General features: G+C 39.2%; 49 protein-coding genes. 19 read left to right on the top strand and 30 right to left on the bottom strand.

The window, feature by feature from the left end; genetic code table 11:
• Nucleotides 1-419: 419 nt before the first annotated feature.
• Nucleotides 420-1,064 (bottom strand): orotate phosphoribosyltransferase, encoded by a 645-nt coding sequence (pyrE, locus tag H5232_RS08205; protein ID WP_182739715.1) that lies wholly within the window; start codon nt 1,062-1,064, stop codon nt 420-422.
• A gap of 20 nt (nt 1,065-1,084) precedes the next feature.
• On the bottom strand, nt 1,085-1,798 hold the full coding sequence (gene rph / locus H5232_RS08200) for a ribonuclease PH (protein WP_145237114.1): 714 nt from the start codon (nt 1,796-1,798) through the stop codon (nt 1,085-1,087).
• A gap of 178 nt (nt 1,799-1,976) precedes the next feature.
• On the opposite strand from rph, the gene H5232_RS08195 reads away from it, so the two are divergent.
• Nucleotides 1,977-2,837: a YicC/YloC family endoribonuclease gene (locus tag H5232_RS08195; protein WP_145237110.1), complete on the top strand. Its 861-nt coding sequence runs from the start codon at nt 1,977-1,979 to the stop codon at nt 2,835-2,837.
• A gap of 67 nt (nt 2,838-2,904) precedes the next feature.
• On the opposite strand, the gene H5232_RS08190 is transcribed toward H5232_RS08195, so the two are convergent.
• Entirely contained in the window at nt 2,905-4,902 is a 1,998-nt protein-coding gene (locus tag H5232_RS08190) for a response regulator (RefSeq protein WP_182718102.1), read from the bottom strand.
• 168 nt (nt 4,903-5,070) lie between these two features.
• Between H5232_RS08190 and yvcK the strand changes: the two genes are divergently transcribed.
• Nucleotides 5,071-5,943 (top strand): uridine diphosphate-N-acetylglucosamine-binding protein YvcK, encoded by an 873-nt coding sequence (gene yvcK / locus H5232_RS08185; protein WP_182739713.1) that lies wholly within the window; start codon nt 5,071-5,073, stop codon nt 5,941-5,943.
• On the opposite strand, the gene H5232_RS08180 is transcribed toward yvcK, so the two are convergent.
• Nucleotides 5,940-6,272 carry an Hpt domain-containing protein gene (locus tag H5232_RS08180; RefSeq protein ID WP_149980674.1) on the bottom strand — a complete coding sequence of 111 codons (333 nt, stop codon included), beginning with the start codon at nt 6,270-6,272 and terminating at the stop codon, nt 5,940-5,942. The genes yvcK and H5232_RS08180 overlap by 4 nt on opposite strands.
• 21 nt (nt 6,273-6,293) lie before the next feature.
• On the opposite strand from H5232_RS08180, the gene H5232_RS08175 reads away from it, so the two are divergent.
• A complete protein-coding gene (locus H5232_RS08175) occupies nt 6,294-7,319 on the top strand; it encodes a glycosyltransferase family 4 protein (RefSeq protein ID WP_182739712.1) in 1,026 nt (341 codons plus the stop codon).
• Here the strand turns inward: H5232_RS08175 and H5232_RS08170 are convergent.
• The 14 genes from H5232_RS08170 to H5232_RS08105 form a co-directional block, all read right to left on the bottom strand.
• On the bottom strand, nt 7,314-8,717 hold the full coding sequence (locus H5232_RS08170; RefSeq protein WP_182739711.1) for a sigma-54 dependent transcriptional regulator: 1,404 nt from the start codon (nt 8,715-8,717) through the stop codon (nt 7,314-7,316). The two genes, H5232_RS08175 and H5232_RS08170, sit on opposite strands and share 6 nt — an antisense overlap.
• 97 nt (nt 8,718-8,814) lie before the next feature.
• Nucleotides 8,815-10,275: a SpoIIE family protein phosphatase gene (locus tag H5232_RS08165; RefSeq protein WP_149980671.1), complete on the bottom strand. Its 1,461-nt coding sequence runs from the start codon at nt 10,273-10,275 to the stop codon at nt 8,815-8,817.
• Between the two features lie 7 nt (nt 10,276-10,282).
• A complete protein-coding gene (locus H5232_RS08160) occupies nt 10,283-10,987 on the bottom strand; it encodes an AAA family ATPase (RefSeq protein ID WP_182732256.1) in 705 nt (234 codons plus the stop codon).
• A complete protein-coding gene (locus H5232_RS08155; protein WP_182718096.1) occupies nt 10,984-13,068 on the bottom strand; it encodes an SLBB domain-containing protein in 2,085 nt (694 codons plus the stop codon). The genes H5232_RS08160 and H5232_RS08155 overlap by 4 nt, the downstream gene beginning before the upstream one ends.
• Nucleotides 13,069-13,072: 4 nt before the next feature.
• Complete coding sequence (locus H5232_RS08150; protein WP_182718095.1) at nt 13,073-13,927, bottom strand: OmpA family protein; 855 nt, start codon at nt 13,925-13,927, stop codon at nt 13,073-13,075.
• Nucleotides 13,928-13,947: 20 nt separating this feature from the next.
• Nucleotides 13,948-14,256: an STAS domain-containing protein gene (locus H5232_RS08145; RefSeq protein WP_149980667.1), complete on the bottom strand. Its 309-nt coding sequence runs from the start codon at nt 14,254-14,256 to the stop codon at nt 13,948-13,950.
• A gap of 166 nt (nt 14,257-14,422) precedes the next feature.
• Complete coding sequence (locus tag H5232_RS08140) at nt 14,423-16,222, bottom strand: sugar transferase (protein WP_182718094.1); 1,800 nt, start codon at nt 16,220-16,222, stop codon at nt 14,423-14,425.
• A gap of 10 nt (nt 16,223-16,232) precedes the next feature.
• Nucleotides 16,233-17,309 carry a glycosyltransferase gene (locus H5232_RS08135; RefSeq protein ID WP_182732252.1) on the bottom strand — a complete coding sequence of 359 codons (1,077 nt, stop codon included), beginning with the start codon at nt 17,307-17,309 and terminating at the stop codon, nt 16,233-16,235.
• 1 nt (nt 17,310) lies between these two features.
• Nucleotides 17,311-18,804, bottom strand: a complete 1,494-nt coding sequence (locus H5232_RS08130) for a GNVR domain-containing protein (protein ID WP_182718092.1) — start codon at nt 18,802-18,804, stop codon at nt 17,311-17,313.
• A gap of 131 nt (nt 18,805-18,935) precedes the next feature.
• Nucleotides 18,936-20,072, bottom strand: a complete 1,137-nt coding sequence (locus tag H5232_RS08125; RefSeq protein WP_182794619.1) for a glycosyltransferase — start codon at nt 20,070-20,072, stop codon at nt 18,936-18,938.
• 4 nt (nt 20,073-20,076) lie between these two features.
• Nucleotides 20,077-20,781 carry an acyltransferase gene (locus H5232_RS08120; RefSeq protein WP_182718090.1) on the bottom strand — a complete coding sequence of 235 codons (705 nt, stop codon included), beginning with the start codon at nt 20,779-20,781 and terminating at the stop codon, nt 20,077-20,079.
• A gap of 4 nt (nt 20,782-20,785) precedes the next feature.
• Entirely contained in the window at nt 20,786-22,138 is a 1,353-nt protein-coding gene (locus tag H5232_RS08115) for an O-antigen ligase (protein WP_182718089.1), read from the bottom strand.
• The gene (locus H5232_RS08110; RefSeq protein WP_182794618.1) at nt 22,131-23,543 is read right to left on the bottom strand and encodes a lipopolysaccharide biosynthesis protein; all 1,413 of its coding nucleotides are present in this window, start codon (nt 23,541-23,543) and stop codon (nt 22,131-22,133) included. Before H5232_RS08110 ends, H5232_RS08115 begins: the two co-directional genes overlap by 8 nt.
• A gap of 9 nt (nt 23,544-23,552) precedes the next feature.
• Nucleotides 23,553-24,704 (bottom strand): glycosyltransferase, encoded by a 1,152-nt coding sequence (locus H5232_RS08105; RefSeq protein ID WP_149980659.1) that lies wholly within the window; start codon nt 24,702-24,704, stop codon nt 23,553-23,555.
• A gap of 210 nt (nt 24,705-24,914) precedes the next feature.
• On the opposite strand from H5232_RS08105, the gene H5232_RS08100 reads away from it, so the two are divergent.
• Nucleotides 24,915-25,841 carry a glycosyltransferase family 2 protein gene (locus H5232_RS08100; protein ID WP_182718087.1) on the top strand — a complete coding sequence of 309 codons (927 nt, stop codon included), beginning with the start codon at nt 24,915-24,917 and terminating at the stop codon, nt 25,839-25,841.
• Nucleotides 25,842-25,922: 81 nt separating this feature from the next.
• Here H5232_RS08100 and H5232_RS08095 read toward each other — a convergent pair whose 3' ends face one another.
• The 3 genes from H5232_RS08095 to H5232_RS08085 form a co-directional block, all read right to left on the bottom strand.
• Nucleotides 25,923-26,885, bottom strand: coding sequence for an endonuclease/exonuclease/phosphatase family protein (locus H5232_RS08095; protein WP_259398782.1), 963 nt, complete (start codon nt 26,883-26,885; stop codon nt 25,923-25,925).
• A gap of 89 nt (nt 26,886-26,974) precedes the next feature.
• On the bottom strand, nt 26,975-27,439 hold the full coding sequence (locus H5232_RS08090; RefSeq protein WP_182739705.1) for a hypothetical protein: 465 nt from the start codon (nt 27,437-27,439) through the stop codon (nt 26,975-26,977).
• Nucleotides 27,439-29,634, bottom strand: a complete 2,196-nt coding sequence (locus H5232_RS08085; protein ID WP_182761495.1) for an LruC domain-containing protein — start codon at nt 29,632-29,634, stop codon at nt 27,439-27,441. The genes H5232_RS08090 and H5232_RS08085 overlap by 1 nt, the downstream gene beginning before the upstream one ends.
• Nucleotides 29,635-29,976: 342 nt before the next feature.
• On the opposite strand from H5232_RS08085, the gene gmk reads away from it, so the two are divergent.
• The 5 genes from gmk (at nt 29,977) to H5232_RS08060 (ending at nt 35,387) form a co-directional block, all read left to right on the top strand.
• Nucleotides 29,977-30,597 carry a guanylate kinase gene (gene gmk / locus H5232_RS08080; RefSeq protein WP_182739703.1) on the top strand — a complete coding sequence of 207 codons (621 nt, stop codon included), beginning with the start codon at nt 29,977-29,979 and terminating at the stop codon, nt 30,595-30,597.
• A 117-nt stretch (nt 30,598-30,714) separates the two neighbouring features.
• Entirely contained in the window at nt 30,715-30,990 is a 276-nt protein-coding gene (rpoZ, locus tag H5232_RS08075; protein ID WP_064667923.1) for a DNA-directed RNA polymerase subunit omega, read from the top strand.
• A 128-nt stretch (nt 30,991-31,118) separates the two neighbouring features.
• A complete protein-coding gene (gene spoT, locus H5232_RS08070; protein WP_182718083.1) occupies nt 31,119-33,224 on the top strand; it encodes a bifunctional GTP diphosphokinase/guanosine-3',5'-bis pyrophosphate 3'-pyrophosphohydrolase in 2,106 nt (701 codons plus the stop codon).
• 12 nt (nt 33,225-33,236) lie between these two features.
• Nucleotides 33,237-33,629 carry a RidA family protein gene (locus H5232_RS08065; RefSeq protein ID WP_145237101.1) on the top strand — a complete coding sequence of 131 codons (393 nt, stop codon included), beginning with the start codon at nt 33,237-33,239 and terminating at the stop codon, nt 33,627-33,629.
• Nucleotides 33,630-33,782: 153 nt separating this feature from the next.
• Nucleotides 33,783-35,387, top strand: coding sequence for a DUF342 domain-containing protein (locus H5232_RS08060; RefSeq protein WP_149980653.1), 1,605 nt, complete (start codon nt 33,783-33,785; stop codon nt 35,385-35,387).
• Nucleotides 35,388-35,438: 51 nt separating this feature from the next.
• Here the strand turns inward: H5232_RS08060 and asnA are convergent, their stop codons facing one another.
• Nucleotides 35,439-36,434 carry an aspartate--ammonia ligase gene (gene asnA, locus H5232_RS08055; protein WP_182830757.1) on the bottom strand — a complete coding sequence of 332 codons (996 nt, stop codon included), beginning with the start codon at nt 36,432-36,434 and terminating at the stop codon, nt 35,439-35,441.
• Between the two features lie 198 nt (nt 36,435-36,632).
• Here asnA and asnC point away from each other — a divergent pair, with 198 nt between their 5' ends.
• The 3 genes from asnC to recG are packed head-to-tail and all read left to right on the top strand — an operon-like array spanning nt 36,633 to nt 39,974.
• A complete protein-coding gene (gene asnC, locus H5232_RS08050) occupies nt 36,633-37,091 on the top strand; it encodes a transcriptional regulator AsnC (protein ID WP_145237092.1) in 459 nt (152 codons plus the stop codon).
• A gap of 54 nt (nt 37,092-37,145) precedes the next feature.
• Nucleotides 37,146-37,832: a tRNA (guanosine(18)-2'-O)-methyltransferase TrmH gene (gene trmH / locus H5232_RS08045; RefSeq protein ID WP_182732244.1), complete on the top strand. Its 687-nt coding sequence runs from the start codon at nt 37,146-37,148 to the stop codon at nt 37,830-37,832.
• A gap of 60 nt (nt 37,833-37,892) precedes the next feature.
• A complete protein-coding gene (gene recG, locus H5232_RS08040) occupies nt 37,893-39,974 on the top strand; it encodes an ATP-dependent DNA helicase RecG (RefSeq protein WP_182718081.1) in 2,082 nt (693 codons plus the stop codon).
• A 50-nt stretch (nt 39,975-40,024) separates the two neighbouring features.
• On the opposite strand, the gene H5232_RS08035 is transcribed toward recG, so the two are convergent.
• Both H5232_RS08035 and H5232_RS08030 read right to left on the bottom strand, forming a co-directional pair.
• Nucleotides 40,025-40,942, bottom strand: coding sequence for a porin (locus H5232_RS08035; RefSeq protein WP_182718080.1), 918 nt, complete (start codon nt 40,940-40,942; stop codon nt 40,025-40,027).
• A 159-nt stretch (nt 40,943-41,101) separates the two neighbouring features.
• Nucleotides 41,102-41,977 carry a LysR family transcriptional regulator gene (locus H5232_RS08030; protein WP_149980649.1) on the bottom strand — a complete coding sequence of 292 codons (876 nt, stop codon included), beginning with the start codon at nt 41,975-41,977 and terminating at the stop codon, nt 41,102-41,104.
• Between the two features lie 91 nt (nt 41,978-42,068).
• Here H5232_RS08030 and H5232_RS08025 point away from each other — a divergent pair, with 91 nt between their 5' ends.
• Both H5232_RS08025 and H5232_RS08020 read left to right on the top strand, forming a co-directional pair.
• Complete coding sequence (locus H5232_RS08025) at nt 42,069-42,443, top strand: DUF413 domain-containing protein (protein WP_145237075.1); 375 nt, start codon at nt 42,069-42,071, stop codon at nt 42,441-42,443.
• Between the two features lie 89 nt (nt 42,444-42,532).
• Nucleotides 42,533-43,768, top strand: coding sequence for a response regulator (locus H5232_RS08020; protein ID WP_182718079.1), 1,236 nt, complete (start codon nt 42,533-42,535; stop codon nt 43,766-43,768).
• On the opposite strand, the gene rarD is transcribed toward H5232_RS08020, so the two are convergent.
• Together rarD and H5232_RS08010 are read right to left on the bottom strand one after the other, a co-directional pair.
• A complete protein-coding gene (gene rarD / locus H5232_RS08015; RefSeq protein ID WP_182718078.1) occupies nt 43,765-44,688 on the bottom strand; it encodes an EamA family transporter RarD in 924 nt (307 codons plus the stop codon). The genes H5232_RS08020 and rarD overlap by 4 nt on opposite strands.
• A gap of 52 nt (nt 44,689-44,740) precedes the next feature.
• On the bottom strand, nt 44,741-45,196 hold the full coding sequence (locus H5232_RS08010; RefSeq protein ID WP_149980646.1) for a thioesterase family protein: 456 nt from the start codon (nt 45,194-45,196) through the stop codon (nt 44,741-44,743).
• Nucleotides 45,197-45,306: 110 nt separating this feature from the next.
• Between H5232_RS08010 and recQ the strand changes: the two genes are divergently transcribed.
• The 4 genes from recQ to H5232_RS07990 all read left to right on the top strand — a co-directional run bounded on the left by recQ (nt 45,307) and on the right by H5232_RS07990 (nt 49,840).
• Entirely contained in the window at nt 45,307-47,130 is a 1,824-nt protein-coding gene (recQ, locus tag H5232_RS08005; protein WP_182718107.1) for a DNA helicase RecQ, read from the top strand.
• Nucleotides 47,131-47,145: 15 nt separating this feature from the next.
• Complete coding sequence (locus H5232_RS08000; protein WP_182718077.1) at nt 47,146-47,445, top strand: DUF3630 family protein; 300 nt, start codon at nt 47,146-47,148, stop codon at nt 47,443-47,445.
• Nucleotides 47,446-47,511: 66 nt separating this feature from the next.
• Nucleotides 47,512-49,221, top strand: a complete 1,710-nt coding sequence (locus H5232_RS07995; protein ID WP_182718076.1) for a POTRA domain-containing protein — start codon at nt 47,512-47,514, stop codon at nt 49,219-49,221.
• Nucleotides 49,222-49,273: 52 nt separating this feature from the next.
• Entirely contained in the window at nt 49,274-49,840 is a 567-nt protein-coding gene (locus H5232_RS07990; RefSeq protein ID WP_149980644.1) for a mechanosensitive ion channel domain-containing protein, read from the top strand.
• A gap of 71 nt (nt 49,841-49,911) precedes the next feature.
• Here the strand turns inward: H5232_RS07990 and H5232_RS07985 are convergent, their stop codons facing one another.
• Genes H5232_RS07985 through H5232_RS07975 form a run of 3 tightly spaced genes read right to left on the bottom strand, consistent with a single transcriptional unit; the run spans nt 49,912 to nt 52,301 of the window.
• Nucleotides 49,912-50,970: a succinylglutamate desuccinylase/aspartoacylase family protein gene (locus tag H5232_RS07985; protein WP_145237048.1), complete on the bottom strand. Its 1,059-nt coding sequence runs from the start codon at nt 50,968-50,970 to the stop codon at nt 49,912-49,914.
• Nucleotides 50,957-51,862, bottom strand: a complete 906-nt coding sequence (rimK, locus tag H5232_RS07980) for a 30S ribosomal protein S6--L-glutamate ligase (protein WP_145237045.1) — start codon at nt 51,860-51,862, stop codon at nt 50,957-50,959. Before rimK ends, H5232_RS07985 begins: the two co-directional genes overlap by 14 nt.
• A gap of 10 nt (nt 51,863-51,872) precedes the next feature.
• Complete coding sequence (locus H5232_RS07975; protein ID WP_145237042.1) at nt 51,873-52,301, bottom strand: ATP-dependent zinc protease; 429 nt, start codon at nt 52,299-52,301, stop codon at nt 51,873-51,875.
• 149 nt (nt 52,302-52,450) lie between these two features.
• On the opposite strand from H5232_RS07975, the gene H5232_RS07970 reads away from it, so the two are divergent.
• Complete coding sequence (locus tag H5232_RS07970; protein WP_145237039.1) at nt 52,451-53,422, top strand: zinc transporter ZntB; 972 nt, start codon at nt 52,451-52,453, stop codon at nt 53,420-53,422.
• A 6-nt stretch (nt 53,423-53,428) separates the two neighbouring features.
• Here the strand turns inward: H5232_RS07970 and H5232_RS07965 are convergent, their stop codons facing one another.
• Nucleotides 53,429-55,534: an ATP-binding protein gene (locus H5232_RS07965; RefSeq protein ID WP_182830756.1), complete on the bottom strand. Its 2,106-nt coding sequence runs from the start codon at nt 55,532-55,534 to the stop codon at nt 53,429-53,431.
• Nucleotides 55,535-55,657: the final 123 nt, after the last annotated feature.

Raw genomic sequence — 55,657 nt, 5'->3', positions numbered from 1 at the left:
CTGTACGAGTGCCCACACAGATGATTGCTTTATATTGTTAAAGAACGTTGCGGTTAAAGTTAAACTTTATCTCGCTAGGGCTGCGCATATTACGCTTTCCTATTTTTTTGTCAACACTTAATTTTAAACTTTCTTAATAATCTAAACTCAAGTTTTACTCGACTAACTGATTAACTCTTGCCTCGCTAAGCGTTGCTGTCTGCCGTCTCAGTGGGGTCGCATTATAGGGCGCGGCGAATTTTACGCAAGCGTTTTTTAAAGAAAACTTGAAATAAAGTGCTGTTCGGTTATGATTCATACCAAACACCACAAAATCTATACTTAATTTACGTTTTAATAACTCAATCACGCGACATAACATAAAAAAGCCCAGTGAAATTCACCGGGCTTTTTTTGCTAAATTCAATAAACAATTTAGGTTAAGCAATACCGTATTGCTCTCGGTAGGCTTTTACAGATGCTAGGTGCTCATTCATAGTACCTTTGCTTTCAAGATAACTAATAAGATCGGCCAGTTTTACTATCGAAACAACTTTAGTAGCAAAGTCACGTTCTACTTCTTGAATTGCAGAAAGCTCAGCTTTACCTTTTTCTTGACGATCAAGAGCTATTAGTACACCACTTAGATCCGCACCATTTTCTGCAATGATTTCCATAGACTCACGAATAGCTGTGCCAGCAGTGATCACGTCATCTACTAACATGATTTTGCCTTTTAGCTCAGAGCCTACTAATGTGCCGCCTTCACCGTGTGCTTTCTTCTCTTTACGGTTAAAGCAATAAGGCACATCTTTATTGTGATGATCTGCAAGTGCTACTGCGGTAGTTGTTGCAATTGGAATACCTTTATAAGCAGGACCGAATAAAACATCATATTCAATGCCTGCATCTTCAAGGGCGGCAGCATAAAAACGACCAAGACGTGCAAGGTCACGACCTGTATTAAACAAACCCGCATTAAAAAAGTAAGGGCTAGTACGGCCAGACTTTAAAGTAAACTCACCAAACTTTAACACCTGTTTTTCTAAGGCGAATTCAATAAACTCTATTTGATAATCTTTCATTACTATAAACCTATTACTTATTAAGCTAATGCTTGCTTCTGAACGTCAATGATTTCGCGGATTGAATGCTTCGCAAGAGTGAGTAATTCATCAAGCTCATCAAACGAGAAAGGTTCGCCCTCGGCTGTACCCTGCACTTCAATAATTTTACCTGTTTCGGTCAAAATTACGTTCATATCTGTTTCAGCGTCAGAATCTTCTAAATATTCTAAATCGCTAATAGCTTGGCCTTTATAAATACCTACCGAAATAGCTGCAATCATAAATTTAAGAGGATTTGAATTGATCATACCCTTGCTACGCATATGTGTTAACGCATCGACTAGAGCAACACAAGCACCACTGATTGATGCAGTACGAGTTCCGCCATCAGCTTGAATAACATCACAATCAATAGTAATGGTATTTTCGCCTAACGCTTTTAAATCAACTGCGGCACGAAGTGCGCGTGCAATTAAACGTTGAATTTCCATAGTACGACCGCTTTGCTTGCCACGCGCCGCTTCACGGCCATTTCGGGTATGGGTAGAGCGCGGTAACATACCGTACTCAGCTGTGATCCAGCCTTTACCTTGGCCTTTCATAAAACGCGGTACACCTGATTCAACAGTGGCTGTACAAAGTACTTTTGTGTTACCAAACTCAACCAACACAGAGCCTTCAGCATGCAAAGTGTAATTACGTGTAAATGTAACCGGTCTAATTTGGTTAGGTGTTCTTTCGCTTGGACGCATTCACGATCCCCTTAATTCAGAATTTCCCACATTATATGTATATATAGCTGTAGATGCCATGCTGATTTAAACAAAAGCAAATTGTAAAATTCGCAGCAACAAAAATTTCCGCTAGAGCTTAACCAGTGTTACGGTATAATCACTTTTAATATTGTTTAATAAAACTAGGAAACCATCCATGATCCACAGTATGACTGCTTACGCGCGTCGCGAAATAAAAGGCGATTGGGGCACTGGCACGTGGGAAGTTCGTTCAGTTAACCAACGCTACCTTGAAACCTTTATTCGCGCACCTGAGCAATTTCGTGGCATGGAGCCGGTGATCCGTGAGCGCCTACGTAAACATTTACAACGCGGCAAGGTTGAAGTGTTCTTAAAGTTTGTGGCAAACCCAGCCCATGTTGGTGAGCTTTCAATTAATGAGGCGTTGGCTGCACAACTGATCAATAGCGCCAAATGGGTGCAACAACAAAGTAATGGCGATATTAATCCTGTCGACATCTTACGTTGGCCTGGTGTTATGGAAGCTGAAGAACTAGATATGGATAGCGTTAACACCGCACTCATTGCTGGTTTTGATCAAGTGATTGAAGATTTTAAATCTGCACGTGGCGATGAAGGCGCTAATCTTGAAGAAATGATAGCCACTCGTCTTGATGCTATTTTAGAGCAAGTAGCGATAGTTGAAACTCACATGCCAGAAATTGCCAAATGGCAGCGTGAAAAATTAGCACAAAAATTAGAAGATTTAACTGCAAATATTGACGAAGCTCGCCTTGAGCAAGAGCTCATCTACCTTGCACAAAAACAAGACGTAGCTGAAGAACTAGACCGTTTAAAATCTCATGTCAAAGAAACTAAAAAAATCCTTAAAAAAGGTGGCGCTTGTGGTCGTCGTTTAGATTTCATGATGCAAGAGTTTAACCGCGAAGCGAACACCCTCGCCTCTAAATCAATCAATAGTGATATTACCAATGCAGCGGTTGAGCTTAAAGTGTTGATTGAGCAAATGAGAGAGCAGATCCAGAATATAGAATAACAAAATTAAAAAAGGCCGTAATTTAAACTCATTACGGCCTTTTTTAATCTGTTGTTATTTATGCGCACTACAGCGAGTTTAAAGATGCTTTTAGAGTCTCAAACTTAATTGGTTTGGTCAGTACTTTATTTATGCCGACTTTAAAGCACGATGCTTTATCGTCGGTTGCGGCATTGGCGGTGAGTGCGTAAATAGGAATATCGCTTAATAATTCATTACGTATGTATTGTGTAGCAGTTAACCCATCCATCGTTGGCATCATAATATCCATTAAAATTAAATCAAACTTTTTGAGCTTCATAAATTCAATCGCTTCGGCGCCATCATTAGCTATTGTCACTTTATGATTTAATTTTTGTAAGAACGCTTTAATTAATACCTGATTGGTTTTGTTGTCTTCAGCAACGAGGATCGATAAAACAGGATGCTCTGCAGATAGTTCAGGCTTCATTTCACTAATAGGTGCTTCTGCAAATGGAATTAAAATAGTAAAAGTACTGCCAAGCCCAAGTTGCGTATCAACAGTAATTGAGCCCCCCATTAACTCAATTAGGTTTTTTGAAATACTTAACCCAAGACCAACTCCTTCATTCTTTCTGTTAATGCCATCGTTAACTTGCCTGAAAGGCTGAAATATAAAAACCAAATCTTTTTTTGCGATACCAACACCAGAGTCTTGGACAGTAAAGTTAAGCTTTCCATCAACAATACTTACGCATAGTAAAATACGTCCAGAGCGCGTAAATTTGAATGCATTTCCAATAATATTAAAGAGTATTTGCCCTAATCTAAACTCATCTCCCATTATTAAGGTAGGTATGTCGTCACTTATTGATACTGAGAAGATAATATCGTCACTGTCTTCTATTATGTGTAACTGCCCTACTATATTTTCTATTAATAATTTTACATTAAGAGGTTTGTTAACCAATAAAATTGTTCCTGATTCGATTTTTGAAAAATCAAGCACATCAGTGATTAGGCCATATAGAATATCAGCGCTTGAATTAGCATAGTCCAGCCACTGTCGTTGTTCTTTAGTGAGCTCAGTATCCAGTAATAACTCTATCATCCCCATAATCGCATTCATTGGAGTACGGATCTCGTGTGACATGATCGTTAAAAACTTTGACTTGGTTTGACTGGCCTCTTCAGCTTTTAATTTTTCACTTTCAAGTGCGGCCTCTCGCTCTTTTGAAAAAGTAATATCTTTGGCAATCCCTAAATAACCAATAAAATTTCCCTGATCGTCAAACTGCGATTTGCCATTAAGAGATACCCAAAGGGGCTTAACTGCATAAACTTCAAATTCAAAACCACTAAAATCGTCATACTCTGCAAGTAAAGCTGAGAATTGCTGCCATTTCAGTGTGTTTTTTCGCTCATTAATAGTGAGTAAATTATCAATTTTTTTATTAATAAAAAGTTGAGCGTAAGTGTTATTTTCGCTTTCAATATTATTAACGCTAATAAACGTCATATTAAGATCTGTGCGCCAAAACCACTCACTAGCAAGCTCTTTAAATAAACTAGAGAGTTGAGAAAATTTATCAAGCAGTAAAATAGATTGGTGAGTTTGAGCGTGTAACTTCATTAAGTTCAAAAAAGCATAGAACGCCTGTTGAAAAAACAGCTTTATAAGATCTGAACCTACAACGTCACTGACCCCATTTATGTCTACATTAGTAAAAATAAATATGCCTTGCTCATTGGAGGTGCTAACACTTATCAATAAAGACGCTTTAAGTGCAGTTTTGGCATTGCCCTCTAAAAAATTAAATTCGAGATCTTCTGACGGATTGTTACAAAATGCATAGCTATTTTTTAATACCTGTAAAAACAATCTGCAATGCGGCCATTTCTGATCATAAAAATCAATATTGCTAGTGCCTATAGTTTGATAATGCTTATCAATTTTTTGTAGGATTATACAATCTTGATAATGAAGCAACGGCTGCAAAAAAGCGGAGATAGTCGCTAAAATATCAATTTCATCATTACATTGAGATAATGACTCTAACTGACTTTGTAATTCACTAACAGTAATTAAATCACTATTTTGCATACCGGTTTCCCCACTTAAAATGCATCGCGTTTTGCAAAAAAACTTAAGCCGATGACATGACTATTTAATATAGAACAAAATTCAATATAAATCATTGAGTTATTTTTTTTGCTAGAGTGGAATGATTTCTGCTTAATTAATGTAAATAACAAACACCAAGGCAAAACGATGAAAATAGTTTGCATAGGCGGTGGGCACGGATTGGCACAAGTTTTAAGCGCAATAAAACCTTTGTGTAATAACTTAACAGCAATCGTTGCAACCACCGATAATGGCGGCAGGACGGGTAGGATTAGAGAAGCACAAAATTGCATCGCCCTTGGTGATATTCGCCGTTGCTGTGTTCAACTAGCGGGTGAAGGTTCAATTGCTCATTCTGTGTATGAACACAGATTTACGAGCGGCGATATTGAAGGTCACAGCTTAGGTAATTTAACTCTTTTAGGTTTGACTCAAGTTATGGCCTCTCCTACTCAGGCTATTGCATGCTTTAATAAACTACTTGGTAATTGTGAAACCGTTTTACCCATGTCTGATATACCAACAGACTTAGTCGCTGAGCTTGATAACGGTGAAAAAGTGTTTGGTGAGTGTGCGATAGATGCCTTAAATTTACTACCTGAGAAAGTATATTTATCTAAAAAAGTACCTGCATCACCAGGCGCTGTTGAAGCTATTTTAAATGCTGACTTAGTGATTATTGGCCCTGGCAGTATCATAACCAGTATTATGCCCGCTTTTTTAATCGACGATATTGCACTCGCTATTCAAAAAACCTCTGCGTGTCGTGTATTTATTGAAAATACAGCGCAAGAGAACAGTGTAATGCAATACACTCATAGTGCAGGTATTGATTGGTTACAAAAAAAGCTCGGCGCTAAAATATACGATTTAAGTATTTCTCCTCCAGCGATTATGGAAATTTTGCAACACGGGAATAAATGCAATAAAACGGGTAAACATTTACATAATATCGATGAGTTAAATAATGTATTTTCAGAATTATTAAAAAGCTCTTTTAATGCAGAAAAACACGCTTAAGCGTTATTAACTAATTGATTAATTTGTTGAAAAGTTTTTTTACTTTGCGAGTCAGCTAATTTTAACAAAGTCCTAACCTCTGGGTTTAAGCCATTGGTCTTAACTTTTTGCTCAATCAGCTGACATGTTTGTGCTAGATGTATTGCACCAAAGCTATAGCTACTGCTTTTTAAGCTATGTGCATGAAGCTCTATATCATTAGTGTTGGTTGAGTTAAGCATTTGTTCTACTAATTTTTTAGACTCGTCAACAAACACTTTGAGTAACTCAATAGCCATGCTGTCGCCAACATCATATTTTAGCTGTTCTATTACAGATATATCTATCATATTTTTCTTTTGAGGTTCGTTATGAATTGCCAGATTATTTTGTTTGTTGACTCTTCCATGATCGGTGGTATTGAAACCCACATCGTGGAACTACACAAACTACTCAGTAAAAATAACGTTTCTTGCTCTGTTTTATTTTATAAAAATCATGGCAATAATGATTTTTATACGTTACTTGATAAGCAAAGCATACGCTATGATTTTCTGCAAGGCACACCTTCGAGTTTAATTAAGCAATTGCGCCGCTACGATGACAATACAGTTATTCATACCCATGGTTATAAAGCGGGTATTTTAGGCCGTTTAGCCTGTAAACTTACTCATAAACATTGTATAAGCACTTACCACGCAGGTGATGCTGGGACAGGTAAAATGTGGCTATATAACAAACTAGACCTGTGGCTTTCATGTTTATCAACCAACTTTGCAGTCTCAGAGCAAATCAGCAAAACAATTAAGAATGCCACATTACTAGAAAACTTTATTGATATCAAAGAACCACCTACGGTTAACTTTTCCTCATCCCCTCTTAGAATTGGATTTGTTGGCCGGTTATCGTATGAAAAAGCTCCTGATATTTTTTATACCTTAGCCGAAAGTATGCAAAACAGTAACAATGTGATGTTTCACCTTTTTGGCGACGGTCCGATGCGCAATACCATCCCGCAACTGGAAAACTTACACTATCATGGTTTAACCAATCGCGACGATATTTGGCATCAAATCGATGTGTTGCTTATCTGCTCAAGAGAGGAAGGTTTACCCATGACATTACTTGAGAGCATGGCGCACCATAAAATCGTAATTAGCAGTCCTGTTGGCGCCATCCCAAGTATCATAAAAAATAATACGAATGGCTTATTAATGAAAACAGGTGACGCACAAGAGTGTCAAAATTGTATTAACGCACTTTTAATACAGTCTCCTGATCAAAAAAGCGCTATGGCACAAGCCGCTTACGTCATGCTTAAAGAAAGGTTTTCTGGTAAAAACCAATTTTTGTTATTACAAAATGCGTACACCGCAAAATCACGCTTACGCTTATAAGTTTTCTTCCCAGCTTTTAATTTTTCTATAAAGGGTAGAAGGGCTAACTTCAAGTAATGCTGCTGCTTTGGGAATATTTGTTGAACATATTTTTATAACACGTTCTATATAGTCTTTTTCTGCTAACCAAAGTGCTTTTATATCACTTTCAATTTGCGGTAACTCTTCAAATTCTTGTATTTTAGTATGAGTAAAGCTTTCGTTTGGCTTGTAATTTGGTATTTCTTTCTGAGAGCTTTGTGGCAAGCTGGGCAACATATTTACATCAATCCACTCTTGGGCATTGAGCACTAAAATATTGCGGATCACATTTTCTAACTGTCTCACGTTACCAGGCCAATCATATTGAGCCAGTAAGCGCTTTACATCCTCTGTAATGCCTTTGTACGGATGTTGCTCTTCGCGAGCTATTTTGATAAACAAAGCTTCTGCTATCTCAATAATGTCTGTACTGCGTTCCCTTAATGGTGGCAACTCAATAGGGATCACATGCAATCTATAATATAAGTCTTCTCGAAACCGTCCGGCTTCGACCTCAACAAGTGGATCTCTGTTGGTTGCACACACAAATCGTACATCAACTTTAACAACTTTTTCACTGCCTACTTGCTGATAAGTGCCGGTTTGAATAAAACGCAACAGCTTACTTTGTAAGTTGACGTCCATTTCGCATAGCTCATCTAAAAATAAGGTACCGCCATCAGCTTGACCCGCAGCCCCGAGACGATTCGCAATAGCTCCTGTAAATGCGCCCTTTAAGTGACCAAAAATTTCACTTTCAATTAAATCTTTAGGGATCGCAGCACAATTTAACGCAACAAAAGGCTTATCAGCGCGATTCGATGCTTGATGTACCGCTCGTGCACAGAGCTCTTTTCCTGTGCCACTTTCACCGGTAATGAACACCGTAGCTTTACTTACCGATGCCGAGCTAATTATTTGATAGACAGATTGCATCTGCTTTGAACTACCAATCAAATCAAAATATCGACCATTTTCGTAGGTATTTTTATATTTCGTGACGGTTTGTTTTAGGTCTTTTATTTTTAGCGCATTGTTTATTGTAATACGAAAGCGCTCTGCCTCAACGGGCTTTTCTAAAAAGTCACTGGCACCGAGCTTGATCGCTTGAATGGCCATTTCTTTTGTCGCATGACCAGTTAAAACAACAACCTGAGGAGAATTATCAGGAGCTAACTTGGCTAAAATATCTAAACCATTCATGTCTGGTAACATGACATCTAATACGATTAGATCAGGCTTTATTTTATCAATAATCGCTAAAGCACTTGCACCATCATTTGCCACCAGAGTATTAACACCTGTAGGAACTAGATAAGATTGATACAACATAGCGAGCGACTGGGTGTCTTCTACAATGAGTATTGTTGGTGGCATAATCCCTTTCCTTTTAGCAGCCCGCTAAGAATTATTTAGATAAAAAATATTAACTTATGAATGTTAAGTTAACTATAGTTACCTCATTAAATCAAATTCAATTAATTATTATTAGTGATGCATCATCAATTTCTTTGGAGAGTGTCACTTGCGAGTTTTTCCATAATGAGTGGGCAAAGTCCTCAGCAGAGTTGCTCTGTGTTGGGATTATTGTTTTTAACTCAGCCATTTCATCTTTGTCAGTAAAGCGATTATCGGTCCAACCATCCGTATAAAGTAAAATATGTTCAATATTTTCTAATTCAGCTTCATAAAGGGTGTATTGATGATCATTAGAAAGGCCTAACAATGGACCGGTTCCCTTTAATTGAGATATTTTTCCATCTTTATCAATAATAACTGGCGGTGGATGTCCGGCATTAAGCCAATACAATTTATTATTTTCTAAAAAACAAATTACCAGTGTAACTAAACTCGATTTGCATAGTTGCTGCTTATAAAGCGCATTATTAAGCGCCACCAGCATGTCTTGATATGCCAATCCAGTTGCTAAAAAGCCACTGATAAAGCCTTTAATCGCAAAGCTTTCTTTAAGTGCTTGCAAGCCGTGCCCCATCATATCACCGAGGATAAAAGCAGTCCCTTCATCATTAATCGGCATAAAAAAGTCACCACCGTTACCGACCGCAATTGAACCAAAAATATGCGCTGTTTTATTATTAGCTAATAACACTTTTGATGGTGTTAAGCCAAATGTGCTCTGATACGATAAGTAAGCGAACCGGTGCGTTACCCTTTCAATACTTTGCAAAAGCTTATTTTTTTTCACTGGTTTAATTAAGTAATCATCGACTCCTAAGCGATTAATTTTACTGATCACTTCTTCGCTGTCATCACCGGTTAACATCACTACCGATAATTGTGATTTGAGATTAGATTTATTTAGTTTTTCTAATAATGGCTCACAAGTGCCTTTTTTTAGTTGGTGATCAAGTAATAAAATACTGGCATCAGAGGTTAAAATAGCCTGCCAACCCGCCTCAATATTTTCGCAGGTGATCACTTGAAACTTGTCTTGAAGATAGGCGCTCATTAATGCAAGCTGGACAACATCATCATCAACATAAATAATACTTGGCCTTTTATCTATGTTAATCAAAGGAAAGGAAAAATAATTTTTAGAGGCTATTGTTTCATACGTTGCATCTGCAAAGTAATGACGAATTAACTCAACCCCCATTCCACCTTCAACTAATTCATGCGATTCGATTGTCCAAGATGAGTCATTTTTTTTGAATAAATTATAAGGCTTCAATTCATCTACAAACGTTAAATGATATGTGTCAGTATTCGTTTGGCTGATGCGCAACATAATAACGTGCTCATCCCCCTGATTATGCCTAATCAAATTAGTGAGGTACTCCGTTGCAACTAAACCGGCAGCATCCGCTTCATCCCGTTTTACTGATAATGCACCCAACACATGTTTTAACACTTGGCGTATCTCGGTTAACGTTGGCCATAACAATTCAAAGCGTCGTTCAAATAATATATCCATAAAGACCTCAATAATGCTTAAACAGCCACTTTTGCCTGTTGATTTTGTTTGTTAAAAACGTACATACTCTTGGCCATTGAGGTCTATATCTTTGTAAAAGTAATAGCATTCGTTCACCCAAAGGTGCAAAACTATATTGGCTCACTAATAATTTAATATTGCTATGGCCAGCTTGTTTAAGCTCTGCAACGCCGTTACACAAAGACTCTTCATCATTAACACCTAAACCAACTGTTACTAAAGTCAGTTCGCTACATAAACTTAAAGAGTGTAGCGGAATATTATTGCGATTGAGCTTTAACGCAGGAGACATATCAAGTAACACATAATCATATTCTTGTTTTAAACGGATCACAGCCTCATTGAGTACATGTTTATTTTTAGCCGAATCAATGGACTCTAAATTATGTATGCTCAAAATATCTATCCCCTGATAAGGTAATACACTTAACTGGCAAGAAATATCATCAAATCGCCATAGCTTAGTTAAGCTAGATAACTGCTTATCTAAGCGAAACGAACTAATGGGGTTAAGATCAATCACCAATACTGACTTATGTTGACTAACTAATCGCTGGGCAACACTGCTACACGCCGTTGATGAACCTTCGCCACCATACAGCGAAATAAATGTAACGCATCGTGCATCACTATCAACGAGGGTATTACAAATCGTTTCTAGCTCATGATACTGCTCTGGAATTAACTTCATAAACTCACCACTAAAGCAATTATTGTTATAAAATCTAAGAAATTATCTTTAAATTGACTTAATAGATCTTGCCCCTTATCTGGTACATATAAAGTATCGCCAGCCCTTAATACCGGAATATTTGCCGAGTTTGGTGATTTTATAAATGCTTCAAGATTGAATACTCGAGACTGCTCTTTACAACAAGAATGATTAACCACAACAATTTTATCAATGAGTGCGGAACTTGATGGCCCACCCGCTTCAGCTAATACATCTAAAATAGACATAGTGTCATCAAAGTTATAGCGACCCGGCTTTTGCACTGCCCCCATAATACGAACCACTCTCTCTTTAGGTGTACGTAACCAGTCTTTATCTTTTTCAGGAATAAAAATAGTGTCTCCGGGCAACACATGTGGAAAGAGAGTTTCATCTCCGGTTTCAAAATACAGAGCTAAATCAAGCTTGCTAACCTTGGCACTATTACCATTACGGTGCGTTACTCTTATGTTGCGAATATCAGCATTGCCATTAGGGCCATCTGCAGCGGCTAAAATATCAATAAAATGCATATTATCATTAAACGCGTAGCGCCCAGGAGAGCCCACTTGACCCATAATATAAATAGACTTACTCGACGCTTGGCGTATCCATTGTGATTTATTATCGCCAGGGTCAACTGGCAACTCCTCTACAATCACTGTATCGCCTGCGATCAAATTTGGTAGCGCTGTTTTTCCATCAGTAATAGTGTACTTTTCGAGGTCGAAACGCTGAGTGACATCACCATTACGTAATATTTTAATATCATTAATATTGGCCCCTTTGGTTGGCCCGCCCGCATGAGCTAATAAATCGGTAAAATCCATTTCATCACTCCATTCATAACGTCCGGGAGATTGAATGGCACCAATAATTTTAATCGCACGTTTAGTCGGAATTTTTAACCAGCTTTTTTCGTTTACATCTGTTTTTTCGGGCACGAAAATAACATCACCAGGATTTAAATCAGGTACTTTTGTCGTAATGCTACCTTCACTGTAACCTTGTAAATCAAATAAAATACTTTCACCTTGCGGGGTTAATATTTTTATCTGTCGCGTTTCTGCAAAGCGTGTTGGCCCCCCTGCATTAGCTAAAATATCTAGAAAATTGGTACTATCTGCAGCCTCGTAAGCTCCAGGCTTTTGCACTTCCCCCATGATATAAACAGTCCGAGAAGTGGTGTTTACATCATCGACCATTATTGGCACATATATGGTTGAACCAGCTTTGAGAAGCGGCATATTCTTATCAGTGGGTTTATCTAAATATGCTTTTAAATCAAATATCACTGGGGACTTATCGACAATGACTCTAATTTTAGTCACATCAGCATAGCGTGTTACTCCCTCGGCACGCATTAATGCATCTAAGATGGTCATATTTTCTTTAAACGAAAAGCTACCAGGATTATGTACTTCGCCCAAAATTGTAATAGCGCTATTGTCACTGGCATCTCCCGTTGCGCTAAGTGTTTGTGCATCAAAGTCTATTTGTACATTACCAAGTAAAGGAGATACCGGTACAAACACCGTATCTTCACTTTTAAGGGTTGGAAGTAAGCTAATATTACCTGTATCTAAATAGGCTTTGTAATTAAACTCAATCACCTCATCGCCTCGTCTTATTTGCAAACGATCGAGCTGAGCGCCAGGCTTTAAACCATTCGCTTTAGCTATTACCATTTGAATATTACCATCATCAGGAATACTGACTTGGGAAGGCGTAATGACATAACCCATCACATTAATAAATATATCTCGGCTGCGGATCTCCACATAAAAGTCATCTATCGCAACAAACAACTCAGCCAAAACCGGTTTTAACTCAAGTTCGATTTGCGCCACTGTTTTATTGGCAACATTAAATTGCCCTACTTCAGGTATGTTGATCTGGCCTTTTTTATCTACTTCAAACGTGCCATCAAATTCAACCTCGCCAGGCACATATAAAAAGAGTTTATTACCCGCTTGCACAATTGAGTTATCCGCTTCATTTGCCGCAAAGCTGTTGGTCGCTAAAAAAAACAAAACAAATATTGTGAAAAAATATTTCATTATTTTACTCCTTTTTGCTTTGTATTATTTTAGTCCAGTTCATCAGCGCTTTAGCTTTATTGCTTTCTAAGCCTTGCGTGTTTGCGTCTAGAATTATTGCTTCAACTCTGCGGTCTGAATGACGTGTACTCTCAGTTTCTGCGGCATCACTGTAAGACTGCAAACTTCCTTGCGTTAGGGTTGTAATATTTTGCTGTGGCACGCCATAAACGCCAAGCCAATGCTTCACCGTATCGGCACGCTTAAGTGCCAACTCATAATTACTCCCTGAATCTCCAACCGCGTCAGTGTGACCCACAAGTAAAATATTAATACTGCCTAGTTGCTTCGCTAAATCTGCAGCTTGAGCAACTCGTACGGCATATTTAGGGGTTATTTCAAACGCATTAAATGCAAATTGATTATCGCTATTCAATAGCTGTGCAATTTGTTTTTTGATACTAAATGACGCAGGTTGCTCATTAGTCGTAGAGGCACAATCCGTAACTTTTCTAACCGTATCAAAGTGATTCGTTAACTGATTAAGCCCATGATAATGAATCAGTAAATCATGCTCAGCATCTTCCCACATTTGTCCAGCGATTAATCTACGAATACGATTTTCATAAATTTGTGCTTTTAATAGTTGCGCAGGCATACAAGCTTTAATATCTTGCGATTTTAATAACTCAAGTTTAAGTACAAGGTGTTCAAATTCACTCTTAACAACGTCCTCGGGCTGAGTGAAGTTTTCATCGTACTGCTCATCGGCTAATGGATAGTTTTGATACTTTTCAGCTAAGCCACCTTGGCCGTCATCAGGCCAAGAAGCACAGCCGCCTAAAAACATTATAATAACAATTACTATGCGTGCCTTCATTGTACTCTCCCTGATACCTTTTATATTGAGTCAATAAATGGAATGGTTTTATCGACTCTTAATAAGTTCATTAGCTTAAACGGCTGCCCCGTTACATTAAGTAAAGATAGCTTATTACTTTGTTTTTCAATTCTTTTGTATAGAAAAACAATAGCACCTATTCCTGAAGAGTCGATAAATTCGGTCTTAGTAAAATCGAGAATCACGAAGTGTGTGCCTTGCTCGACTAGCTGTTCAAACTGATCTTTTAACTCATCGACAGCAAAGCCGGAGAAATCATTAGGAAGTACGACAACTGTTTGTTCTACTTTATTGGCTAAATTTTTCATCTGAATCACCTATTAAAATATAAATACAAATAGACTATTACAAGAAGAATGCCAGAATTAACAAACTGATATTTAAGGGTTTTAAATTATTTGATACTATTTTTTAGAGGAGGGATGCATAATGCAATTGCTTTTTGAGTGCACAATTGCATTATGCGAAACAACGTTACTGACCTTTACCAGTGAATATAACAGCCAACGTTTTAAAGAAAATAGTAAACTCCATATAACACCAACTGCGTGCAGATGAAGTACTTAGCATATAGGCGTAATCCCAGCCTATTTTGTTGCGCGCATCGTCAATGCTCTCATCGTAACCATTCATTACCTGCGCGAGTCCCGATATACCGGGCTTGATCCCATAAGTACGCTGACAAAAGTACGGGATGTCTTTCTCAAGCTTTGAATAAAACACTGGTCGCTCAGGCCGTGGGCCAATAAGAGACATTTCACCGATCAATACATTCCAAAGTTGTGGTAATTCGTCCAAGCGTGTTTTGCGAATAAATCGTCCAACTGCAGTTATACGAGGATCATCTTTACTTGCCCACACCGCGCCATTTTTTGCTTCTGCATCAACAACCATAGAGCGAAATTTTAAAACATTGAATAAAGCGACAAAATCATCATCACTTTGTCCCACTCTCAGCTGTTTAAATAACACAGGGCCCTTTGAAGTCAGTTTAATCACTAATGCAACAGCTAACATAACTGGTGAAAGTAATATTAATCCAACCGCAGAGCCAACTACATCAATAGTGCGCTTAATGGTTTTGATGAATATTTTGTTTGATTCTTGGGTTTGATGAACGCGCTGCCAATGCTGGTTATAATCACCACGCTCAAACTTAACAATCCCCCACAGAGCCATAAAATAAGCGCTGATAATATAATTTACACTATCTACAATTGGTAACTTAGCCCTGATATTAAAAGCTTTTTTTGCTACTCCTAAGCCATGAGTACAGACTATCGCAACACATACCACTTTAGGTATTAACAAGCTTGAAGATAGTGCAAGTGAAAAAAGTAACGCGTAAATCAGCAGCAGAATAATTGGCATGACCCCACGCAATACTTTATGTGAAAAATAGTTAAAACTTACCCAGCCTAATTTCGGATTTAATAATTCAAACAACATTTTTATTTGCTGCCAGTTACCCGCACCTAATCTTACTCTTCTGGCATAATCATGACTTTGTTCATCACATTCACGCTCAACGATATTTATTTCACTGTTTACAACGGCTTTCCCACCTTGGTTTAACGCTTTCATAGAGATAATAAAATCGTCATTTATGGTGTTTTCATCTAATAAAGCCGCATGAGCTGAGCGTATAGCAAACATAGCACCTGGCACGCCAATAACAGCCCCTAAAGACGACTCCATACTCTTTACTTTGTTTTGATATTGCCAGTACTGTTGCTGCTCAGCAGTGGCTAAATCATCTAAAATATATACGCCGGTGATAACATTAATATTAGGATCTTTAAAATCGGCATCAATTTTATTGAGCACATCAATACTCAGTAGCGCACTAACATCGGTAAAGAGTAAAACATCATAATTTGGCTTACTCAGCTTTATCAGTTCATTGATGCCAAATGATTTGCCTTTATTCACTTTACTAAAATGCAAATGACAAACTACATTTTGCTTTGCAAGATGCGACTGCGCTAGCATCGCTTCGTCATAAGTTTTATCGGTGCAGCCATCAAGATAAACATGAATGGTGTATAGCTCAGTGCTATATAACATTGAGCCTAAGTTATAAAGCTTCTCTGCTATGTGTTCTTGTTCGTTATAAGCACACATTAAAATACCAAAGTGAGTACTGGGTTGAGTATTTTCAGTCATCTCAATCGGTTTACTGTTACTAAATAGCTTTAATAACAGTAAGTAACCAACATGATGATATAAAGCCAGTGTAATTAAAACAGCCAATGTGATCAGTAGAAAAGTCATTGCATTCCCCTTATGAAGCTAAGCCATTATAGAAGTGGTCATACGCTTCACTCATTTTGTTTGCATCTGCAATTGAGAGAATATGCTCTCGAATACACAGCCCATATTTCATGTCTAATGCTTTCAATAGCGCAATTTTTAGGCCAAAAGAGTCATTTGGCTTGACTAATATGCCTTGCTCTTCTGTAACGACCTCGCTGATACCGCCAACATCAGTCGCCACAATTACTTTGCCACACGCCATTGACTCTAAAATTGATAAGGGCAGTCCTTCTCTTTGTGAATAAAGACACATAACGTTAATAGCTGAGTAAAATAGCTGCATATGCTGTACATTTCCTAAAAAATGCACTCGTTCTACCACCCCAAGCGATACTGCCGCACTGAGTAACGAAAAGCGTAAGCTACCATTACCAGCAAACACTAATTCGATGTCTTTAGGCAGCAAAGGCAGTAGTTTAATGAGATCCAAATGCCCTTTCCCCGGCTCTAATCGTGCAGAGCAACCAATTAACTTTTTATCAGCAGGAAGATCAAGTTTGAGCCTTGCGGTTGCTTCATTGATGTGATTAAACTGCTGTAAGTCGATACCGTTCAGAATGGTTTTATCTGCCGTGATCGCTGTTTCATTATAAAATTCATTCGCGACCACTTGTGCATCTGCAACCCAGTGAATTTTAGTTAACTTATTAAGTGTTTTGGTAATTAAACGCTGTTTAAAGCTCTTTAAATACCAAGCATCATGAATAGTTGAGACATGCTTTACCTGAGTATTTGTAAGACAAGCTAGACTCGCGTACAACATGGGACCAATGTGATGACTATGAATCACTTTAATCTCGTGTGTTTTAATTATTTCAGTGAGCTTTTTGATAATACTTAGATCAAACCTAGGCGCTTTATCTAAGCTAATCAGTTTTTGTTCAAATAAAGCTAAAGCAGGCCACTCACTAACTGCTTCTTGCTCATTGCCCTCTAGCGAAACAATAATACTGGTGCTTGCGAATTGGCTTTTTTGCATTAAGGTCACAGCCATTTTTTCAAGGCCACCTATTTTAAAGTGCTGAACTAAATGTAGGACGTTCATGCTAACTCCCCTTATTAATAAAGTGCATTGATGGGCTAGCAGGAACATGTAATGAACCTTTGCCAACAATAGGTAAAATAGTAACTACTTCCAAAGCAGATAGTTTTTCAATGGTTTGAATATCTTTTAAGTGACTATCAAATAATGTCGCTACAAATACACAGGTGGTGCTTGTAAATATGCCTAAAACAATCCCCAAAATAATCGCCACTACTAAAGAGGTATTGATTGGCTGGGTTGGGCTGTAAGCTCGTTCTATGGTTTTTACTTTGTCAGGCCCTTCATATTTAACTAATTTACCCGTTACTTTTGCCATTTCGTAACGTCCCAGCATATCTTTATAAAGTGATTGCTTAACGTCGTAATCCCGCTCTAGCTTTCTTAATTGTTTCTCTATATCGCTTGTAACTAATAACCTTTCACTCACCGTATTAACTTGCTGCTCCAACATGGCAAACTCTTGTTGATGTTGGAGCACAGTGTTTTTTGCTTCTTCTAATGCAAGTATCTGTGAAACAAGCACATTACTTTCATTGTCTTTGCCATCAGGAAGTGTATTGGCCATTTGCCAAAGTTGATCTATGTTTGTTGCATCTAGATTTTTGCCACTTTCTATTAAAGCCTGTTGGCGAGCTCGAATACTCAGCAGTTCACGTTTTTTCGACACGACTTTACTGTGCTTTTCGGTATAACGGGTTTTTAAAAAGCTCAACTGTGATTCGGCATTAATGATTTTTTCTTCTATGCGTCCTAAAATTGGGTTTGCTTGGCCCATTTTTGTTGTTAGCGCTTCAAGCTTGGCTTTTGCACCTGATAAGACGATAGACTTTTGTTGTTGATCACTCAGTAACTTATCGAACGTTTGTCTATTGCTATGTAAAACAGCAGGTAAAGTGTTGCTATTTTTAGCTTTAAAATTAGCTAGCGACTCTTCAGAAACCTCGAGTTCTTCTCGTAAACTGACTAACTGTTGATAAAAAAATTGCTCAGACGTATCAAGCGAGGCCTTGGTTGGTGCTAATAAACTCTCTATAAATTTCTCAACCACTTTTTCTAATACTGCTTTCATTTGAGTTTGGTCATGCCAAGTAAAGTTAACTCGCACCAATTCATCACCAACCAGTGATAAAGAAAGCGCTTGTGAGAGTTCTTGATGAATTTTTTCAATAGCAGCAGGGCTTGCATCTTTAGCAACTAAGTTTGTTTCTTTAGCAACAGCTATCAACACTTTTCGACTTATTACAAGCGTGCGTAATGCAGCCATACGATTTGATAAATCAAACGAAAAAGACAAGTCATCTAAATATGGGTTTAGTAATGCAGATTCTTCTATTAAGATTGTTGCATGGTTTGTGTACTGCTTTTGCGCAGTTGCAGCGAGTAAAATAACCACAACAGGTACGATGAACAGAGGCAAAACAAATAGTTTCGCCCTTGTATAAACTGCATACAAAGCTAAATAAAGTAACCTTTTTATTTGCTCTCTAACTAACATAATCCCTACCTATTAATTTGCATATTGCAATGCGAAATTTAACGGCTATTTGCATAATAAAAATTTACACTGTAAATAGCCTAGTTTAATAAGGTAGTTGCACAGGGCGCGCCAAGATTACATTTTAATGCTCAATGTGGAGGATTTAGTCGCAGCAGGTCTTCGTTAACAATAAGCGCCTTTGCCTGCCAGCTGTGCGCTTTTGCTAGATTCTTTTGTACGCTGTTTAATAATGTTAATTGTGGCTGAGTTAACGAAAGCGCCTCATCGACCTTGTTAATAAAATCATGACTAGAGTGAGCAATAAAAATATGCGGCGTATAATTACTAACTGCAGGAAAATCAGTTGCGACAATCGGTTTACCTGTCGCTAAATATTCTTTAAGTTTTAGCGGATCGCACGCTCTGATTTGCTCATTATTCACAAAAGGTAAAATCGACACATCCCAATGAGCAGAAAACGATACTAAACGGTCGTGGCTAACTGCGCCAATATGCGTAACATTTTTAAACTGCAATAGCTGTGTAACAGGAGTCACAATATCTCCGATAAGCACGAGTTGATAATGCGGCCTTGCAGCCACCAAGGCGGTTAATAACGCAATATCTAACCAAGCATTAATACTGCCGTAAAAGCCAATAATAGGCTCTTTTATAGTTTGTATTTCATCGGCTTTTTCAACGTCGCTTGTAAATAGCTCATAACTTACGCCGTGGGTCAGCATTTTTGTTTTTGTAGCGGGCATCTTTGCCAGCAATAACTCACTGATCACATAGATAAGATCTGCGCTATTAATAAGCTGCTGCTCAAAGGGGGCAACGAGTTTAGCATCAACCCCTGCCAACGCAGAAAAATCATCGCCGCAATAATAAATTAATTTATCAGTGGTTTTTTTATCAAATAAATAGTGTGCAGTTGGCACACTTAACCAATACATAATCGGCTCACTACAAGTTAAGGGTGCAAGGTAACGAGAAAAAATCCAGCGGTTAAAACATCGAATGAGTCGATTATCGTGCCAAGGTAATACAGGCAGCTTATAAATAGTCATATTGTTGGGTGTGGCTATTGCAGCAGTTTTAGACTGTCGAAATAACTGCTTTAACTTGCTGAGCATACGTTTAATATCATGAAATTTAGCGCTTGGTTTTCGCATACCAATGGAGTTTATCCAATGTACTTCATGCTGCTTAGCAAGCTCTGAAAATAAATGTTGAGTACTGCTTGGATGACTCGCCCAGTCTTCACCAAATACAATAAATTTCATACACTTACTCCTTAATTTTTTTAACTACTTTGGCAGGGTTTCCCGCAGCAATAGTAAAATCAGGAATATCTTTAGTAACCACACTTCCCGCACCAATTATCGCTCCCTCACCGATTGTGACACCGCCCAGTACAGTCACTCCAGTGCCCAGCCAAGCACCGCGCTTTATTATAATGTCACCAATTTGAGATTCATCATCGCTTTCAGAGTTAGCGCGGCGATCACAGTCAATTGGATGCCCAGGAAAACCGGCTAAAAAAACTCGTCCTGCCAGCCTGACATCGTCTTCAAGAATAATGGTGCGCCCTACAGAAAAAGCATTTTGCCAACCAATGTCAACATTATTGCCAATACTTAGTAGCGGCTCTCGCTCATTACTCACCCGCCCACATAAGGTGCTGATCCCTGAAATTCTCACATCGTCTTTGCATTCAATTTTTAACTTGCCAAGTATTTGCGGCATACCTGAATATAAATATAAGCGCTTTTTACTGCCCTTAATTTGGCTTTTAAATAAAGGTGTATAATAAAAAATCCGAACTAGCTCATGGCATAACTCTTTTATAAAATAATGCAAATAGTAAAGTGAAGCATGTAGCACAGGGATTACGATGATTTGCGGATTGCGAAGCGACTTTGCAAATTGAAACAACCATGTCGCTAATGGATTATTACTATTTTTTAGCCAAAGTTTAAGCTGTATCAACATATTGTTATTCCTTATTACTTTCTATAGTAAGCTTTTCTAGTGCAATAGTCAGAGCCAGAATAATATACAGTGGCCATGTAAAAGCTTGAGTTAAAAAAGTGCCAGCAACCATAAAGCCAATTAAACCGGCCTTTAATGCGTTAGCGTTCACCATCACTTCAGGATTAAAACTACGTTTATTAATACAATAAACCCGCGACAGACTTCGATAAATACTGGCTATCACGAGTAAAAAAATACAAAAGCCAACAAAGCCAGTTTCACCTAACACCTGAAACCATGTGCTATGTACTGCATGATTCTTGCCATCCCAATGAGGACTGTAAAAATAGTAATTTACAAAAAAATTATTAACTCCAACGCCAGTTAATGGATTAGACAACGCCATATTGATTGCAGCCTGCCAAGCATAGAGCCTACCCATAGCTGATTCATCGACACCTCCTTCTGCCGCACCACCACTTTGTCGGTCAGAAATACCAGCAAAAATCATCATGGCAAGCATAGCGACACCACCGCACATAGCCACTACGAAGGGATTTTTGACTTTTTGATATAAAAAGAAACTTAAAATAGCGGCTATTCCTAATAAACCACCACGACTTTGAGTGGCAATAACACCGGAAATAGCCAAGATCAAACCAACTCCGGCAAAAGTACGTCGATACTTATTACTATTTGTATCAAAAAGTTCAGCTGCTAAAAATGAAACAGGAAACATCAACACCAAAGATAAATCATTGGGATCACCTAATTGCGAGCGATATTCCCGTGAAATAGTCACTCTAGTTCCTTCAACTAACCCCACACCATTTATTTTGTTATTCAACGCCACTAAAGCGATAGTGACACCTGAGATCATAATACCCAGCCTAATGTAACTAAAATGCGAAAACCGCGTTAACCACCAGCTAATAGCAAATACCATAATAAATACTTTAACCAACACACCAGACCAATACTCAATAGCAACGCCTCTATTTGAAGCTGAAAATACGCATACCGTGAGCCAAGCGAACCAAATTACAAAAATAAGATGCGTAGAGCTCCAATGTGGTTTTAAAGTTTTAGATACAAATAAATGCCATGCAATGGCCAGTAAAGATGCTAAAGCAAGTAATTTAGGAATTTTAAGCGGCATTAGAAAAACAAACGCCTCGTGGATTCTAAAATAGCTAAACAAAATAAATAATATAATAAACACGGTGCTAATACGTATCGCCAAAAAACCCGCAAACGGTAATAGCAACAAGGCAAAAGCGGCTATGGGGCCAAATAGCGAATACAAACCTAAAATGAGCACAGTAATCACCAAGCCATTTATTAAGTGGCAATGCGCTTTATACCAATTAACCATGTGCTTTCCTTGTTACATACTGATTCAGTATTGCCATTATTCTGTTTTGATACTTATTAAATAAAACGCCTATTAAGCAAACTAAAGCCGCGATTTGCCAAATTACATAATGAGTAATTTCACTTACGCCCAGAGCAAAAATACTAATAAAACAGAGCCAGCTAGGTACTAATCGCTGAATACTAAATGCCAGATTTTCGAGCTTTTGGCTAACAACAACAAACAACACTGTTTTAAGAGTTTGTGCAAATACTAAGCTGACCACTGCGCCAAGCACTCCCCATTTAGGCACTAGAATACCCAATGCTATTAGTACGCAAGCTGCACTAACAGCATTAATAATAGTGACAAATAGTGCGTTAAAATGAATATAACAACCAATATTGAGTAGATCGCTGTGATGCCTAAGTACAACAATAAATATTAAACTGGGTAAAAGCCAAGAATTTAGTAAGTAACCTTGTGGTAAAACCAAGATAAATAAATGAGGCGCAACAATAAGCATTACTGCACACAACGCAATTGCGATTTCTAAACTTAGCTCACATAAAGAAACATAACGAGTGCGACAAGAAGTTAATTCATTAAAACGACGAGAAAACCACCACATTCTGATCGGTTCAAAGGTAAACGAAGTCATAACTGCAAATTGCATTGCCACATAATATTGGGCAAGCTTTTCTTTTCCGACACTGGCTGCAATAAACCAGTTTTCAGCGCCATTATTTGCATACACAAACAGCGATGAAGCAATAATACTTAATAAAAACAAACTATTTTTATAACTTATATTCCAAGGAACATAGTTAAAACTAATCGTAATTGTGCGGCCAATGACGCATAACGAAATCATCAGCACAATAAAGCTCGACACAGCACCCGACACCATAACCCCCGTTACTCCATAGCCAAGGTAAAGTAATATAATGGTGAGTAGCGTTTGCCCCACTCCTTGTAAAATAGCTAAAAAGCAGAACTGCTTAGCCATTTCGTAATATCTTAAAAAGCAAAACACAATGGATAGCACAGCTGAAAATGCTAAATTAACCGCTAATAACTGCAGATCAAGTTTATTAATGGAGATGGGTAATAACACACTAAATGAGCTGGTAAATAACACCATAATAACAACAAACAACGCACTCAAAACGCTACATAAAATAATCGCGTCTCTAAACAAAGCTTGTTTATAAACCGCATTTTTCATTTGTTGCTTGAACAATAATTCGGGTAACCCTAAACACAACAACAAAGACATAATAGCGGAAATAGAAACTAAAAAGTTTAGTTCACCAAATTGAGCTTGGCTTAAAAGACGAGTAGATATAGGCAACAAAGCAAAGCCAAGCCCCTTAAGTAACAAGGTTGATAGTCCAAAATAGGCGATTTGCTTTAATCCATTCATCTTTATTCCTTAAGAGTTTTGCACCCAAGATGACAATTTTTTAGCTTGTGAGCTGGCGTTAAACTTATTTGCAACTAAGCGTTTGGCGTTAATTCCTTTGGCGTATCTCTCATAGGGATTTAATTCACAAAACTCCGTTAAAATTTTCTCCAACCCTGAAATACTCGACGGCTCACACTTAAAGCCCACCGAGTCATTAACAATTTCTTTGGCTCCCATTAATTGAGTTGTGAGCACTGGAATACCACTAGCCATAGCCTCTTTTAAAACCACCGGACCAGTATCTCTATCTCCGTTACTTGAAATGCAAAATGGCGCAACTAACGCAGAGTAATTACTGGTGTTTTTTGATAGCCACAGTGGCGTTTGCTTGCCTAAAAATCTAACTTCTTTTTCAATGCCTAACTTTTCACATAAAAACTTTAGGTCGTTCATCAAAGGGCCTTCACCAACAACATCTAAAAATATTGAGTATTTTTTATTTAATTTTTTTATTGCGGGTAGTAAAAATTGTAGTCCCTTTTTTTCAACTAAACGGCCAATAAATAATAGTTTCACAGACTCATTAAGTCGGTTAGGCGTTGCGTTAAATAAACTTAGATCAACTCCACAATGCAGCAACTCAACTTTACCCGCTTTGTATTTACCTAACTTTTCAGCCATATCTTTGCACACGGCCACGGAGAAATTACACAATGAGAGTTTCAGCCTAAGATCAGTATCATTAACGTATACGTCATGCCCGTGGCCAATCGAGGAGATACTAATGCCTGCAATTTTGCTGGCTATAATTGAGTACGCCAGAGGCGCATGCATAAAGTGGCAGTGTATGTGGGAAATACCATGTTGTTTGATTATGTCAGCAATATTTAATCCGTAGCCAAGCAGTGAAGTGACCGAGATTGAGGTAAACCTTGTTGCTGTTAATGCCGCTTTAAATGCTGCCAGCGGTTTTTTCATGGCAAACTTGGCCGCATATAACAACGATTTTTCAATAGTAATGACGTTTACACTGCTATCAAGATTGGTACAACTATTTAAATTTGCAAAGGTGATAACACTGACCTTGTGCCCAGCTCTTACTAATGCGTTTATCTCAGTTACCACAAAGGTTTCTGAGGGGATATGGAAACTCGGTACCACAATGCCAATATGTTTCATGCTCAACACTCCAAATATAACTTATGGTTATTTCGCAAGAAGCATGCCCAGTTAAAACACACCAAAAACATGATTAAAAAGTCAATTTGCGAACATCTGTTGCAAAATGCAAAGCATTAGACAAAAACACCCTCGCAAACCTATTAAAATAATTGGCGCTGAACTTGCGTAGTACTTAGTTAGTTAATTTATAAAACTAGGATGCGGATCATGAGTATAGAAATAAGCGTTATTATCCCTAACTACAATTGTAAACAATATTTAGCCAAAGCCATTAGTAGTGTTGTTAAACAAAAAAACGTGAATTTAGAAATTATTGTGGTTGATGATGGTTCAACAGATGGTAGTGTTGAGTGGTTAAAAACCGCCCAAACAACAATTCCCCAGTTAATTGTTATAGAGCAAGAAAACACTGGCGTTGTCAATGTAAGAAATCGCGCTATTGCCGCAGCAAAAGGTGATTACATTGCTTTTTTAGACGCTGATGATTACTGGAGTGATGATAAGTTATACGAACAATTAAGCTATATGAAAGAGCACTCAGAGTGCGTTTTAAGTTTCACAAACTATATGCATATTAACGAAGAATATGAACCCATTGTCGATTGTTTTTCTTTTTGGCCTGAATTTTCAAAATTTGTTGATAAAAATAATATGGGTTATCAAAATTTAAAATGCCCAATGGATTTACTGATTTTTGCTAATGTAATTGGCACATCTTCGGTTGTGGTTAAGCGTTCAGCGATTAATTATATTGGCCGATTTGATAACCAATTAAATAGCGCTAGCGACTGGGATTGCTGGTTAAAACTTGCAAGGATCGGTGATGTTGCGTTTTCACCGCGTATCGCAATGGATTACTTGATGAGAGCGGGTTCTATTACTGCAAACCGTAAAAACAGACTCAATGCAATGAAAGAAATTGTCTCGCGTTGTAAACATGATGCTGGCTTTATGGCAAAAATAAAAGCACAAGCACGCATTTTAGAATGCTATGGTGAGTACTATCGAGAAATAGGTTCTAAATTTAAAGCCCTATCGATTGCAACTGCTGCATTCACACTTTTTCCACATAGGCGAAACCTACGTCATTTACTACATGACTTAAAAATGACCTTTGCCATTACAGTAAAATAAATCCGCATTGGTTTATTTAATCAAATAGCATGTGGTTAATCCTGCATGCTATTTTTATTAACTAACTAAGCTGAACTTTGGTTAATCATGAAGGCTCAAACTGTAACTAAGCATCTTATGATCACTTCCTGCAAAATTACTCACTATTAAGCTGTTTAACGTAAATTGCTCGTCAAAAACACAGTGATCTATGGGTAACCCGGTTAGCAGTGTCGGCTTAATATTTAAGGGCATAAAACTGCTATAAGGATTTGCTCCATAACAACTTTGTGTACTTTGCCAACTAAAATAACGTGACCAAGGGACAATATTTAAATCACCTGCAATTAGCCATAGTGTTTGCTCTTGTATTGTTGCTGCATGCAGCGCCGCGAGTAAAATATTTCTATTTTCCCAGTGCTGCTTGGTTCTTGGTGATGGTGGGTGGGCAATATACGTAGTGATAACTTCATTATTAAATAACAAGCGCAGTTTAATGTAACCTAACCTATCCCCTTGAAGTTTTACTTGTTGTCTATAAATTATAGGGAAACGCGAAATAACAACGATGCCGTAAGGGATCCCCTCTACTTCACGATAACCAAATAAACTAGCCTTGGTTAAAAAACGAGAGAGCAAATGCCGATTTAAATCACTAAACTCTTGCAGAATTAATACATCCCAAGATTGTTTTTGTAAGCTAACTAAGTGCGATTCAATAAACGGGTTACTATAATTTAAGTTTATTTGTTTTATCAAAATCGCATTTTTGGTTTGCTCACTTGGTAACGAATGCAATGGTAATAATGAACTCAAACTTATCAAGCATATAATTGATAGCGCCCCACCTAAATATGTTGCTTTTATAATTAAAAGCAACATGGCAAAGCATAAGGCAATAACTAGTAATGGCATACGCAATGATACTAAAAGATCAGCGTAATAATATTGCGAAGGATTATAGGCAATCGCAATTAGCATAAACGCAGCTGCTGCGACAAAAAATTTTACTAGCCTCTTTTTTTGCAAAAGATCGCCATTGTTATCATTAAGAAACTTCAACATAAATCACTACCCTAACTAGTATAAAGAATATACCTAGGTGTATTCTTTAGCTTGATCACTTTACCGTTACTGCTTGCCTTTGACTTTTACTACCTTATTTCAAACATCTGATGTTCTGCTTGTGTATCAAACTGCCATGCAAATGAAAGGGGTTGAGTGCTGGTATCGTAAAACCAAATTTCTGCAATCAGTTCGATATCTTGTCTACTCATTGCAAGCGTAGTTTTTATAGAGCCTTGCGATAAAGGAGCTCTAACTAAGCAGTTTCCATAATCAGCACGTAGGCTATTGGCCTTTTTTTGGCAAATATTTAAGTAAGCTCTTACGTCACCTATAGAGAGATCTACATCAATCTTTAGTTTAAATTTCGTTGATAAATCAAAACGATCATCTATCACTAAACTGGCCATTCCGGCTGAGTCGGTGGTGATAGGAACGACACTCGATGGTAGTGATTCAACAGCTGCAGGTACTGCCGCAGTACTTTCGCTTTCACCACCACCACACGCAACTAAAAATGATGATAAGCATAAAATTACAGTTAATTTTTTCATTACTGTTCCCCTCTAACTGCCACATTATTGCTGTTGTAGCGATTGAACCATTGTGGATTTTGCTTTCCTGACGACTGAGCAAAATTAGCAAAGCTATCGTAGGCATCGGTTATATCTACACCTTCAAGTGGATGTAACCATTGCACTCCTACTTCAATCGCCCATGGTAGGCCGTTTTCAGTTAAGAAAAACAAACCACTTTCTTGCTGGCTCACATCATCTGCACCACTGAGATCAAACAAAGTCGCGTCAAATACTTCTGTGGGCGCTTGATTTTTCATGTGTACTTCCCAGCTGCGCGCATTTTTACCAACTAAAAAATCGCCATGATAAAAGCCCTCTGTAGCAAAAATAAAAGGGTCTAATAATGTTCCGGGGGATAATATTTTCGCTTTAGGGACTTTTAATGGGATAGTCATACTAAAAGTTACTTTGCTGTTAACGTCGCAATTGCTTTCCGTTCTAAAATACTCGCACCCTGATTGCTTATTCACATGCAGCCAAGTGTCTTGCATAAAAATTAAAATAGCCTGCTCTGTGTTTGCTTCCAAAAATGAGCCTGTTTGTAGTTCGCCATTAATCACAAACCGAATATTATCGGCATCGACTTCTCTACTTAAAATTGAGTAAGTTGTATTATTTACCGTCTCTTTAAGGCTTACCGCAAAGCCATTATGATAGGTTGCTCCTACACCAATTAACTGGCCATCAATTTTATAACCAACAACATTAGTGCCCTCAATGAGCTGAGTAGTACGGTAATTTACGACCACGTCATTAAAGTCATAATCACCTGCAAACGGCCATTTATCTTCATAAGCAAGTGTCACCCAATCGTTTTCTCCTGGGTATACAGCACTAGCAAATGTTGTTATTTCATAATCTTCCACCTCACCACCTAAAACACCTCCAGTGGCAGTAATAAGCGAAGCTTCCGAGCCATCAGTTACCCTAAAACGAGCCCATGTCTGCCCAGCTTTAACATTACTAGGTACATTAATTAAAATACTGTTATCGCCTTGATTAAGTTGATATTTAGTTATTATGCGCTCACTTTCACTAAAGCCGCCATTTTGATCCCAATCAAACCATGCATATAAAAAGCTACTCGCAGAGGCGTTTACAATAATTTGGCTATCTTGACCCGCCGATATTGCCGTCACAAAGCTCACCCCATCATCTGATGCATCAACTGGGTTGTTGATTAAGTCGGCATCAGTATTGATATTTTCACCATCGACTGTATCGCCTAAATAAATCAGGTTACTGCCAGTGCTGTTAGGATCGAATAAATGCCTGGCTCCGCTTTGCTCTAAACTGGTGTTATAAGGTAGAGGAGCATCACCAAAATCAATCGAACTATCTGTTACCTCAACTTCGGCAATAGCACAACGAGCCCCATCGTTCTGACTTGACTTAGGGCCCGATGTAAACACATTAGCAACAGGCGTATAACCAACAACAGGACTAATACTTAAATCAACTTTGTGAATTTTTCCGCTTTTATTATTACTAAAATAAAACTGACCATTGATATCAAAATAGGCAGCACCAAATGCGCCCGTATCATCACCAATATCAACTTGAGTAATAAACTTGGTAGTATTTTCTGCAACGTTAATTTCATGCAAATCACCATTTGATTCAACTGCGTATAACAGATTACTTTGCGGATGAAATGCAAAATCAAATATACCTAAGTTCCATGTCTCGGTTGCAGGTAGTAGCCGAGCAGTTATGGGGGCATCTAGATCACCCTCTAGATTGATTTCATATAAACCAAAATTGGGAGTATATACATAATACATCGCACTTTGATTTGCTTGCTCACCAGTCACTTGAATATCACCTACATAAAAATTAGTATCGGGTAGGCCAGTAACATTTAACCGCTTCATTTCGTAGTTGCTACCAATTTGCACCACGCTTTTAGGCGATTGTCGGCTAAAACCGTATAAGTATTGGTCTTTGTAATTAAAACCGACGGCATTCACACTTTCATTATTTGCCTCGCTAGCAAACGTCAAAGCCGATGATAAAATCGTAGGTTTAGCCGACACTAAATCTATACCGTAAAGCTGTGCCTTTGCATCCTGCATCAAAAATGCCTGACTAGGGCAATTATCGAATGGCTGGCTAAATACAGCACAAGGAAGTGAAACTAAACACGCTATGGCTAAATGGGTTAATCTCATTAGTAAGCCCTCAATCATTAAGTAACTGTACCAATGCAGGCATCATTCCAAAAAATAAAGCATTGAAATAAAACAAAATAAAATAAAGTTGAAGATGAAAGATGCAACTTGCAACGACCATTTTTGCATTATGCAACTAAGTACAAATAATCGTTAAAATGCGGGAGTTTTTTAAACAGTCATCATTGCCGTAACAAAAATACGGTTATTAATACGTTAAAATTTAATCACCTCACTAGGATACTTTCGGCAGTTGAGTAAACTTCACTAAATAAAGTACAATACCAAAATTAAGGCGGAGCTTATTAGCAGCTCTAGTCGGTTTATTTTAGGTAAAAACCCATGGCACACTCTCGCGGAAACTTATTTATTTTATCGGCACCATCTGGTGCGGGTAAATCCAGCTTAATCAATGCATTGTTAACTAAGTATAATGATATGAAAGTATCTGTATCGCATACTACTCGCTCGCCTCGTCCGGGCGAAGCAAATGGCGTGCATTACCACTTTGTAAATGTTGATGAATTCAAATCATTAATTGAAAAGAATGATTTTTTTGAATGGGCGCAAGTGTTCGATAATTACTACGGTACATCAAAGCAAGCAATTGAAGAGCAGCTTGCAGCAGGTATTGATGTATTTTTAGATATTGATTGGCAAGGTGCACGTCAAGTTCGTGATCTGGTCGCTGATGTTGAAACCATTTTTATCCTACCACCGTCAAAATTTGAGCTTGAAGCGCGCTTAAATAATCGCGGCCAAGATTCACAAGAAATCATTGCTGGTCGCATGGCAAAAGCACAATCTGAAACGTCTCATTACAATGAATATGACTATGTCGTGGTTAACGATGATTTTGCAACTGCGCTGAAGGAAATTGAGACGATCGTATTGGCAAAACGCTTATCGCTACAAAGCCAAGCTATTCGCCATCAAGATTTACTCGTAGACTTACTGCGTTAAATCCTAATTTGGGTTCAGTAAGTATTTTATTTGTTTAAATTAACCACAAGCTATTGGCGAATCTGACTCGGTGCAGTAAACTACGTCTTTGCTTAAAAATTTATTTGGAGTGCTAAGATGGCTCGCGTAACTGTTGAAGATGCAGTAGATGCAATTGGTAATCGTTTTGATTTAATTTTAGTTGCGGCCCGTCGTGCCCGTCAAATCGCGGTCGGTGGTAAAAAGCCACTGGTTGATCCTGAAAACGATAAACCAACGGTTGTTGCTTTACGTGAAATTGAACTTGGTTTAGTAGATAGCTCATCAATGGATCTTATTGATCGTGAAGAGCAACAACATCAAGAGGCGGCTGAAATGGCTGCAGTTGCAGCTATTGTAGGCGGCAACCAATAATCTGACTTCCTTGTCTGATTTAGCCAACGGTATAGTATTTCTATTCTAGCCGTTGGCAATCCCTTCTTTTCATCGTATATTCTTAACATACCGTTACCTATTTGCTTCACGAGAACATTGGAGTGTGAATGTATCTTTTTGAAGGTCTAAAAAAGAAAATATCAGAATACTTACCTGCTGCTGATGTAGAGCTGGTACAAAAAGCCTATGTGGTAGCCCGAGAGGCCCATGAGGGTCAAACTCGCTCAAGTGGCGAACCTTACATTACTCACCCTGTTGAAGTAAGCCAAATTCTGGCTGGTATGCATTTAGATCACGAAACGTTAATGGCTGCATTAATGCATGATGTGATTGAAGACACCGACTTTAGCCAACAAGATTTAGCCGAAATTTTTGGCGAGACAGTCGCAGAATTAGTTGAGGGCGTAAGCAAACTTGATAAGCTCAGCTTTAAAGATAAAAAAGAATTCCAAGCTGAAAACTATCGAAAAATGATTATGGCAATGACACAAGATATTCGTGTTATTTTAATCAAACTTGCTGATCGTACTCATAATATGCGCACTCTTGGAGCATTACGTCCTGACAAACGTCGACGTATTGCCCGCGAAACGTTAGAGATTTATGCGCCGATTGCTAATCGTTTAGGTATTCACGATATTAAAAATGAGTTAGAGGATTTAGGTTTTCAAGCCCTCTACCCGATGCGTCATCGCGCTTTAAAGTCAGAAGTTGCCAAAGCGCGCGGCAATCGCAAAGAAGTCATTTCAAATATCCAAACCGAGATAACAGCACGCCTTGAAGAAGCTGGCATTACAGCCACTGTTTCTGGGCGCGAAAAACATTTATATAGTATTTATAAAAAAATGCTTAATAAAGAGTTACTGTTTAATGAAGTCATGGATATCTACGCATTTAGAATTGCAGTTGATTCAATGGATATCTGCTATCGGGTACTTGGCGTTGCCCATAATTTATATAAACCAATCGAAACTCGCTTTAAAGATTATATAGCAGTACCTAAAACTAATGGTTATCAATCGTTGCATACCTCATTAGTTGGTCCTCATGGGATCCCTGTTGAGATCCAGATCCGTACTCACGATATGGATCACATGGCAGATAAAGGAGTTGCTGCTCATTGGATGTATAAAAAATCCGGTGATAACGCAGGCCACACTGCACAACAACGGGCACGTCAGTGGATGCAAAGTTTGTTGGAATTACAACAAAGCGCAGGCTCATCATTTGAATTTGTTGAAAACGTTAAAACAGAGCTATTCCCAGAAGAAATTTACGTGTTCACTCCTGATGGTCGCATAGTCGAGTTACCTATGGGTGCAACCGCCGTTGATTTTGCATACGCGGTCCATACCGATGTTGGTAATACCTGTGTGGGTGCACGCGTTAACCGTAAACCTCATCCGTTAAGTAAAGCATTAGATACGGGTCAAACAGTTGAAGTGATTACCAGCTCAGGTGCGCACCCTAACGCAACGTGGTTAAACTTTATTGTTACCGGTAAAGCACGTTTAGGAATTCGCAATTACCTGAGGAGCCAACATCATGAAGAAGCTTTATTACTTGGCCGTCGCTTACTCGACTCTGCTTTAGGTGAAACGAAGTTCGATGATCTGCCTGACGAAAATATTAGTCGCGTATTAGCAGAACATGAACTCAATACTGTATTAGAGCTATTAGTTGAAATTGGCTGCGGTAATTTAATGAGCATGCTGATCGCACGCCGCTTACTGCAAAATGACAATGATGATTTAGGCGATATGACTAAAAATGCTAAAGCGACCATTATTGGTACTGAAGGCATGCTAGTTAATTATTCTAAATGTTGTCGACCAGTGCCAGGGGATGCTATCACCGCACATATAAGCCAAGGTAAAGGCATCACGGTTCACCGCCAAGAATGTAAAAATATTCGTGGCTGGGAAACTGAACGCTCCAAGTACTTGGTTGTTAAATGGGATGATAATCCAGAAAAAGAATATATTGCAGCACTGCGTGTAGAAATCATAAACCACCAAGGCGCACTCGCAAAACTAACCAATGTAATTGCTACAACCCAAGCAAACATAGTGGAAATTGCCACAGATGAAAAAGAAAGTAATTTATACGTGATAGATTTAGGGATCACCGTGAAAAACCGTGTCCATGTTGCAAATATCATGCGCCGCATTCGCGTAATGCCTGATGTGCAAAAAGTCTATCGTAAAAAATAACATAGGATAATCATGAATAAAGCATTTATTTCTACGGATCTAGCACCTGCTGCCATCGGCACTTATAGCCAAGCAGTAAAAGTTGGTACAGCAGTTTACTTATCGGGTCAAATTCCATTAGTTCCCGCAACGATGGAAGTGATCTCTGAAGATTTCGCAGAACAAACACATCAAGTATTTAAAAATATTAGTGCGGTATGTGAAGAAGCCGGTGGCAACATCCAAGACTTGGTAAAAGTTAATATCTATTTAACTGATCTATCTAACTTTGCGACGGTAAATGAAGTAATGAGCCAATACTTCAAAGCACCTTATCCTGCCCGAGCAGCAATTGGCGTGCGCGCATTACCAAAAAACGTGCAAGTTGAAATTGACGGTATTATGGAATTGCCTTCAACAAATTAAGCTTACAGCAATACACCTAAGTATTTATACTTAGGTGTATTAACTCATCAGTCCCCTTTTCCTCGATCTTCTTGACAGTTATTCAAATCTCTAGCACTCTATCTTTATATAATTATAAAAACCTTTAACTTAAGTGTTGTAAAAGGATGATCCGTGTTTAAGCTTGCTCATAACGGTAATGTACTACTCGATGTTATAGAACATTCGCCGCCTAGTGCCGCTTTTGTTATTGAGGCTCTAGAAAAATCAACATTCTGTGAATGTCGCATAGACTATGATGCTATCAATGCTTTTTTTAAAGAGCCTAGTAGCGAACGTAGTTTAGTGGTTGCCAGTAAGCATGACGCCACACTAACTGTTACACTCAGTGATGATAAAATGTTAGCAACAGGCGAACTCACACTCGCACAAGGTGGCAAAGTTTTGGCCCTTGATCAAGCGAAACAGCAGCTGATCAAAGCTGGGGTTGCTCGGGGCTACAAACAAGCATTTTTAGAGCAGCTGCTACAAAAACAATTTGAATTACCCGCTGGCACTACCGTTAAAGGTATCCTCGCTAAAGGTCGCTTACCAGAAGACGGCAAATCATCAAAATTACTTCCTCAAGTATTAACTTTAAAAGAGCGTTTGCATACCCCGAAACTGCGCGAAGATGGCACTGTCGATATGCGCGACTTTGGCAAGTTAGCAAGTGTTGAACCCGGTACATTATTAGTTCGACAGCAACCCGCAACTCCTGGTAAAGAAGGTTTTACCGTAAAAGGCGATGTCCTTCCGGCAAAAGCTGGAGAAAGTAGCCCGCTAGTTGCTGGTGAGGGCAGTGAAATATCAAAAACTAATCCTCTTGAATTAATCTCAAGTATTGCGGGCGTACCAGTCGAAATTCAAAATGGTATGCGCGTTGATGATATTTTTACGATTGGCGATGTCACAGTTAAAAGCGGCCATATAAACTTTGATGGCAGCATTATTGTCACTCATAATATAGAGCCTGGCATGAAAGTAACCGCGAAAGGCGATATAACTGTGATGGGGACGGTTGAATCCGGAGAACTGACAGCGCAAGGTAATATCACCATTAAACAAGGTGTGATTGGCCACCAGCTAGATGATAAAACGCTTTCGTGCAAAATTATTTGTAACGGTGATATTCATTTATCTCACTCCCAATATAGCTACCTTGAAGGTAATAATATTTTTATTGAGCGCCAAGCTAGCCACTGCGCAATGAAAGCGACTAAGCTTTTACAGATAGGCCAAGCAGACAATCCACAAGGGAAGTTATTTGGTGGCGAGATCCTGGATGCCGGAATGATTATCGCTGGTGAAATTGGTAATGAATCTGGCGCTAAAATGCTCATAAACATGGTTGCCTCAGGAAAGTCTGTTACTACTGAAACCGATGAATGCCTTAAAGAATTAGCTAAAACCGATGAGCAATTAGACACCCTGCAAGCAACGCTAGAAAAGGCCGATTTAGTAAAAGATTTAGATAAGAAAAAACTATTGCTCGCTAAAATAGGAGCTACTCAGCAACATTATTGCCAACAAGCAGAGCAGCTAGAAAAACGCCTAACAACGCTAGAACAAAGTCTATATGAACTACTTGATAATGCTAATTTAGCGGTCAATAAAAAATTGCATTCTGGGGTAGAAATCCACATTTTCGATAAAGTATTAAGAACAAATCGCAGCTATCCTCCTTGTAACGTAAAACTGCAAGAAGGAAAAATAGAGATTGAATTTAAAACCAGTTGATCGCAAGCAGATAGAGACTAACAGCAGATAATCTCTATTCTCTCGTCTACGTTATAAAATACCAGCCACTTGTTGTTTTAACTCCTCCGGCCATACACTTACTTGTACTTGACCGATGTGAGGTTTTTGTAATAACAACATCGCCAATCGAGATTGACCAATGCCACCACCTATTGTCTGTGGTAATTGTTTAGCTAGTAGTTGCTTATGCCAATCAAATTCTAAACGAGCTTGGTCACCGGTAATTGCAAGCTGTGCAACTAATGCTTCTGGTGATACGCGAATACCCATTGATGAAATTTCAAAAGCATCTTCAAGCACAGGGTTCCACAGTAAAATATCACCATTTAAGCCACTGTATTGCTCGCAAGTCTGAGTCGACCAATCATCGTAGTCAGGTGCGCGTACATCATGAATCTTACCATCGGCTAATGCCCCACCAATGCCTATCAAAAACACCGCACCATATTCTTGTGTAATCGCTTTTTCGCGCTGCTTGGCGGTAAAATCAGGGTACATTTGACGTAACTGTTCACTGTGTACAAAAGTAATATCAGCGGGTAAAAATGGTGATATACCAAATTCATCAGCAACAAATTGCTCGGTTGCTTTTAAGCCTTTATACAAGGCTTGTACTGTTTCTTTTAACTTATCAAGAGAGCGCTCAGAACTGGCACAAATTACTTTCTCCCAATCCCACTGATCAACATAAACAGAATGGATGGGGCTTAATGACTCTTCATCCGGGCGCAACGCTTTCATATGTGTGTATAAACCTTCACCAATTGCAAAGCCGTGCTCAGCTAGTGTTTTTCGCTTCCATTTTGCCAAAGAGTGAACCACTTCAAATTGACTCGCTGGAATAGTTTTAACTTTTACCGCAACCGCATTTTCAGTGCCACTTAGGTTATCTTGGATACCATCGCCTACTTTAGCCAAAATAGGCGCTTGTACTTCAATTAACCCTAGCTGTTGTTCTAGCTGGTGTGAAAAATACTGTTTAACTTTACTAATTTGCAGCTGTTGATGGACAAAGTGTGAACTCATAATAATTGGCCTCATTCCCAGTTATTGTTACTTGCATAAATGCATGATTGCACTATGAGCAACCATGTCGTTAAAGCAATCCTCAATCATTTTGCACTTTAATTCAATAACCAATAACAAAAACACCTTTACCATATTAATTTGATTAATTTAGTGGTATAAAAAATGATGATTCAACAATTTAAAGATGATATTTATATGGAAAATTATCAAATCGATAATCTTGATAAACAGATCCTCCACGCATTAATGGATAATGCCCGCACAGCCTATGCAGAATTAGCCAAACGGTTCGCCGTTAGCGCAGGTACAATTCATGTACGGATTGAAAAAATGAAACAAGCCGGGATCATTACAGGCACCCAAGTTAGCGTCAATGCCAAGCAGTTAGGCTACGATGTATGTTGTTTTATTGGCATCAACCTCAATAATGCTCGAGACTACCCACAAACCTTATTGCACCTAAAGGAACTTGAAGAAGTCGTTGAGGCTTATTACACAACCGGTAACTACAGTATTTTTATTAAGGTAATGACCCGTTCAATTGATCATTTACAAGATGTATTGATCAATAAGATTCAAGCTATCGAAGCTATTCAGTCAACCGAAACGCTAATATCACTGCAAAACCCAATTAGCCGCTCAGTAATGCCTTAAGACGGTAATTCCCGTATAATAGCGGCAATTTTATGAGTTAAGACAAGGCTAAAAATGGAAAACACCCGCTATCATCGCATTAAACACGTACTAGATCGTCGTCAAACCGATTTAACCGTGTGCTTAGAAGATGTGCACAAACACCATAACTTGTCTGCAATTGTTCGCAGCGCTGATGCTGTGGGTTGCCATAATGTTCATGCAGTATGGCCACAAAACCAAAAATGGCTCACCAATAATACCTCTGGGGGCAGTAAAAATTGGATCGCAACTCACTTACATAAAGATATCGACAGCGCTGTGGCTATGATGCGCCTGCATAATCCGCAAGTACAAATACTCGCTACTAACTTATGCCCTGATGCTGTTGACTACCGTGAGATTGATTATACTCTGCCAACAGCCATTATTGTCGGCCAAGAAAAAACCGGGATCTCTCCACAAGCACTTGCCCACGCAGATAAAAACATTATTATTCCAATGCAAGGTATGGCGCAGTCTCTGAATGTGTCTGTGGCCGCTGCACTGATATTATTTGAGGCACAAAACCAACGTCTGCAAGCCGGCTTATATGAGCGCACTATGCTGGATGAGAGCATAAAACATAAGATGCTATTTGAAGGTTGCCATCCAATCATTGCACAAAAATGCAAAGAAAAATCGCAACCCTATCCAGCCCTCGATGAAAATGGTGAAATCATCGCTGATGATGAGTTTTGGCACAAATTAAAACATGCTTGATGACAAGCCTGTTCGCACGTAAACTAAAAAGTATCTAAAAATGAAAGATTTGAGCGTATTGTGTCAAAGCCAACTTTAAGCCGCTACCCAATCACTGACCTCAAAGGCGTTGGTCCAAAGATGGCCGAGCGGCTAAAAAAACTCGGCATTAGCACAGTGCAAGATATGCTCTTTCATCTACCGCTTCGATATGAAGACCGCACCCGTATTTATGCTATCAGTGATTTAGCTGTGCATAGTCATGTCAGTATTGAAGCCACCATAGAAACCAGCCAAATTACCTTTGGTAAACGTAAAATGCTCGTTTGCCAAGTTAACGATGGTACTGGACGACTCACCCTGCGATTTTTTAATTTTACTGCAGCACAAAAGAATACCTTAAGTAGCGGTAAGGTGATCCGCTGTTTTGGCGAGGTACGACGTGGCAGAGTGGGTTATGAAATGACTCATCCTGAATACAGCCTCAGCGATACACCGAGCGAACAACCAACAGCGACCACACTAACGCCTGTTTACTCGACAACGGAAGGGTTAAAACAACTGTCGATCCGTGCATTAAGTGATCAGGCGATTGCATTACTTGAAAAATATCAGGTAGAAGAGTTATTGCCAGTGCAATTCCAACACGCTGGTATGGATTTAACTCAAGCACTGCTACTTTTACATCGCCCCGCTAATGATGTAGATATCACCGCATTAGAGCAAGGCCTGCACCCGGCTCAACAACGTTTAGTGTTTGAAGAGTTACTGGCGCAAAATTTGAGCTTATTAAAATTACGTCAACAAGGACAGCAAGTAAAAGCAGTTGCTCTGAACCCTATTAATCATCTGGAGCATGATTTTTTAGCGCAGCTCCCCTTTGCTCCAACCAACGCGCAAAACAAAGTCGTCGCTGAAATAAAAAACGATTTGCAGTCTCCTTATCCAATGATGCGCTTAGTACAAGGCGATGTTGGCTCAGGTAAAACCCTCGTTGCGGCACTGAGCGCCTTAACAGCTATCGCACAGGGCTATCAGGTGGCATTAATGGCACCCACCGAAATTCTGTCAGAACAACATGGCATTACTTTCGAAAATTGGTTTACGGCTTTAGGTATAACTACAGCATGGCTCGGTGGTAAAACCAAAGGAAAAGAACGCAGCGCAACGCTTGAAAAAATAGCATCAGGTGAAGCGCAAATGATTGTTGGGACTCATGCGTTATTTCAAGAACAAGTAACATTTAATAACCTAGTGCTTATTATTATTGACGAACAACACCGCTTTGGCGTCCATCAGCGCTTATCGCTACGAGAAAAAGGCCGTTTTGGTGATTGCTATCCCCATCAACTGGTTATGACAGCAACACCGATCCCACGTACACTGGCGATGACAGCTTATGCCGATTTAGAAACGTCCGTGATTGATGAGTTGCCACCAGGACGTACCCCAATTAAAACCATTGCACTACCTGATACGCGTCGTGATGAAATTATTGCTCGTGTAAAAACAGCCTGTACCGAGCAAGGTCGTCAAGTATATTGGGTATGCACCTTAATTGATGAATCGGAAGCATTGCAATGCCAAGCAGCAGAAGATAGCGCACTGCAATTAACTCATGCACTGCCAGAGTTAACTATAGGATTAGTTCATGGCCGTATGAAAGCAGCAGAAAAGCAAGCTATTATGAGCGAGTTCAAAGCTGGAAAGATTCATATATTAGTGGCGACAACGGTCATTGAAGTCGGTGTAGATGTGCCGAATGCCAGTTTGATCATCATTGAGAATCCTGAACGGCTTGGCCTTGCACAATTACATCAGTTACGTGGGCGAGTTGGTCGTGGTGCAATCGCATCCCATTGTGTGCTTTTATACCACGCACCGCTGTCTCATACTGCACAAAAACGTTTGGCAGTTCTAAGAGATAGCAATGACGGTTTTGTAATTGCTGAACGTGATTTGGAAATTCGTGGTCCAGGTGAAGTGCTCGGCACTAAACAAACAGGCTTAGCGGAATTTAAAATTGCTGACTTAACCAGAGATAAGCACACACTCAACTTAGTCAGACCTATCGCACTACAAATGCTCCGCCAGTATCCTGAACAAGTAGAACAACTAATCAATCGCTGGCTTGCGGGTAAATCAGTGTATGCACAAGCTTAATAGTAAAAAACCTTACAGCAATAAGTAAGGCTTTTTCAACGGTCTAAAGACTAAAACTTGTATTCCATGCCAACACCTAAGTAATCTTGATCAACATTGCTGTCCATATCAAAATTAGTGTAGAAGGCAAATAACGTGGTGTTTTTGCTCAATGAGTGATCAACACCTGCAGAGATGGCAGACTTTTTATCACCCGCATCAAAATCCATTACTTGGTATTGAACTTTAAATGTATTGCTATCAAGGGTGTAAGCCGCATTAACTAAATAACCATCGGCATCACCGCTACCATCCACTTTTTCTTGGCTTTGGTACATTGCACCTAGTTTAAAATCAGCTACTTTCCCTTGCACGGTAGCGCGTACAACATCATAACCATTAACTTCACTGTCGGCAGCAACTGATGCATAAACATTGCTTTTCTTCAGTCCAGCATCGCCATAAGTAAGTGCTAATGAATAACCGCTATCGCCTTCACTGTCTTTTTCTGCAACGTAAGTTGCAAGCACTTTAAAGCCACTTAAATCCTTTGATGAATAAGTAACCGTATCACTAAGTCGGTTTTCACCTTTAAATAAATTTTTGATATCACCTTCAAGGTTATCAAATAAATCCAACTTTCCTTGTGATTGCTTTAAAGCAGTATCATTACGGCCAATCACTAATTGACCAAATCCACCTTTTAAACCAACGTATTGATTACGTGATGTAACCGTGTCTTTTGAATCATCAGAAACATTAACTTGAAATTCGAACTTATAAATAGCTTCTAAGCCATCACTGATGTTTTCAGAACCTTTAAAACCAATTCGCGATGCATTGCTTTTAATTTCGCTGAATGACCCTTCACCGTCATCCGAAGATTGCACAGATACATTCGCTTTACCATACACATCAACATCAGCAAACGCAGAAAAAGATAAACCACTTAACACAGCTAGTAATAAGCTCGACTTTGCAAATTTCATATTATTTCCTCAATAAACGCAACAGACTAATTTTTAATTCGCTGCATTTTGCCTGTGGTAAATGACAGAAATATTACAACAGAAACATTTATGACTCATATTATTCATAAAAAGGAACAACAAAAGACATCAAATCAACATAAAACTGTCATATATAGCTTACTTAGCACTAAATTCACTGCTTATTGTTGGTGTTAATTCCAGTAATAAATTAACCAACGTCTCAAGCAAGGGTTTTTGTTCATTATCTCTGTGATAAGCGACAAAAATATCCCGAGAAGTATGTTCCACATCAGACACTCGATGTAGCTCCCCTTTATCTATATGGCTTTTCGCTAAAACTTCAGGAATAAATGCACTACCTCCACATTGTAGTATCAAATCTAATGCAATGCGTCCTGTGCTGGTGCGAAAATATGGTGGAGTGTGACCAGTAAATTGCCGTGCATGCCAAAGAGAGAAGGTAGTTCCCCAGTCAACATAGACATATTGATTATCAAAAAAGTTTTCATTCGCAGCTCCTTCAAATGCACTGATAGGTATAATTGGCAAGGTGCAAATACGCTCAACTACTAATTCATCCACTTTTGGTGGATCAAATAAAATAGCTAGGTCTAAGGTGCGCTCTAATAATAACCGTGTGCTTTCTTGTTGTGCTTTAACTTCAGCCACCAGCGATACCCCTGGCATTGCAGAAACAATATTAGTGATACCAAACTGTAAAAAAGCATCCCAAATATTAGGCGTCCCTGCTAAACTCACTTGCTTATGCATATTATCCGCAAGAGCAACATCGACTTTAGCCCGTTGCATACCAGTAATAATCATTTGCGCATGGGGTAATAAGCGCTCCCCTGGTGCAGTCAATTGGATGTTATTACGTTGGCGGATAAATAAATTAACCCCTAGTCCTTGTTCTAATTGACGAATTCGAAAACTCACCGCAGACTGCGTAATGTAAAGGTTTTCAGCCGCTTTACCAAAGTGACGAGTACGTACCACTTCGACAAAGGTTTTCAATAAATCTATATCCAATTATTTATCCTCACGATAAAAATTTTTTGTTTAATAAATTGCGCAACTTGATCCATACTCCAGCTTGAAAATAGGGTATGAGGAAACAGCCATGAGCAATGATATTTCACTACTTCGCCAAGCATTTGTAAGCCAACGTCAGTTTTATGATGATCAAAACTTTCCGCGCGGATTCGGCCGCAGCGGTAATTTTACCTTACTAGAAGCCAGTATCCTTGAACAACACGGTGTTGTTCTAAAAGGGTTATATAATAAAACCCTTGAACCACAAAATGAAATCCAAGAACAATTTTTTGCCGTTGTCTCTGGTAATCAAGAACCAACCAACGCAATTGAACGTGCGTGGATTAAATACCTAAAGCTAACGACGTGTAAAGCAAAGTTTCATACTCTGTTTGGGCGTTCTAAAATTTCAAGTCCTGCACCACAAAATCCAGACTACTATTCGGAGTCTGATAGTTTATAAAAGTAATGGTGTTATTTGCTTTTTCGTGTTTTAACAGTTACAACTTGTATAACTGAACAAACTTGGCCATGCCAAAAACAAGGTGTTACGTGACACGAAAAATACTCATCATTGAAGATACGCCAACTATAGCGCGAGTGCAAAAGCACATTGCAATTAAAGTTGGCTATGATGCAGATATAGCCTGTTCCTTAGCGCAAGCAAAAGAGTTAATTAGTAAAAATAACTATTTTTGCGCTGTAGTAGACTTTATTCTACCTGACGCACCACAAGGCGAGGCTGTACCCTGCACTATTGAAGCTCAAATTCCTACTATAGTAATGACCGGCAATATAGATGCAAAGACCCGTGATACCGTCGAAAAATATCCAATAATTGATTACATCACTAAAGAGAACAAGCAAGCCTACCATTATTTAGAAAAGCAACTACAGCGCTTACCTCGCAACGAAAACGTTAAAGTCTTAGTCGTCGATGACTCACCATCAGCACGACTACATATATGCAGCTTGCTTAAACGTCATAAATATCAAATATTACAAGCCTGTGATGGCATTGAAGCACTTGCAGTGCTCGAACAAACACCTGATATAGCAGTTATAATTGCAGATAACGAAATGCCTAACATGAATGGTGATGAGTTATGTGGTGAAATTCGTCGCTTATACAGTAATGATGAAAAAGCAATAATCGGTATTTCCGGCTCAAATGCAGCGCATCTTTCGGCGCGTTTTTTGAAAAATGGCGCAAACGACTATTTACGTAAACCATTTAATAACGAGGAATTTTATTGCCGTTTGAGCCAGAACGTTGACATGCTGGAACAAATTGCCACCATTCGCTTACAAGCGAACACTGACTATTTAACTAAACTACCTAATCGTCGCTACTTCTTTGAAGAGACCACAAAATCATTAAAACAACTGCAGAAAAAAGAGTTAATTCCCTCTTTGGCGATGCTCGATATTGACCATTTCAAAGCAATCAATGATACCTATGGCCACGATGCTGGTGATGAAGTACTAAAAGGACTTTCAATTTGTTTTGCAAAATACTTTACAAAAGACTTGGCGGCTCGTTTAGGCGGTGAAGAGTTTGCTGTGTATTTTAATGACACAAATAAAGATGAAATATTAAAACGTCTGGATAATTTTCGTCACTTTGTTGAGCTCAATAGCCCTGAATTTAGCAAAGAAAAAATTCAATTTACGCTCTCTATTGGTTACGCACACGGGCCTGTTTATCAAATTGATGAATTATTAAAACAGGCCGATATTAAGCTTTATGAAGCCAAAGAAACTGGCCGCAATAAAGTCATTGCTTAAACAGGCTTAGTGGGTGCAGGGATATTTTCACGTTTACGCTTTTGTGATTGTCGATAGGAATCCCAACTAAAGATAGCCAGCGCACTCCAAATACAAGCAAATGTTACTATTCGTTCAGGACTAAATACTTCACCATAAAATACCACCGCCAACACAAACATTAAACTTGGCCCAATATATTGGAAAAACCCTAAGGTAGTATACTGCAATCGCTTGGCAGCACCTGTAAAGCAAAGTAGTGGCAGTGTGGTAATAACGCCTGCACTGATCAACAATACATTAGTATGCCAATCATTCGCTACGAAATCAGAGCTATTCGATGGCGCCATTAACCACCAATATACTAAAGCAACTGGCAATAATATTAATGCCTCTAGTAGTAACCCCGGCAATGATTCGATAGGTAACTTTTTACGAAGTAAGCCATACACCGCAAATGACCCTGCTAATGAAAGTGCGACCACCGGAAATGAGCCAAAACTAATAACTTGGATCACCACACCAAATAACGCCAGAGCAACCGCTAGCGCTTGCCATTTGCGTAGTTTTTCACTTAAAAAAAGCATACCTAGCAGTACGTTTAATAACGGATTGATATAATAACCAAGACTTGCATCAAGCATATGATCATTATTAACCGCCCAAATAAATAGCCCCCAGTTAAAGCCAAGTAAGGTGGCCGTAATAACCAGCATAGCAATGAGTTTAGGGTGTTTAAGTACATGCTGTACTTTATGCCATTGATTCATTACTGCAACAATGATGACGATGAATAATACCGACCAAACCACACGATGCATCAGTATTTCAAAAGCTGATATATGCTGTAGTAATTTAAAATAAATAGGTGCTAAGCCCCACATAAAAAAAGCCATACAGGCTAAGATAACACCTTTACGCTGTTCAGGATTAGTTGGCATAGATTGTTTCTGATGTAGTTTAATGGCGGCTAGTTTACCTGCCAGCTACGCTTTATCCAACTAAATAAGTTGCCGTACCAAAAGCTATTTGAATGCCTTGTTCATTATGGAGCTCCATCCGGCATACACATACTTTATTACCGGAGCGAATTAGCTTAGCACTAGCGGTAAATTCAAGCCCTTTGCCTGGACGCAAGTAATCAGTGCGCAAATCGATGGTGCCGAGTGTCGCTAGCTTGGTTTGAATACTAACTATATTAAGCTCAGTGAGCTTATCTATCATCGCCGCCGCCGCTAGCATCCCCCCCACATTATCAAGCACCGCAGAGATCACCCCACCGTGGAGAATTTTTTGAGCAGGATTACCAATAAAGACATCCTGCCAAGGAAAGCTTATTTGCGCTTGTTCCGCATCTAGTGATTTAACTTTTATTTGTAAAAACTGGTTAAACGGCATTTGCTCTACAAAAACTTTAGCAACTTGGTCAATTAATTGGGCTTTATTCATTATTATTATCCGCGACTTTATAACTGGTAAGATGAGTAAAGCACAACTAAAAAGAAAGTGCGATAAAAAGCACCTATGCAAGGTCGTCTAAAAGCTCTAAAATGTCCGCGATGAATACACCAAATCCCACAGCAAGCACCGTAGTGCGCAGTCCCGCAGCTATACTCAAACAAGTGTTTGGTTATAGCGAATTTCGTGATGGCCAAGAAACGGTGATCAATGCAGCCCTTAACGGCCAAGATTCGCTAGTATTGCTGCCAACTGGCGGCGGCAAATCAGTATGCTACCAAGTGCCCGCGCTTGCCTTAAGCGGTCTGACAGTCGTTATTTCGCCATTAATTTCCCTTATGCAAGATCAAGTATCACAATTGCAAGCGCTCGGGGTGAAAGCGGCGTATATCAATAACAGTTTAAACCGCGACGAACAGCAGCAAATATATCAACAACTGCACAATGGTTTGCTTAAGCTACTGTATGTTGCACCTGAAAAAGTGCTGCAACATGAATTTAAAGAGCGCTTAAGTCACCTTAATATTAGTTTATTTGCGATTGACGAAGCTCACTGTGTATCACATTGGGGTCATGATTTTCGCCCTCACTACTGCCGCTTAAGCGAACTAAAACAACGCTTTGCAGATGTGCCTATGATGGCGCTCACAGCGACAGCTGATAAAGCCACGCGGTTTGATATCGTCCAGCAGCTTGGTTTAAATGCCCCCTATATACACACTGGTAGTTTCGATCGACCAAATATTCGTTACACCATTGAAGAAAAATTCAAACCGCTGGCGCAATTACTTCGCTACTTAAAAGAACAACAAAGTCAAAGTGGTATTATTTATTGCACCAGTCGAAAACGAGTTGATGAAATAGCTGAAAAGATCGCTGATGCTGGAATGAACGCAGCGGCTTACCATGCAGGTATGAGTAACGAGCAACGCCAATTTGTACAAACCGGTTTCGCCCGTGACGATATTCAAATAGTGGTGGCTACTGTTGCCTTTGGCATGGGCATTAATAAACCCAACGTCCGTTTTGTACTGCATTATGATATTCCCAAAAGTATCGAGTCTTACTATCAAGAAACTGGCCGTGCTGGCCGTGATGGCTTGGCCGCTGAAGCTATTATGTATTTTGATCCGGCCGATATTGGCCGTGTTAGGCGATTTTTTGAAGACATTGAAGATGAACAACGTCGTCGTGTCGAAGAGCAACGCTTTAACGCCATGGCCAGCTTCGCAGAAGCACAAACATGTCGTCGACAAATACTTCTTAACTACTTTAGTGAATATCAACGCGAACCTTGCGGCAACTGCGATATTTGCCTAAATCCACCAAAAAGTTTTGATGGTACTTTAGTGGCACAACAAGCCCTTTCGTGTGTGTATCGTGCCGAACAACGGTTTGGTTTAGGCTACATAGTTGAGCTACTGCGCGGAGCAAATACCAGCCGCATTAGGGATAACAATCACCACCAACTCAGCACTTATGGCATAGGTAAAGACCACAGTAGTGAATTTTGGCTCAGTATTTTACGCCAACTGATTCACCAAGGCTTACTGAGTCAAGATATCACCCAAGGCTCAGCACTGCGCTTAACCGAAGGTGCTCGCGCTATTTTGAAAGGTCAATACGCGCTGCAAATGGCTGAACCACGTCTGCAAGCGAAGCACGTATACCAAGACAAGCTCGCTCAGTTTAATTACGATAAAAAGCTATTTGCCAAACTACGTGCCTTACGTAAAGAGCTTGCCGATGCGGATGATGTGCCACCATATGTGGTGTTTAACGATAAAACCCTCGCAGAAATGGCGCAACTAATGCCAACCAATGACAGTGAATTTCTCAAAGTGTCAGGAGTTGGCTTTACTAAACTCAATAAGTACGGCAGCCCTTTTTTACACGCCATACGCGACTACTTAGCCCAGTCTTAAATAAAGAGAAAATTGATGACTCAGCTGCAACTAGATAATCAACATAATGCCATTATTATTATCCCCAGCGAAATGCCCAACGATGATGATTTCGAGCTTTGGGCGCAGTTATTTTTACATGGCCCAGAAATAGTAATTGGTGAATTTGCAGCGGGAGCGGATCGCCACCAATGTCGCTTTACGTATGCACAGCAAAGCTTTAATTTAAACTTTGAACACTACAGTAACAGTATTTGGGTTAATGGCGAAGGCATTGAAGCTGAGCATTTATTAGCAGCCTTAGCACACTATTTTCTTACACTATTGCAACAATGAGGTAGACTTATACACAAACTTAGTGTGTAGTGGGTTAACGGTAAAAACCCATAATAAAGGATTTCAATGGTTGTAAATAACGCTTATGCATTTTTATTGTTTAGCTGTTGCAGCACTTTGCTCTATTCATCCTATGGCTTAGCGCAATCATCTGGTGACGAACAGCAAAGTTGCAGTAATCAACGCACAATTACACCCACTGAAAAAAATCTCCGTCGCCAACTTGATGTCGATGAGACACTGCCAGAAAAAACCAACAAAGCCAAAATTGCCCAGGTCGAACTTGATCAACTCAACGTCTTCAATACCAATTTAGAAGCAGAAAATAACGCATTATTTCGCTTTGCCAATCGTGTTCATATGACCACTGAGCCAGACGTTATAAAAAATATTTTATTGTTCGAACCTGGTGATCACTATGAGCCGAAAAAACTCGCCGAATCAGAGCGCTTATTACGTCGTCAAGGTTATCTATACGATGCCAGAATAAAAGCAGAAACTAACTGCGATGGTGACATTAATGTAAAAGTGATCACCCGCGATTTATGGACGTTACTACCAGAAATTAGCTTCAGCCGCAGTGGTGGCGAAAATAAATCGAGCATTGGGTTTCGCGAATCCAATTTATTTGGCTGGGGTAAACGTTTGTCACTTGCTCGCACTACCGATGCAGAACGTAATGGTTACCTGTTTGTTTATGATGATCCTAATATACTTTCTAGCCGCTACCGTGGTCGTATAGAATACTCAGATAACGACGATGGTAAACGCCATTTACTCGAGCTTAGCTACCCTTTTTACTCTATTGATACGCCTTACAGCTATGGCTTATTAAGCTACTCTGATCAACGAATTGAATCTCTCTATAAACGTGGTGAAGTATTCAGTCAATTTATCCAGAAAACAGACTATAATCGCATTCACTTTGGCCACTCTAAACAGCTTGCTAATAATTGGACTCAACGCATTAGCGTCGGTTATACCCATGAACAGCAAGCTTTTGAGAGCACAGTAAATACCGTCACACCATTGGCTGAAAAACGGGAGCTAAGCTATCCATATATCAGTGGTCATTGGTTTGAAGATCACTACATAAAAGTGCGTAATTTCGACAGTATTTATCGTACTGAAGATTTAAATCTTGGTTGGAATGTGCAAGGTTTATTAGGCTATGCAAGTGAAGAATTAAGCAATGACGATAGCCGCGCTATTTACTCTTTTGATGCGAAAAAAGCTCATTTTAGTGGCGATAATACCCTTTGGCGCTTTCATGCTAGCCTAGATGGTAATTGGAACGAACAACAAAGCAAAGTAGAGAACTTACTCGCGAGCACTCAAGTGCAGTATTATTTAAACACCAGTTTTGAACAATCGTGGTATGCCAAAATACGCTTAGACTATGCTAAAAACCTAACTCCCGACAAACAGCTAATCTTAGGCGGCGAAAATGGCCTACGTGGCTATCCGCTAGACTACCAACAAGGCGATCGTAGTTTTTTAGTTAATCTTGAAAAACGCTATTATTGGGAATACGACCTGCTTCAGCTGTTTAAAGTTGGTGGAGCTGCATTTTTTGATATTGGTCGCGCTTGGTTTAATGACCAAAATAACGGTAAAAATGGCCAAGTATTGAAAAATATAGGTATCGGGTTACGGCTCGCTCCAAGCAGAGCAAATGCAGGGACTGTGATCCATTTAGATATCGCCGCTCCACTTGATAAAAGTGATGATGTTGATTCTATTCAATGGCTAGTCACTGTAAAAAATTCCTTTTAAAGTGTGCTAAAAACGCTAAACTAGTTGCTCCTAAACCGCATTTGGATTGATTGTGGAACTGTTAGATATTCTTAGCACGCAGTATAAACTCATCGTCACTTTAGTCGCTCTGTTACTTTTTCCTGTACTATTAAAACTGACTAAAAAATTACTCGAAAAAACTATTAAGGGCAAAGTCGATATTCACCGTAAATATCGTGCCGAACTATTACTGAAAATTATTCTCGCATTTGTAATGCTGTGCTTAGTGTTAGTTTTTTGGGGTATTGAATTACGGGGTTTACTGGTACTTGGCTCATCCTTGTTTGCCATGCTAGGTGTTGCACTATTTGCAGCTTGGTCGCTATTGAGCAATCTGACCTCGTTTTTGCTAATGTTTATTCAAAATGACTGTCGTGTTGGTTATTGGGTTAGAGTTATTGACGGCGCGAACTTTGTTGAGGGGCGTATTGTCGAGATGGGCTTGATGAATGTGGTATTAGAACATGTTGATGGGCACCGAGTTATTTATCCTAATAACCTATTTGTTACTCGTCCGGTGATGGTTTTAAATAAAGAGCCGAAACCTACTAAAGCAATCGCGGTTAAGCGCGCTATTGGACCTAAAAAGCTGCAATAAACTAAAAGCACAAACAAAAAGCCGTTTAAGAATATCCTTAAACGGCTTTTTTGATCAGTTACAATCAGCAATTAATTATTTAATTCCGCTGTTTTTAACTCATCTTCAATATCACTTATTTCATCAATAAAGGTTTCAAGCTGTTGTTCTACCAAGCTGTTTGCGTGAGCAAAATATGCTAAATGAAACACTGCATCACCTTCATTAACCAGTGGCATAGTTTGTTGACCAATCACTATACCACTTCTTGGCGCTAATAATTCCAGCTCAGAATCACCGAGTGGGCTACTGATATAAGCTAATATTTGCCCTTTCATTACTCGCTCACCCAATGATACTTGCGCACGCACAATGCCATCGACTTCAGCACGCACCCAACTGGTAGAGCTGGCAATAATTGGCTCAGGTAACTTCTTAGCGCGCTTGCCACGGATCATTTTTAAATGACGCATGACATAATCAACGCCTTGCATACCAGCCGCTATTGCAATTGGATCAAACCGCAGCGCTTCTCCAGCTTCGTATGTAATCACCGGAATACCTAAGTTCGCGGCCTCACTTCGCAGTGAACCATTACGAAGTGACGCATCAATAACGGCTGGTGTACCAAATGCATTCGCCATTTGTGCCGTTGCTTCATCACTCAAATCTGCGCGAATTTGCGGTAAATTGGTGCGATGTATTGCGCCAGTATGTAAATCAATAATATGCGTACAATGAATGGCCACTTGCGAAAAGAACATATGTGCCATACGTCCAGCAAGCGATCCACGAATAGAACCTGGAAAGCTACGATTCATATCACGGCGATCAGGTAAATAACGTGACTTATGAATAAAACCAAATACGTTAACAATCGGCACAGCAATCAGCGTACCACGCAGCTGGTTAGCATCTATTTTTGCTAATAATTGGCGTACGACCTCTACGCCATTGAGTTCATCACCATGAATAGCCGCACAGACCATTAAAACAGGCCCTGCTTGAACTCCATTCACTACCTCTATTGGGATATTCAACGGCGAATGGGTGTACAGTTTAGCTGCTTCTAGAGCCAGCGTCTTACGCTCACCGACACCCACCGTTTCACCTAATAAAGTAAACGCACTATTGATTCTAACCTTTGCCACGCGTTGCGGTCCTTTTGGTTGCAGCGGTTTTTTCGATAAATTCGATCACCATACCTGCAATATCTTTTCCTGTTGCTACTTCGATACCTTCAAGACCTGGTGAAGAGTTAACTTCCATTACCAAAGGTCCGCGAGATGAACGAAGTAAATCAACCCCAGCTACGTTCAAGCCCATTGCTTTAGCTGCAGCTACTGCTGTTCTACGTTCTTCTGGCGTAATACGCACTAATGTTGCACTGCCACCGCGGTGTAAATTAGAACGGAACTCACCATCTTGTGCTTGACGCTTCATTGCGGCAATCACTTTGTCACCAAGTACGAAACAGCGGATATCTGCACCACCAGCTTCTTTAATATACTCTTGTACCATGATATTAGCTTTTAAGCCCATAAAGGCTTCAATAACACTCTCAGCAGCTTTACGTGTTTCAGCTAACACCACACCAATGCCTTGAGTACCCTCTAACAGCTTAATAACTACAGGTGCACCGCCAACCATTTCAAGTAAGTCTTTAACGTCATCTGGCTTGCTGGCAAAACCGGTTACCGGCATACCAACGCCTTTACGTGATAACAACTGTAACGAACGTAATTTATCTCGCGAACGTGAAATAGCAACTGATTCATTAACAGGAAATACATTCATCATTTCAAACTGACGCAGTACTGCACAACCATAAAAAGTAACTGAAGCACCAATACGCGGGATTATGGTATCAAAATCTTTTAAATTTTCACCGCGATAATGGATCTCTGGTTGCTCAGAGTTAATGTTCATGTAACAACGTAATGCATCGATCACTTTTACTTCATGACCACGCATCTCAGCTGCTTCAATTAAACGACGCGTTGAATATAAATTCTTGTTACGAGATAAAATACCAATTTTCATAGTTAAAACCTTAACTATCTAATAAATGAGATAAAGCCGGATCAACGACTATACGATTTTCCATGGCTGTGCGCCCTAATAACATTCTAAACTTCATACTCGCTCGGCTGGTCAAAGTGACTTCTATTGGCCAACTTTTATCACCAGCGCAGAGCTTAGTCTCAATAAAATACCGCAACTCACGCTGCCCACTTGAGCTGGTTACATATTTCATCTTTTTTACTTTAGCATCACACTCAATTTGAGTGTGCTCATCTTCTTGCAAAGGCTGAGCAATAAATTTAACCCACTTTTCGCCTTCTCGCTCATATTCTTCAATATTAAGAGCATGAATACATGACGTACGGGCGCCCGTATCAATCTTAGCCTTAATTTGATTAATGCCAAGCTCAGGTAAACTTAACCACTCACGCCAACCAACAATTATCTTTGCCGTCATAAATGTGCCCTTTAATAAAAAACTGTCTTATACGCTACACGGATAAAAACACAAATGAAATAATTTTATCCAAATGATAAGCTAATTTAATTGACCTAAGTCACTCAATAGTCAACTATATTAACATACAGGATTAATGAGAATTTACTATGTTCAATGGTTTACTACACGCACTTATACTTGATGAACAAGGCGGCGCACGCACAATTGATAATAGTGCAGACCTACATAACTGGCAGCCTGAGCAAGGTAAATTGTGGGTTCATCTTGATTATAGCCAAAGTGAAGCCATAGATTGGTTACAAAACAGTGAATTGTTGACTGATTATGAACTTGCATCATTAACAGCCGATGAAACACGCCCTCGTATCACCAAAGTAACTAACGGTTGTATGTTGTTTTTACGAGGCGTGAATTTAAATCCTGCGCAGAGCCCTGAAGACATGGTCTCAATTCGTTTATTTATCAATGAAAATGTAGTGGTCACTACCCGAAAACGCCGTTTACTTTCAGTCCAAGATATTTTAGCTGCACTGGAAGAAAAAACTGGGCCAGTTAGCATTTCTGAATTAGTTTGCCAACTGACACAAAATCTTACCTCACGTATGCAAGGGGTAATTGATGGCTTAGATGACACTCTCGATATTTTTGAAGATGAAATTGACGAGCCGACAAAGCGCTTTGATAACCAAGGACTGTCGCAGTTACGCCGTCAATCAATTGGTTTAAAACGCTACTTAAGGCCACAAAAAGAAGCGCTCAGTACTTTAATGGCAAACAAATACAGCTGGCTTAGTGAAAACGACAAAGCCAAGTTAAACGAAACCACCAATCTACTGATCCGCTTTATTGAAGAATTAGACAGCTCTATTGAACGTGCGCAAATTATTCAACAAACCATTACTAATCAGGTTTCTGAACAATTAAATCAGCGTATGTATGTGATGTCGGTGGTTGCGGCACTGTTTTTACCGCTAGGATTTTTAACCGGTTTACTAGGCGTAAATGTAGGCGGTATCCCTGGTACAGAGAGCCCTTACGCATTTAGTTTTTTTGTTATATTTTTAGTCGTGATCACCGGTGCCATCGGCGTTTACTTCAAAAATAAAAAATGGCTTTAAAAATACTCACGGTTGTTCAACTACATTGATTGGTATAGTAATGATAAAAGTAGTGCCAGCACCTAATTGACTCTGGCACTCTATCGTACCGGCTAGTTTATGTATTACTAAATTATAAACAATGTGCAACCCCAAACCTAAACTCAGTTGTGCGTTATTCGTAGAAAAGAACGGGTCAAATACTTGCTTGCGGACATCTTCTGGCATGCCTTTACCATTATCGCTGATTATCAGCTGAAGTTGTTCATCATGTTTACTCACTGTAATGTTCACCTCCCCAGGCGTTGAATCATCAAAAGCGTAAACTAAGGCATTTTCCACTAGCTGCCCTAAAATTTGCGAGAATGCACTTGGTGAGGCAAAAAAACGAATTTCTTGCTGGTATTGGCATTTAACTTTATGAGGCGTTTGGTCAACACGTGAGTGGATTGACAGCAGAATATTATCGATATACTCACCTAAGTTAAACCAGCGATTTTCCTGTGTATCGTTGTCTACCGCAACTTGTTTAAAGTTATTGATTAGATTGGTAGCTCTGTGGAGATTAACGCTCAATAACTCTGTGCTTTGTATTATATGATCATAGGCCTGATTAAACTCCTCTCTCGACATGTTACCCGCAGCCGCTTTGCCATGAATAGTTTTCGAGGTGCTTTCCAGTACTGATGCAGCCGTGACGCAAATGCCCAATGGGGTATTTATTTGATGAGCAACTCCAGCAACTAATCGTCCTAACGACGCATGCTTTTCATTTTCAATTAACTGTTGCTGAGTACGTTTTAGCTGTTCCAGCGATAATGTTGCTTCTTTGGTCTTAGTCTCAAGCTCAGCAGTACGCAGAGCCACTTTACGCTCAAGTACCGCATTTAACTGTTTTACTTGTTTCTGTGAAGACATCAACTTGGTATTCGCATCTTCAATCTCACTGACGTAGCTTTTTACTTGTAAGTACACATCATTTAAAGCAGTAATAATTGGGGTAAACTCATTGCGTTTAGCATACTCAACTGGCAGTAGATTAACTTGCTTATTACTACCATAACGAATAGAGCTTTTTATGATATTTAATACCTGATCAAAAGGGCTAAACAAAGCTTTGAGGATAAAAATCATCAGTATAATAAAGCACAGCCCTATGCCACTGCCTGTGATTAAAGCCCAAGAAGACACTTTATCAACTTGTTTACTTAAATCATTTTTAGGAACTAATGAGCCAAAGATAAAACCGCTCTCACTAAGCTGATAAAAAATATACTTATCTTCAATTGCTAGCTGCTCAAACCCAAAGCTATTGACCTTACTTAACCGACTTTGAGCTACTAATGTTGCCGCCCAAGGAAAGTCATCGGTCAACTGCTGTACCGTTTGAGGCTTGTCTGTAAAGCCAATAATTAACTCAGAATCCCGGTGAAATAAAAATGATTGTGCATTTTCGGTCACTTTAATGCTGACTAAAAACTCACTTAACTCAGCTAAAGACCAGTCGAGCGTCGCCATACCAATCGGACTGCGGTTATCGTCAAGCATCACCGCATCTATAGTCATCATCAACGAGAATGAGCCTGCATCATCGTAATAAGGGTTAGTCCAAAATATTGGACGATAGCTGGATTGGTTTAATCCCCACCCTTGCTGTTCAGCAAGCTGGTACCAATCCTGAGAAAAATAATCGTACTGTGGTTTATTGAGATCCCACGTAAATTGCAGCTGTTTATTTTCTTTATATACATATGGGCCAAAATAACGATACTGCTCATCCAGTACCTGGGGTTGATACCAAAGCCCTCCTCCCATGGCTTGTTCAAAACTGGCAAACTTATTTTGTAACGTGCGCTGAGCCAGTTCCTTGATATCAGCCATGGGAGTAGATTTTTGATGACGCAGAAAGTATAACTGTTCACCGCTTAGAGCCAGATCGATCGCATGCCCTTGCATTTGTTCTGTAAGATGATTGATTCGGGAAATAGTGCCATTGAACACAGCTTGAATTTCATTTTGCTTAAATTCATCCAAAGATTCTTTGTAAATTAGCGTGTTGAATAACTGTAGGGTTGAATAAGCCAATATCTCAAACAAAATGACAAACACCAGAATACGGGTTTTAATATTCATACCAATCTGCATAAAGATTAAGTCAATTTTATCCAGTCTCTAGAGCATATGCTTTTAACCGTATCAGGAACAGAAATGAATTTATTCCACGCTTGCGAAACCTGTTCGACTATTTCTTCATAA

The sequence above is a fragment of the Pseudoalteromonas sp. SG41-5 genome, assembly GCF_014164495.1.
In the GTDB taxonomy this organism is placed as follows: Bacteria; Pseudomonadota; Gammaproteobacteria; order Enterobacterales; family Alteromonadaceae; genus Pseudoalteromonas; species Pseudoalteromonas rhizosphaerae.
Note: the sequence above shows the minus strand (reverse complement) of the source record. Positions and strands in the feature narration are given on the sequence as shown.

Coding starts and splice junctions, on each gene's coding strand:
- H5232_RS08120 (WP_182718090.1), bottom strand. CDS start 20,781: ATGTTGATACAGCTTAAACTTTGGCTAAAAAATAGTAATAATCCATTA.
- H5232_RS08180 (WP_149980674.1), bottom strand. CDS start 6,272: ATGATAGATATATCTGTAATAGAACAGCTAAAATATGATGTTGGCGAC.
- H5232_RS08065 (WP_145237101.1), top strand. CDS start 33,237: ATGAATAAAGCATTTATTTCTACGGATCTAGCACCTGCTGCCATCGGC.
- H5232_RS08190 (WP_182718102.1), bottom strand. CDS start 4,902: ATGCAAAATAGTGATTTAATTACTGTTAGTGAATTACAAAGTCAGTTA.
- H5232_RS08090 (WP_182739705.1), bottom strand. CDS start 27,439: ATGAAAAAATTAACTGTAATTTTATGCTTATCATCATTTTTAGTTGCG.
- H5232_RS08195 (WP_145237110.1), top strand. CDS start 1,977: ATGATCCACAGTATGACTGCTTACGCGCGTCGCGAAATAAAAGGCGAT.
- H5232_RS08150 (WP_182718095.1), bottom strand. CDS start 13,927: ATGAAGGCACGCATAGTAATTGTTATTATAATGTTTTTAGGCGGCTGT.
- asnC (WP_145237092.1), top strand. CDS start 36,633: ATGGAAAATTATCAAATCGATAATCTTGATAAACAGATCCTCCACGCA.
- H5232_RS07970 (WP_145237039.1), top strand. CDS start 52,451: ATGTTCAATGGTTTACTACACGCACTTATACTTGATGAACAAGGCGGC.
- pyrE (WP_182739715.1), bottom strand. CDS start 1,064: ATGAAAGATTATCAAATAGAGTTTATTGAATTCGCCTTAGAAAAACAG.
- H5232_RS08160 (WP_182732256.1), bottom strand. CDS start 10,987: ATGAAGTTAATTCCAGAGCAGTATCATGAGCTAGAAACGATTTGTAAT.
- rimK (WP_145237045.1), bottom strand. CDS start 51,862: ATGAAAATTGGTATTTTATCTCGTAACAAGAATTTATATTCAACGCGT.
- H5232_RS08175 (WP_182739712.1), top strand. CDS start 6,294: ATGAATTGCCAGATTATTTTGTTTGTTGACTCTTCCATGATCGGTGGT.
- H5232_RS08100 (WP_182718087.1), top strand. CDS start 24,915: ATGAGTATAGAAATAAGCGTTATTATCCCTAACTACAATTGTAAACAA.
- H5232_RS08135 (WP_182732252.1), bottom strand. CDS start 17,309: ATGAACGTCCTACATTTAGTTCAGCACTTTAAAATAGGTGGCCTTGAA.
- H5232_RS08085 (WP_182761495.1), bottom strand. CDS start 29,634: ATGAGATTAACCCATTTAGCCATAGCGTGTTTAGTTTCACTTCCTTGT.
- H5232_RS08155 (WP_182718096.1), bottom strand. CDS start 13,068: ATGAAATATTTTTTCACAATATTTGTTTTGTTTTTTTTAGCGACCAAC.
- H5232_RS08110 (WP_182794618.1), bottom strand. CDS start 23,543: ATGAATGGATTAAAGCAAATCGCCTATTTTGGACTATCAACCTTGTTA.
- H5232_RS08000 (WP_182718077.1), top strand. CDS start 47,146: ATGACTCAGCTGCAACTAGATAATCAACATAATGCCATTATTATTATC.
- H5232_RS08095 (WP_259398782.1), bottom strand. CDS start 26,885: ATGTTGAAGTTTCTTAATGATAACAATGGCGATCTTTTGCAAAAAAAG.
- H5232_RS08145 (WP_149980667.1), bottom strand. CDS start 14,256: ATGAAAAATTTAGCCAATAAAGTAGAACAAACAGTTGTCGTACTTCCT.
- H5232_RS08170 (WP_182739711.1), bottom strand. CDS start 8,717: ATGCCACCAACAATACTCATTGTAGAAGACACCCAGTCGCTCGCTATG.
- recQ (WP_182718107.1), top strand. CDS start 45,307: ATGAATACACCAAATCCCACAGCAAGCACCGTAGTGCGCAGTCCCGCA.
- rph (WP_145237114.1), bottom strand. CDS start 1,798: ATGCGTCCAAGCGAAAGAACACCTAACCAAATTAGACCGGTTACATTT.
- gmk (WP_182739703.1), top strand. CDS start 29,977: ATGGCACACTCTCGCGGAAACTTATTTATTTTATCGGCACCATCTGGT.
- H5232_RS07975 (WP_145237042.1), bottom strand. CDS start 52,301: ATGACGGCAAAGATAATTGTTGGTTGGCGTGAGTGGTTAAGTTTACCT.
- H5232_RS08105 (WP_149980659.1), bottom strand. CDS start 24,704: ATGAAACATATTGGCATTGTGGTACCGAGTTTCCATATCCCCTCAGAA.
- trmH (WP_182732244.1), top strand. CDS start 37,146: ATGGAAAACACCCGCTATCATCGCATTAAACACGTACTAGATCGTCGT.
- yvcK (WP_182739713.1), top strand. CDS start 5,071: ATGAAAATAGTTTGCATAGGCGGTGGGCACGGATTGGCACAAGTTTTA.
- asnA (WP_182830757.1), bottom strand. CDS start 36,434: ATGAGTTCACACTTTGTCCATCAACAGCTGCAAATTAGTAAAGTTAAA.
- H5232_RS07965 (WP_182830756.1), bottom strand. CDS start 55,534: ATGAATATTAAAACCCGTATTCTGGTGTTTGTCATTTTGTTTGAGATA.
- H5232_RS08025 (WP_145237075.1), top strand. CDS start 42,069: ATGAGCAATGATATTTCACTACTTCGCCAAGCATTTGTAAGCCAACGT.
- H5232_RS08140 (WP_182718094.1), bottom strand. CDS start 16,222: ATGACTTTTCTACTGATCACATTGGCTGTTTTAATTACACTGGCTTTA.
- H5232_RS08010 (WP_149980646.1), bottom strand. CDS start 45,196: ATGAATAAAGCCCAATTAATTGACCAAGTTGCTAAAGTTTTTGTAGAG.
- H5232_RS08130 (WP_182718092.1), bottom strand. CDS start 18,804: ATGTTAGTTAGAGAGCAAATAAAAAGGTTACTTTATTTAGCTTTGTAT.
- H5232_RS07995 (WP_182718076.1), top strand. CDS start 47,512: ATGGTTGTAAATAACGCTTATGCATTTTTATTGTTTAGCTGTTGCAGC.
- H5232_RS08165 (WP_149980671.1), bottom strand. CDS start 10,275: ATGGATATATTATTTGAACGACGCTTTGAATTGTTATGGCCAACGTTA.
- H5232_RS08115 (WP_182718089.1), bottom strand. CDS start 22,138: ATGGTTAATTGGTATAAAGCGCATTGCCACTTAATAAATGGCTTGGTG.
- rarD (WP_182718078.1), bottom strand. CDS start 44,688: ATGCCAACTAATCCTGAACAGCGTAAAGGTGTTATCTTAGCCTGTATG.
- H5232_RS08125 (WP_182794619.1), bottom strand. CDS start 20,072: ATGAAATTTATTGTATTTGGTGAAGACTGGGCGAGTCATCCAAGCAGT.
- rpoZ (WP_064667923.1), top strand. CDS start 30,715: ATGGCTCGCGTAACTGTTGAAGATGCAGTAGATGCAATTGGTAATCGT.
- spoT (WP_182718083.1), top strand. CDS start 31,119: ATGTATCTTTTTGAAGGTCTAAAAAAGAAAATATCAGAATACTTACCT.
- H5232_RS08035 (WP_182718080.1), bottom strand. CDS start 40,942: ATGAAATTTGCAAAGTCGAGCTTATTACTAGCTGTGTTAAGTGGTTTA.